The organism is Paenibacillus barengoltzii NBRC 101215 (assembly GCF_004000745.1).
Lineage (GTDB): Bacteria > Bacillota > Bacilli > Paenibacillales > Paenibacillaceae > Fontibacillus > Fontibacillus barengoltzii.
Window position 1 is genome coordinate 1 of record NZ_BILV01000024.1, and the last position, 57,193, is coordinate 57,193.

The window sequence follows — 57,193 nt, forward strand, 5'->3', positions numbered from 1 at the left end:
ACGGATGACTTCAAATAACACAATATTCACGCATCGGGCATTCGCCCTCGGTCCGGCACGAAGTTAGAAGTTGATTCGGTGGGGCATTTCGGTAGCAGGGAAGCATAATCAGCCGGACACATCCGCACCGACTAACTGCGCAAGCGCAGCCGGACCCTGGCGGGTCCTTAAGTCGGTGGAACGTCGTGAATACGATAACGTTAGCTGAAATCCCCGAGATCGAAAGAGCATTAGAAAAACAAATGAAAGGGGCATTCATTTATGTATGGAATAGGGATCCTCATTCTCATCGCAATTTGTTATACGCCAATTATTTATAGGATAAATAAACGATTAAATCATATTGAAAGACAGCTAGAAATGATAACAAACAATAATCAAAGAAATGATAATCAATAATTAGACGCGAGCTGAAACGAGGAATTTAGCGTCCTTTCGGCACCGCAAATTCTATTTTCTATAGTGAAACAAATGAAAAAGCGTAAATAGCAATTATAGGATATAATACCATTTATAAAGAGCTTGATTAAAGAGCGAATAAAGAAAAATAATATTGAATGAAATTTGAATGAAGCTCGAGAAGTCGGGGACATCTACTAACACCATATTCACGCATCGGGCCCTTCGGCCCTCGGCCGACAGGAGTTAGATGAGGATTCGAAGATGCAGTTGGCAGATGCAGGGAAGTGAATTCAGCCGGACACATCCGCACCATCCAACCGCATCGCGGCCAGTCGCTTCGCTCCTTTAGGGTGGTGGGACGTCGTGAATACCAGAACGTTAGATGAAACTTGCAGAAACCTGAGGTGCAGGTATGGACAGGGTAGAAATGATAAGAGCAGAAGAAAAACGATATCATGATTTTTGTTATGAACACTACAATCTCTATGAACAAGGGACTTGGTTACACAAGCCTGTTCAAACAGTGCTGGACCTCATAGATCAGTTTAATAGTTATGAATATCTAAGAGTATTAGATCTAGGATCGGGAGTCGGGAGGAACAGTATTCCCATTGCTCAGACAATTAAAAATAGACAAGGTAAAGTTATTTGTGTGGACTTGCTAGAATCGGCACTTAATAAATTGCATGAATATAGTAAACGTTATGAAGTAGAACACATAATCGAGATGAGACTTTCTGATATAGAGCAATTTGAGATCAAGCAAAGTGAATACGATTTAATAATCGCTGTATCAGCGCTTGAACATGTAAGTTCGGAAAGAGCACTAGAAAAGAAATTAAGAGAGATGGTTTTAGGAACAACTGCAGGCGGTATTAACTGTATAATAATTAGTTCGAATATTCGTGAAGTAAATCAGATGACAAGCAATGAGTTGGATCCTATGTTTGAAATCAATCTCTCAACAGAGCGAATGCTAGATTTGATGGACAGGAATTATTCAGGTTGGGAGATTCAAAAGAGAATAGTAAAGCAATTAGAATTTGATATAAAACGTAGAGAGCAACCCGTAAAATTGATGAGTGATTGTATAACATATATAGCAAAGAGAAGTCGGTAAGTAGTTCTAAGAAGCCTGCAAGCATCATCTAACACCGTATTCACGCATCGGGCATTCGCCCTCGGTCCGGACACGAAGTTAGAAGAGGATTCGGAGGGGCATTTCAGTAGCAGGGAAGCTGGGTCAGCCGGACACATCCGCCGACTAACTGCGCAAGCGCAGCCGGCTCCTGGCGGAGCCTTAAGTCGGTGGGACGTCGTGAATACAATAACGTTATCCGAAACCTCCGATTAGCAAAGGAATAACCTTAATTAAAGGAGGCTTACATGAAGCTAATACAAGTATTAAGTATAGTAGTTATAATTATCCTTCCAGGTTGCAATGCAGATAATAATAAAACTTACCATTCGTCAATTCCATCGTCTTTCTTTTCTGACGTTGAGGGAAAGTATTACATCACGGCAATTGGTACCACTGATGAACAAAATCTTGAATTTCAAGAAGTGTTTGACCAAAACATAAGGATTCTTAGTGGTTATTATCAAACCAGAAATCCAGATGATAAGGAACTACAAATGTTAAACATTGATGATGTACCAAAGTACATTGTTTTTGATACAGAAAAAGAATTATATCGAACAGACAATTTAAATGAACTTAATCAATTTCTTTCGAATCAAAGTACAAAATAATAATCAAATTTAAAAGAACGAAAAGGATACTCAAGAATTAAAATTAAAAATGAATAAAGACGATAAAGGACGAATTGTGTAAGTATATCAAAGAAGTCGGAGGTATCGGATAACAAAGTATTCACGCATCGGGCCATTCTGACCCTCGGTCCGGCAGGAGTTAGAAGTGGAATCTGCGAGGCATTTCAGCTGCAGGGAAGTGAATTCAGCCGGACACATCCGCACCGACTAACCGCATCGCGGCCGGCTCCTGGCGGAGCCTTAAGTCGGTGGGACGTCGTGAATACGGGAACGTTAGGCGAAATACCAGAAAACAAAAAAAGGAACCGCTCGGGTCCCATTGATGACTAAACAGCATCTTCTTCAACAACTTCTTGTCGTTTCTTATAAATTCCCAATTGAAGACAGTATTCCATTTTGAGATGTATATCTTGCATTTGACTAGTTGCATCGTGTTTATCATTTAACAGCATGTTCTTCCCAATTGTAATAATATTCGATAGATCTACCACACATTCTCTTCCTGTAATATCTTTAGATAAGTAAGAATAGAAGAGATGGTTACCATTAACCACGTCATTATACCATTCGAATTTTTTATCTTCTTCGTAAATCGAATATATTGGGGCAACAGTAACATCGAAGATATTTTTATCCTGACACAAGTCATCGTTTGAGACAACGATGACTTTTCTTTGTTTTAGTCCTAATACAACTAGATGTTCTTGGCCAGGAACAAAATTGCCATTACCTTTTACAATTGATCCTTTGTTAGGGTTATTAGTATCCCGAATAAAAAAGTCGAGAGGTCTCTCACCAGTGTATGGTATAGCGGCTTCATAAATCCAACCACGTTTTATAAGATGCCAGTTCTCAGGTGATAAGAATTTGGAATCTCTATTTTTAGTCATTGGTACTATTCCCTTTCCCAACTTTTTCTTTTGAAATCATAAGAAGTTTTAATTGATTCATCTGTCATTCTTTTTGTGATTTTCTTGTGTGATATTAATTTGTTCTTAGCTTTTATTTGACTAGGGAATTCGTAAATTTTAGTAGCAGCCGGTGTCATTTTCTTTTTTCTCCTTTTTCCCATATTACACCACCCAAATAATATTTGGTTGATGTATATGGTCAGATTTTTAGAAGTATGTTGATGTAGCTACAATAAAAAGTATAAAGTGATGTAAACCAGAAAAAGGTCGCAGGTGTCGAAATGGTTACATGTAACCATTTCGACACCTGCGACCAAAACTCCTCTTTTATAGGTTAAATTTTGGAATTTTTTTTGCAGAGGCTCTAACTGTACTGGGCTCGAATCATATATTAATATATGATTCGAGCCCAGTACAGGAAAATCCTTCTGAAAAGAGAAATATTTAATTTAGTGAATTCAATGAAGCTGGTACTTCGCCTAACACAGTATTCACGCATCGGGCCTAACGGCCCTCGATCCGGCACGAAGTTAGGAGTATATTCGGTGAGGCTTATCAGTAGCAGTGAAGCGGAATCAGCCGGACACATCCGCACCACCTAACCGCATCGCGGCCGCCCCTAGCGGGGCTTAAGGTGGTGGGACGTCGTGAATATGATAACGTTAACTGAAATTACTGCAAACACAATAAAATAAAGAGGTGCATTAATGTTACCCGCTATCTTTGGACTTGCAGGAGTATTAATCGGAATATTTATTGGTGAGTTTTTCAGACGTAAAAGCAGAATCGAAATATTCACAAAAGAAATTTTCCTAAGAAGACTTCAGATATTCGAAAATTTGTACCAACTTTTTCTTGAGGCTGAAAAACTTTCATTTTCACTTGAGGAAATTGATGACAAAGATCTTGTTACTGAAAGTTGGACTGAAGTTGTTTTCAAGATTTCTGATTATATGGACACCAACTACATCTATATTGATGAAGAAATTATTGCACATTGCATGATGACTCTTATTGGTTTTGATGACTTACTTTTTGATGATCAGAGGCAAGTGCTATTAGACGAATTCAGATCAAAATTTAAAGAAACAAAGGTATTAATTAGAAATGTATCAGGTATAAGTGCTACCGAAACAACTATTAGAAATGTGGCAAATATTGAGCTTTCTACAGAAAATATAAAATATTATCGAAAATTAAAGAAAAAGTATAATAAAAATCAAAAAAGTAAGAACACCATGTAGGTATTTCAAAGAAGGCAGTAACTTCAGTTAACACCGCATTCACGCATCGGTGCCTTGCGGCCCCTCGGTCCCCTAGAGGCATTTCGGAGAAGCATATTCAGGGGACACACCCGCACCACCTAATCGCATCGCGGCCGTTCCCTTCGGTCACTTAAGGTGGTGGGACGTCGTGAACACGATAACGTTATCTGAAAGCCCCGAAGTGCGATAGAATATCTCAATTCAAGGTCGGTGAATCTCATGAAAAACATTAAATTTAGGTACTCATTAATTTTTATTATTTTAGGTATTTGTATTATCACAATATCTAAAATCGTTGAAGAAGTAATACCAAAGATAGGATTTGCAGCGTACCAGTCCGCTGCCGATGGTTCATATTCCCCCGAGAATTATCATGTTAATTTATCACTTAATTATTGGATAGGAGCATTATGTATCCTTGGTGGATTTATTTACTTGATTAAGAGCTCAAATATTATAAAAAATCAACTAGAAGAAATTAAATTGAGAAATAAGCAATTTGAAGAGAAGTTTAATAATAATCAACAAGAATAAACCAAAGTTTCAAGTAACACCATTTTCTTGCTGCAGGCTGGCGTCCTTGGTCCGGGCCGAAGTTAAGAAGCCAAGAAGCGAATCAGCTGGACAATTACTGCGATCCAAATTCTTTAACCCGTTGGCTGGCGCTCACTTAAGGCTTTCGAATCCGTTCATACAAAAACGGTATACGAAAGAACAATGTTAATTTGGGAGTGAATACAATGAAGCTAAATGCGATCTTTGATAATACAGGCAATTATCGATATCTATTATCACGCGTTTGGGATACATCTCTTCCTTCTTTATTGTATGTAATGCTAAATCCAAGCACAGCTGACGAGACCACAGAAGATCAGACTTCTAGACAATGCATTCACTTTGCTAAAGAATTCAAATTTGGGTCCTTTGAAGTAGTGAATCTATATAGTCTGATCTCAACCAACCCCAAAGTATTGAAAACGACTCAATTAGATCCAATTGGACCTGAAACCGATCGATACATACTAGATGCCGCCCAAAAAGCCGATCAGATTATCTTAGCTTGGGGATGTAATCATTTCTTTGGTGGACGTAATGAAAAGGTAATTGAGATGTTAAAAAGTCATGGTTATGACCTTTATTGCTTAAAGAAATCTAAATACGGTCACCCAAGACATCCTTCTAGGTTAAAACATGATATTAAACAACCAATACTTTATTTATAGTCAACTCAAGAAGAGTGTCCTTTCGTATAACATGATATTCAAGCATCGGGCCTAACGGCCCTCGGTCTTGCAGACGAGATTTCGGAGAAAACGGAGCTGCGGACAACTCCCTATTGGATTTCGTGAATACGAGAGACGTTATGTGAAATCGACACAACACATTAAATAAGGAGGGAGTATGAAGAGAAAATATCTTTTGAGTATTGTAATTCTTGTAATCATAGTAATAGTTTTTAGTATCCAAATTTATAACAGGGATATTCAAGCACATACAGTAATGTCTGAGGTTGGTTTTAGAAATATAACATATAATATCATTCAGTTAGAGGGCGCTATAGCGTTCCAGATGGACAACAATTGGGATGAACCTAGCAATGTGATTGAAAAGGTAGAAGATGTGGTAGAGGGGATATTTCTTACCCAAAAAGTAGGAAATGATTTGAGAAGATTATCAACTAAGGATGAAGAGATATTAGTAAGGTTGAAACATTATTTTGAAAAGTTACCAGAATATTCAGGATTTCCGAATCATGAGATTAGTGAATATGAAATTAGGTCATTTGAAGAACTGAGAAGAAATCTAAGAGATATTGGGTGGGGTTACAATATAAGCTACAGTAACTCATGGAATGAACTCATAGAAAAAGCGAATCATCTGATGAGTAAATAACTCGGGTAAAGAGTGTCTATCGACGGGTTGTGCTGCGCCTTACTTAAGCCTTTCGGGTATATGAACCACCTGGAAAACGTTATTTCTCATGGAGGTGTACTTGTATCATGATTAGAATGTGTAACCGTATGGATGTGGAAGAAATCTATCTGATAATAAACGATGCAGCAAGGGCTTATAAAGGAGTAATACCAGATGACAGGTATCATGAACCTTATATGTCAATGGAAGAACTGAATCATGAAATCAGCGATGGAGTTGAGTTTTGGGGTTATGAAGAAAACAATAAATTATTGGGAGTTATGGGGATTCAAGATAAGAAAGAAGTATCCTTAATCAGGCATGCGTATGTACGAACAAACCAACGGAACATCGGAATAGGTACCAAGCTACTGTCACATTTGACTACTTTGACTAATCAACCGATCTTGATAGGAACGTGGGAAGCGGCTGATTGGGCCATAAGATTTTATTTGAAGAATGGCTTTACTCTTGTCTTACCTGATGAGAAGAAAAAATTATTAAAAACGTATTGGAATATTCCTGAAAGACAAATTGAGACATCTGTAGTTTTATGTGATAGAAAAGACTTCATGATCTGAATGTAGAAACAAAACTAGGAGGATCTTAAGTGGGATATATCATGGAGCTCCGAAAGTTGGTTGGCACAAGACCAATCATTCTGGTTGGCGTGACAGTTCTAGTTAAGAACGCTGAAGGACATGTATTACTTCAGAAGAGGACGGATAGTTATGACTGGGGAACCATCGGTGGCTCGCTGGAACTCGGAGAGTCCTTTGAAGAAGCGGCAAGACGTGAGCTTTTTGAAGAAGCAGGATTGAGAGCTGAAGAATTACTTTTTATAACCAATCTATCTGGAAAAGATTTCTACTATAAATACCCTCATGGGGATGAAGTTTATAATGCCATAGCTGTATTTGAGGCGATTAAGGTGCAAGGAATACCAACTATAAATGATGATGAAGGACTCGAATTAAAATATTTCTCACTTGAAGAACCGGTAGAAAACCTAAATCCCAATAGTTATATGATTCTAAAAAAATTAGGATATATAAGGAATTGGTAGAGACTAAATCTGAAAATTCCAATCTCGAACGTTATCAGCAAAAAACTCAGCGACCTCTCCCCGCCAGAATATTGGGAAGCGATCGCCGCTGAGCTTCGAACTTTTTTTATTGTCTACTACTTGCCGGGGTTGCCACCAGCACTTCTCGGTCTGACTCCTTTTTGGATCCGATGAAAAGCTGCACGATAATCATCGCTACGGTGACAGCGGCAAGTCCGACGAAGGCGAAAACAAAGCTGCTTGTCATATCTTGAATCCATCCAACCAAAATCGGTCCAAGCGCCCCAATTACATATCCCACCGATTGTGTCATGGCGGACCAAGAGCTTGCATCTTGTGCGTTCGAGGTTTCTTCAATCGGTAACATCAACGCGATAGGGAAGAGACCGCCGTTGCCGATGCCGAGCAGGATCGCAGCAAGCCATGGTGAACTAGAAAAGATGATAAGTAGTATCCCGGCTAAATTAGACAAAGCGCAGGCAATCATCCATAGCAGTCGGTTGGAAAAACGATGCATCAACATCGGAATCAAAAATGTTGCCGGAATTTGAACCAATGTAGAAAGTGTAAGCATGTTACCAGCATAAACCTTACTGTACCCCATATTTGAGACGGCTGGTGCAAGCCATGCGGTAACGGAGTAGAACGCGATTGCCATCATTCCGAAAAATAGGGTCAAAAGCCATGCTCTACTATTTCTCCAAGGCAGCCGCCCCGTGTTATTCTGAGAAGAGGTTTGAACAACATTCCGTTCTGCATGTCTTACGACAAATAACCACCAGGCTGGCAAAGCAATAGCGGCAAGGATTGCCCAAAACCCTAATGCGGATCGCCAAGAGCCATTAAAAGCATTTTGGAAGGGAACGGATAGTCCTGCGCTTAGGGCTGCTCCAATCACCATTGCTACGGAATAGACGCCGATCATGGAGCCGACCTGGTTGGGAAAATAACGTTTAACGAATCCAGACAAAAGCGGACCAGCAGATGCAATACCAATACCAGCGATGAGTGCTGTAATTAGCAGGAATGTATAAGAAGGCGTAAACAAACGGATCAAGGTAGCTCCTCCCACGAGCACTAGAGCTATCGATAAGATCCGTTCGATGCCATGTCGAAGCCCTATCTTGACAGCTATTGGGGAGAAGAGTCCCATACATAGAACCGGTATCGAGGTGAGCAGACTGGCAGAGGATGCGCTCATTCCGAGATCGTCCCGAATGGTCTCTAACAGCGGCGAAACTGAGGAAATCACTGGCCTCAGGTTTAAAGATGCCAAAAATAAGGCTACTCCTAAAAGTGTTGAACGTTTCATTTCTCTCTCTCCTTACTTTCTTCCTAAATCCGTGATATCGTCCCATTACCCAGATATACTCTATGCTTACTTGGGATTATTCGAGTCGGCCGATTTGTTGCGCTTACGTGGGAGGGATACATATTACCTTTCACAAAAAAATTGTAGTGATATTGGATTTGGGGGTTCCTATATATCACGGATTTAGGTTTTTGTATATGATGTTTTTCATATTTGCTAAGTTTAAAATATAAAATTTGATTGATCAATATAATGATTTCTATTAAAATAATAAGAAAAACGAATGATTGTTTAGAGATGGGGCAACTATGGATCTTAGGCAATTAGAATACTTTGTCGCTGTATGCGAGGAACTGCATTTTACCAAAGCGGCGGAGAAATTAGGCATGTCGCAACCGACACTCAGTCAGCAGATACGTTCATTGGAAAATGAAGTAGGGACGCCGTTGTTTGATCGGATTGGCAAACGGATTGTACTTACGGAAGCAGGTAGACTGCTGTTAGATTACAGTATCCAGATGTTCAGGATTCGTAAAAATGCAGTGGACGCGATTGATGAACTCTGTAATCATCAGCGTGGAACACTGGTCATAGGAGCGATCCCCTCTGATCTCGATTACAGAATTACACAATTATTAATCGATTTTCACAAGGAATTTCCTCATATACGACTTACCGTCTTGACATCCGTCGAAGTCTTGAAGCAAGTGTTGGAGATGGAGGTAGACATTGGTATTGGGATCCTGCCTCTCCCAGATGAGCGGATTGTGAGCATTCCTTTATCCAGTGAGGAGTATGTGCTGGTCGTCCCGGGGAACCACGAATTGGCGGATCGAAGCTCGATCGATATAGAGGAGCTTCGCCATATTAGCACTGTGATGTACCCCAAGGGCACGCTTGGACGCGAGCTAGTCGATGATTGTTGTAGAAAGTTTGGCTTCAGTTTAGATCCTATTATTGAAACGACAACCCCTTTTTCGCTGATTCATTTAGTTAAAGTTAATATTGGCGCGACAATTCAACCTTTACCACTTATTTTATCTATGAATGATCCCGAGTTACGTACCATCAAGATCAAGAGGGGCCCAACTCGCACCATCGGTATTATTTATCGCGCTGACAGGTTTCTTAGCCATGCGGCGCAAACATTTATCAAGAAATTACAGGATAATTTACAAGGGATAAATCCGATATGAAGGACCGTGTGGAGGGATACTCCGCACGGCTTTTTGCTTTAGTGGGGAAGATAACACAATTCTTTTAACCCTAGAGCAGATTTATGATTGATAATTTCATGTCTAAATGTATAATCATGGAAGGGGCTCAAACAACAATGACCCAGCCTAAGATATGAGCGATCTTTGGCTGGGGTGGCATACATCTACATTTTCTTTTTTATATGGGGGCTGTTCTATTTGGCTTTCTTATTGGAATGTTCAGTAAACCAGTAACGAGACATAATTATAACCATACCTGCCGCGTTTGTACCGTATAGGAGGCTAGATGAATTGAAGAAATTTGTAGCATTCATTTCTATAATACTGATCCTATGTAGTTGTTCTAACTCCACACTTATTTTTAAAGGCGAGAGTCAAAACTGGTCCTCCACTTATACGGTCAAACATGTAAACAGCGAGTTTCATCAAACGATCTTGAAAATAAAATACAAAGGAAAAAATCTAAAAGACATTAGTGGAATTAAATATTCGTATAAGGGTATTGGGGTAGGCGGTAGTGGAGAATTACCGGATTTGTCAGTTGATGGTGTAATAAGTGCACTATCAGGAGGAAATGGTGCAATTCCACCAAAAGATTCAGTAATTAAATTAATGATCGAATGGAACAATCGAAAAGAGGAATTAGAACTTATAAGGGTCGAACAAGGGTTAGGCAAGAAGAAGTTGAAAGACTAATATTAAACGGCAGTACAACGTTTCAGATCTGATATATTTAAAAGAAAAACATAACCTATAGGGAGATACATATGGATGTGAAGATACGACTACTAGAAGATCACGAAGAAGTTCCCCTTGATCTATTACTGTTAGCTGATCCATCGCAAGAGATGATCGAGGAGTATTTGCAAAGAGGTCAGTGTTATGTGGGCTTGGACGAGAGAGAGCAGATTATTGCTGTCATTGTATTACTACCAACACGTCCAGGAACATTGGAGATTGTAAACATCGCAGTGCGTGAAGCGTTTCAGGGAAGAGGGATCGGGAAGAAACTGATTCAGTTTGCAATGGACCAAGCAAGAGAGAAAAACGCCAAAACGATTGAAATCGGGACAGGAAACTCAAGTGTAGGACAGCTGCTGCTTTATCAAAAATGCGGATTCCGAATTACGGGGATTGATCGGGACTTTTTTATCAGACACTATCCTGAAAAAATTTATGAGAACGGAATTCAATGCAGGGATATGATCCGATTAAGTCTTGATTTATTTGAATAAGAAAGAAGGAGTTTATCATGATCCATCATGTTGAAATCAATGTATCCGACCTCCAAACAAGCAGAGCATTCTGGGATTGGATCTTTCAAGAGCTTGGATATTCGGTCTATCAAGATTGGGATCAGGGAGTGAGTTGGAGAAGTGGAACTACCTATCTGGTCTTTGTACAAACGGAAGCAAACTACTTAGACATCCCCTATCATCGAAAAAGAGTGGGACTCAACCATCTCGCATTCCAAGCGAACTCCAAGGAACAGGTCGACAGGATGACGAAGCATCTGGAAGAACGTGGGGTACCTATTCTCTATAAAGACAGACATCCCTATGCCGGGGGACCAGGTCATTATGCAGTATTTTTTGAGGCCCCTGATCGAATCAAGGTCGAAATCGTTGCTCCTTGATTTCAGCGAAGGTTTGCTCCTGTTACCAGCAACCTTTTACAGTTTCGTTTCGTTACAAGGGTGTAGCAAAAATCAGCATCCGAGGTGCTAGAAAACAGGAGGATGGTTTCATGAATAAATCTGCAAGAAAGAAAACGGCAGCTTTGTATATCGCAGGAGCTGCAGTACTCGGATTCATTGGGATCTCGAACAGCCTGCCGACTGTATCTGCGGCACCGCCAGCAAAGACTGCAACAGCGACGGAATCTAAAGCTTCACAGTCCGTGAACAGCTTTTTGAATAGCTTTTATAAGCCGGCCCTTAAAGGCCAATTCCCGGAAGATGCAGTCAAACCATTAAAAGCACCTACGCTTGGAAAAACCACACGTCAAGAGATCATTAAAGCTATTGGTGAGCCTGAGGAAGCGGGCACAGGGGCGAATGCCTTTGACTCATATCATGGTTCCATGGGACAACCTAGCCTTGCTTTTTCCTACAAGTCGAAGAAGCTTCAAGAAATGCGTTACTTTGGCACGGGAGTCGAGCGTCAACAGAATCTCGGCAGCATTACTCAAAAAATTTTGATGAAGCAATGGGGAATGCCCAACTCGACTTCTACCTTTAAAACGGGTAAACTCACCCAGAAAAAATTAGTGTACATCCGCGGGGATTACCAGCTGGAATTTATTTTTGACAGCAGCACGGACCTGAATCACATTAATTTGACCTACAAAGATGCGAAGTAAAAAAGCAACATAATACACAAATAAACGCCCCGGCCTAGAGCGATTCTTTAGGCCGGGGCGTTTCGCTATATTCGTTCATTTAAGGAGGAAAAACCATTCGGTGAAGGAACGCGGTGGCATGCTCACTTCTTCCGTTCTGCTTCCAACGATGAGCCTGTGATCCTTTATTGTCTAATAATCAGGATGTCTCTCGGAGGTCTTCCGGTACGCTGAATTTCAGCGATCTCTGCATTGGTCAGGTTGCGGCCAACGAGAACAAGTGAAGAAGTTACGTTGTTGAAGCCGAGGTTGCCCAGGTTGGCCACATTTTGACTGCCCCGGAATACCCGGATCGAACCTTGGAAGTTCGTTCCCGAGAACAATACCAGGGTGACGCGGTTGCTTTGCACAATATTTCTGAGCCGGAAGCTGGTCAGTGCATTATTAAATCTGAACGCTCCCAGATCGCGGACAGCGACCCCGCCGCGTCTGAAGAGAATCCGGCGGCCTGTAAAATTAGCACCTGACCATAATGCAAGACGTACATCGCGGTTTGCCAAAATCTATCACTCCTTTTCATAGGGATGATATATTCTATTTCCGTTTCTATGAATCGGTGTGGACAAGAGAGCAGGGTACTCGTTGGAATTTTGCGGGAATTTTTCGGGGACATATGCGGAAGCACAACCTAGCAAAAGTTGCCATCTTGATAGAGCGCAATATTTTGCAACTGCGGCACCATAATTACCATGGGAACTGTAATTTTTACCCATTAAGATAGAAATCAAGATGTAAATGCTTTCTAGTATCGCTATCGAGGAGGATTAGAGATGGAAATGAGTGATGATGATGTTCAAACTCCTGATTGTCGACGATGAGTTATTGATGCGCATGGGGATCCGTTCGATGGTTGAATGGGAGCAGCAGGGATTCTGTCTCGCCGGAGAAGCATCAAATGGGAAAGAAGCGCTGGAGCTGGCAAGAAGCGTTCAGCCTGACTTAATCATTACAGATATCAAGATGCCTCTAATGGACGGTTTGCAGTTGATCCGCGAAGCCCAAAGGGTGGTTCCAGGCTGCAAATTCGTGATTCTAAGCTATTTTAATGAGTTTAGTTATGCGAAAGAAGCGATGCAACTGGGGGCTGTCGATTATCTGATCAAAAATGAGATTACGCCGGAGGGATTGGTTCAATTACTGGAGGGCGTTCGGCAGAAGCTGTTGGCCGAGAGGGCTTCATCCGGTGTAAACGAACCGGCGGTAAGTTATTTGGAAAGCCTTTCGTATCTTAAAGAAAATCTGTTCAAAGACTGGATCAGCGGGCTGCTGGAGGTCAATGAAGCGGTCATGAAATCTGAGCAGCTTCATGTCCGCGTTCGTTCCGCCGAATTGCGGGTGATAAAATTTCGTCTGGACCATTTTGAAAGGGTGCGTAAGAAGTACGTTGAGAAAGACGAGAAACTGCTGCGTTTTTCCATTCTTAATATTTTGGAAGAGATGATTCCGAGAAAGTGGGAGAAGGAGGTCGTCATTGAAAGCTCCTCCGATTATTTACTCATCATCAATACGGTTCAAAGTGAGTCCGAGCTTTCAGAGGTCCATCAATTATGCAGGGATATTCAACAAGCGATGAAGGATTTTATGAACGTCACGTTTTCTGTAGGTGTAAGTTCGATCATCCCAAGCTTAAAGTGCTTGAGAACGGCGTACCGCGAAGCGGATCAAGCCCTACAAAGCCGATTTTTTTGGGGAACCGGGCAAATTTTGATTTATGAAACCCCTAAAATGAACCATGGATCAAAGAAAAGGTCTGGTTTACCGTTGGAGGAATGGAAATCGGAATTTCGAAATGCGTTAGAGAGTCGTAAGGAGGAGAAACTGGCAGACGCGCTCCTAGAGATACGGCGAAATCTAGTTGCTGAGGAGGCAAGCGAACGCGAAATTCGGGAGTTCTATATGGGGTTAGCCGAGATCATCAGCACCGAAGGGTTCTCCAAGTGTACGTGTCGACTGCCGCAGTTGGAAATGTTGCCGTATGAAGCGGTGCTGACCGCAGAGAGCTGGGATGAGATCCACCGTATTGTTCTGGAATATGCGAAGCAGTGCATCGCCACGGATTATCCGTTACCGGAGAGAAGCTATGCGGATCTGGCGGCTGATTTGATCCACCGAAATTATGCCGAAGAGATTTCGCTCATTAGCGTAGCCAATCAGATCAACGTCAATCCCTCGTATCTCAGTCGGGTCTTCAAGCAAGAAAAAGGTGAGAATTTCATTTCGTATTTGACCCGAGTGCGAATCGAACGCGCCAAATCGATATTAGAGAATCGAAGATATAAAATATCGGAAGTAGCCGAGAAGGTCGGGTATCGCAATTATCCGTATTTCAGCAAAATTTTCAAGAAATTAGTTGGTATGAGTCCTGAGGAATATCGCGGATAATCCCACCGACTTTACTTGGAAAGGGGCTCTGTGTGAATCGATGAGAAAGCGCTTACCATTCGTTAGCATCAAATCGAAAATCGTGATTATCTGTCTAACGGTCATCATCGTGCCGATCTTAGCGATGACGGTCATCTCCTATTTCTCTTCCCAAAATCAATTGGAACGGAAGTATACGGAATTATTGATGGAGGTCGCCAAACAGACGAATATCCGCATTGACGAGTATTTTAAGGAAATTGAGAAGATTTCGCTGGTAACGACTTTTGGAATGAACAACCCGGATCATCCCACAGAGAAAATTTACCCGATCCAAGAGTTTCTTCGTAACGACAGCGAACAGAATAAAAATGAAGTCTATGGCATGCTGATGAACTACATCATGATGAAAGATCAAGAAATCTCCATCTATGTATACAATCTGAACGGCGGGCAGGATCTGATTGTTGGTACCAATCAGCCTTATAACTACCGTTATCGTCCGACTGAAGAAGAGTGGTTTCAATCTCTTCAGGTTTCCACCAGTAAAATGATGATCCTTGATACTCACATCGACAGACAGACTCAAAATAACACTTTGGCCATTTCGCATGTCCGCAAGATTTTGGATACGGACAGCGGGACTCTGCTTGGCTTCATGGTCGTTAGTATTGATCTTGACGTCATTGAGATTGCCAGCAATCGGCTGCAAGAGTCGTTGCGGAAGCGATTCACCATTGTGGACGAATCGGACAACATCATATATAACAATGATTTCTCGTTAATCGGCCAGAAATTTTCAGAGACGATTCGGCCTAACCGGACGGATCATCTTATGGTCGCCAGCCGATTTGAACGTCAACGATGGACGACCTATCTCTACATGCCGAAGAAAGAGCTCTCGGCGGAGGGAAGTCTATTGCGACACAACCTATACTTGCTGGCTACGCTGATGTTAATCTTCCTCGCGATCGTTTCCATTCTATTATCTACTGTGATTACACATCCCCTAAAAAAACTGATGAGAAATATCCTGCTGGTCGAGAAGGGGCAATTTGACCAGGTGCAAGAGATTCGTTCTCGTGACGAAATCGGACATCTATCTACTCGGTTTCAAAGAATGTCCCATGAATTAAAACGGCTTGTCGAACGGATCCAGCAAGAGGAGAAGGACAAGGCTACCGCCGAAATACGCGCGTTGCAGTCCCAGATCAATCCTCATTTTCTATACAATACCCTGGGATCTGTGAAATGGATTGCCTCCATGCAGCAAGCGAACAAAATCGTGGAGATGACGGATGCGCTTATCGAGATGCTGTTTTATGCCGCCCGTTCCGAAGACGCATTGGTTACGGTTCGCCAGGAACTGGATAACCTACGCAATTATATGATCATCCAGAAAGTACGCTACTACAACCGAATACGACTGGAAATCCAAGCGGACGAGGATACCCTCGATGAACGCATTCCAAAGCTGATTCTTCAGCCGTTGGTGGAGAATGCGATTTTCCACGGGTTGGCATGGAAAGAGGAGAGCGGTACCATCACGATCAACGTCGAGCGTTCGGGCAACGATATCTCGATCACCATTCAAGACAATGGCGTCGGTATGGACGATGAAACCCTCCATTCTCTTACTGATTCACTGGCCTATGCGGAGAAGGAGGAAGCCCAAAATATTGGACTTTATAATGTGATGCGGCGTCTTAAGCTTCATTATGGAGAGAATCATGGATTTGAGTTGAAGAGCAAGTGGGGGGAAGGCACCACCATCCGCATGGTTCTTCCGAATTTAACGTAAGATCTGGCCTCCATGACTGCGGGTTAGGCGGAATAACACTTTTTTTACTTTGCTTATATCATTTTTACTTCTTTCAAAATCATTGAGTGGTTCTGCGCACAAGACGCAAAGAATCTAACATCAATAAGTCATTTTCGTTGATTTCTTGCGGCCTGATGCTTCTTCTACAATATAGGCGAAAGTATTCCATACTCATGAGGGGGGCAAGTATGAACAGAAAGCTAGTTTCCGTTTTATTATCCTTATCTTTTGTTCTTGTACTGGTATCGGCCTGCAGTAATTCTACAAATTCGAGTCAACCTGCTGTCAATGGAGAAGAACCTAAACAGGCAACAAATGAAAAAGGAGAAGTCGATTATGCGTTTGGCTCCTACGAAGAAACGGTCACCCTTCATACCGTTCGTGCCGAATATGCTTCTGCGCAATTTCCTGATGGCGATGATATGACCAAGAACATCTGGACGCGAGCGTATAAAGAGCGCTTCAATATTGACGTCGTAACGGATTGGGTAACCGACGAGTATGATACGAAATTAAATTTGGCGATATCCTCCAAGAAGCTTCCCGATGTGTTCCATGTCAATCCGACTCAATTGCAGCAATTGATTAAGGCGGATATGATCATGGATCTAACCGAAGTGTTCAATAAGTATGCCTCGGATCGTGTAAAAAGCTATATGGAAGCCGATCGCTCCAGTTATGAATCGGGAATGAAAGACGGCAAATTATACGGGATTCCTCAGATGCATTGGGGGATCATTGATCAGCCGGATTACATCTGGATTCGCAATGACTGGAAAGAAGAACTTGGTTTGCCGGACCCGAAGACGATCGACGACCTTAAGAATATCGCGCTTAAATTTAAAGAGGCCTATGGCGGATTCGGCATGGCCGTGGATCAGACGCTCGATTATTTGAATCTTCTGGCCGTCGGTTGGGGGGCTCACCCGGATATGTGGATCCCGGGCGAAGACGGGAAACTGGTATACGGAACGATTCAACCCGAGATGAAGAACGCCCTGGCCGATTGGGCGGAATGGTACAAACTGGGCATCATTGATCCGGAATTCGCCATTAAAGACTTTAGCGCTATGAACGCAGGTGTGGTGTCAGGCAAGGCAGGCATCCAACCTTATTATCAATGGTGGGGATATAACCCTGGTGTAGACGTCGTCACCAACTTGGGCAAAGAGGCGGTATTTTATCCGTACAATATTCCAACCGTCGACGGGAAGCCAGCCACGCATTCCATTTTCTTTGCCAACGGAGTTTATACGGTAGTTAATAAGAACTGCAAAAATCCCGAAGCGGTTATCAAATTACTCAACTTCTATGCCTACATGCTGGATGAAGGAGCACAGAATGAGGATCCCGAAACCTTATCTGCCTTTTTGGATAATGATATTGCTCACGTTACCGGGGCATTCAAAATTATTAACCCGGAAACCGACTATACCCAGTTCGAGCATGTGAGTGAAGCGCTGAAAACCAACGACACGAGCAAATTCACGACAAGCGGGATGTGGCAGAAGTATAACAACAGCGTAGAGTTCAAGAAAAACGGAACTCCAGCAGCCACAGGTGATTATCTTCAACAAGGCAGCCCGAAGCCAGCGTACGGTCTTGCCAAGTCTATTCTTGACAACGAACAATATATCAAGACCGCGTTGTGGGGCGCTCCGCCCGAGGTGCTCGTCAAGTATGGATCGACCTTGGATGACATCCTCACGGAAGGCTTTACCAAAATTATCATGGGTGCAGAAAGCATTGATTATTTCGATAAGGTAGTTGAAAACTGGCGGACAGCCGGCGGTAACGAAGTAACTGAGGCCGTTAACGAAATGTACGGGCAATGAACGGAGGATCAAATCATGCTCAACAAATTATGGCGGCAGCGAGCCTTCCATCTCATGCTCATCCCGGGAGTGGTTCTGGTTTTTATTTTCAGCTATCTTCCCTTTTACGGATTAATTATTTCCTTTCAGGACTATAATCCTGGGCTAGGTTTCAACTCCCCCTGGGTCGGCATGGAGAATTTTCACCACGTCTTTCAACAGCCGAATTTTATAAGAACGATCTGGAATACCCTGTACATGTCCATCTTCAAAATTATCGGCGGCATTGTCGTCCCCGTCATCTTTGCATTGCTGCTGAATGAAGTAGCTCATACGTTTATTAAACGAACGTTTCAAACGTTGGTTTATTTGCCGAACTTCCTGTCGTGGGTGATCATGGCGGGTATCATGATTGACATTCTGAGCTCGGAAGGGATTGTCAATTCGTTTCTCGGCTTATTCGGGGTGGGCCCTATCTCTTTTCTAGGTAGTCCCTCCATCTTTCCTTGGACCATGATTGTGACGGATATCTGGAAGGGATTTGGGTTTGGAACCGTCGTTTATTTAGCGGCCTTAACAAGCATTGACCCTGGTTTGTACGAGGCTGCGGTCATGGATGGAGCGAGACGTTGGAAGCAAACGCTCTATATCACCTTGCCGTTGCTTGCGCCTACCATCGTGCTCATGTCCGTATTATCCCTGAGTAATGTACTGAACGCAGGGTTTGACCAGATATTTAACCTGTATTCCCCGGCTGTTTATGAATCCGGCGACATTATCGACACTTATGTATATCGCCTCGGAATCCAGCAAGCGCAATATTCCGTGGGAACCGCAGTAGGTTTATTTAAATCGGTTGTTTCCTGCGTGATGGTCGCCTTGTCCTATTTCTTGGCGGATCGGGTTGCAGGCTATCGAATCTTTTAGCGGGGAAAAGGAGGCTATTCGATGATATTAGACCGCAGTCCGGGACGTAGGCTGTTTCAAGCGGTAAACTACGTGATCCTCATATTAACATCGCTGCTTTGTATTCTGCCCTTCGTGAACCTGCTTGCTGTCTCTTTCAGCGGCAGTGCTGCTGTCTCGGCGGGGGAAGTCGCCTTTTGGCCGGTTGATTTCAATACAAAGGCATATGCGTTTGCGATCAAAGGCGGGGAGTTTTTTCAAGCCTTATGGGTATCTGTCCAGCGCGTCCTATTAGGGACGCTTGTGAATCTTGTATTAATGGTGCTTACCGCTTACCCTCTGTCCAAATCCAAAGAGAAAGTAGCGGGGCGCGGGCTCTATATGGGATTTTTCGTGATCACCATGCTGTTTAACGGAGGGCTTATTCCGAATTATCTGATCGTTGTCAAAGCGGGGCTGATCGATTCCATTTGGTCTTTAATTCTGCCGGGGGCGCTTCCAGTTTTCAGCATGATTATATTAATGAACTTCATTCGGGGCTTGCCGGAAGAGATCGAGGAATCGGCCACTATCGATGGGGCGGGGCCTTTGCAAATTCTGATTCGAATTCTAATGCCAGTCTTAAAGCCGGCGCTGGCCACCGTCGGATTATTTAGCATCGTCGGTCATTGGAACTCTTGGTTCGACGGCATCATCTATATGAACGACACCGCCAATTACCCTCTGCAAAGCTATTTACAGACGCTGTTGCTGAATTTCGAGCAAATTATGCAGCGATCCAACAACGATTATACACAGCTCTTGGCGATGATGAATGTAAGAACGGGACGCGCCGCTCAACTCTTCCTGGGAGCACTTCCTATTTTGGCCGTTTATCCTTTCTTACAGAAATACTTTACGAGCGGCCTTGTCCTCGGCAGTGTGAAGGCATGATGAACAAGGGGGAGCGTTCGTCAATCTAGACAGTATCGACGAGGAATGGTCAAGAACCCCAGAGGCTCAGATGAAAGTCATCTAAGCCCTTGGGGTTCTTGTTATTTCTGTTTTTAATCGTTCAAACCATTCCAGGTTAACCAAGTGATGGGCTCGGGAGTTTTCGTTCATGAGGCGGAAGTAATCGAGAGTGCCCGGAATCTCCTGCGTACTGGACAGGTATTCATCCAAAAGTGCAATTCGGGATTTGGTCTGATCGATTTGCGACTGGATCAGCTCTAGCAGCTTGTCTTTGTCATATTCATCAGCAAACAGAAGCGCTCCATAAAATTGCAGGTTCACATACTCCGATTTGGTGCCGTATTGGACCATTAACTTTTCGAACTCTGCCCTTCCGGAGGGGGTGATTTTGTAGTTTCGCGTTTCGCGTCTGCTGGTTGTGGACTCTTGCTGGATCTGTTCAATCCAACCTTTCTCTTCAAGCTGCTGCAGATTGTAATAAAACGACCCCTTGGTGAAATTAACGATGTACTTGTAATGGCGTTGTTCCATGAGGGCTAGCAGCTCGTAGCCGTGAGCGCCGGGATTCTGGATCAGTAAGCCAAGGATCAGTAAGGGGATCAAGGCATCATCACCTTCGCCATCCTAGCTTCGAATTCTGCGTAGGTGATTTTACCCAATGCCAAATCCATGCTATGGAGGTAAATCAGTTCGTTTTTTGAATAGTTACGCTCCACGTTCAGCGACTGTTCTTCTCCCGGAAGGGGCTCCAGGACATGACGTTTTTTCGAAAAAGCCTCAAAATACCGGTAGCCAAATTTACGCTGCGAAACCGCATCGATATGAATCCCATCCGGATTCGCGGTTAATTCCGCTGCCGTTACAAAATAACAATTTGGATGCGTGTTGGCATAACGCTGTAATTGCTCATTAACTTGTTGATATTCCGTCGCGTGCTGTCCAAACCCGGTTTTTCCTAAGAAATCCCCAAGCCCGCCAAGGATCAGCGGCACTTCATCATCCAGATTTAACTCGTTTCTCAAGGTCTCAATGATCAAGGCGAATTTCTCGTAGTAGGTTTCATGAAGTGAACCATAACTATCACTTTCTCCCTGATGCCAAAGAATCCCGCAGATTTGACTGGACTGCTGAGCGAAGCGGGCTTCGGATAAGGCATGCTGAAACAGGGTACCTTCCGGATGCCAATCCTTTAAGGAGCTGCCTCCTTCCGCACAAGGAATCAACCCGATTTCCTCATCGGGATGTGCCTTTGACCAGGCATCAGCAAAGGATGCCGCCAAGCTAACGCCAGAGACCGGACGGTCGTAATTGATCGGCTCCGTCATCATCTGCCACTGCCCGTTGCGCAGCATTTTGATTTTCTCATTATAGATCGGATCGACTTCATGCAAAAATCCACGACCCGCCATATTCGACTGACCTAACATTAAAAATGACTTGATCATCAGCTTAACTCCTTTATCTCGACTCAATAGTCTAATTAGACTATTGTTAGCTTATAACAGACTTGGGCAATAGTCAAATGAATGCGGGATGATGAAGGTCTGTTCTGCAATTGGCATTAAGAGCTTGCCTTTTTTCTCGGTGAAGACCAAGTCCTCCCATGCTTCATCAGACAACTTCTCCATTTACGGAAAATATGTCTATCTGGAGAACGGGGATTGCAACCATAGCATTACAGATACGGGCGCGCTGGAGCGGTTCTTGCTTTAGGTTGGAAAATAAAATCGAAGCAAATCTGAGGCGGGTTGAATGATTCAGTAATATGCTTTGAGGGAGGCACTCTCAATGAAAAAAGCACTAAAACTCTTCCTGATGTTTTCCGTGATCTTACTTTGCTTGGTTCAACCTGTATCGGCTGCGACCAGCACGGTGAAGCTCAAGGTGACGCTCGTCCGCGTGGAACTGGTGGAAAACAGTCACGTGGGTAACGAGTGGTATACCACGGCATCGGTGAATGGCAAAGAGATCGAAGAAGGCTCAAGTGTTACTTTGAAACTTAAATCATCGGAGAGCCTAAAGTTAAAGGCGTATGCGGAAGAGCAGGACAAAATCCCCGAGAGCGGCTCGGCTAACGCAACGGTGAAAGTGTCCTCGGTGACCAAGGACATCACCAAGTCACTTAAGGTAAAGGTCACCGAAAATCGAGGCCGATATTCCGGGAATACAGCGGAATGGAAATTTACGTTTAAGGTGCAAAAGTCAAAATAAATCAAGGAGAAGGGCCTATCCAACAGTCGGAAAGGCCCTTCTTCCTGCGCTTGGCGTGCCATCAAGCCCGCTCCGCCACCCGCCATCGCTCCGCGCTGCGCGGGTTCTTCTTGTAATCGTTGGGCGTGACGCCGACCTCTTGCTTGAACAGCTTGGAGAAGTAGGAGTAGTTGGCATAGCCAACTTGGTTGGCGACAGCGTACACGGACAGTTTGGTCGTTTCGAGCAGCTGCTTGGCGACGGAGATCCGGACTCGGATGATGTAACTGCCCAGCGAAATCCCCGTTTCTTTCTTGAATAAACGGGCGAGGTAATCCGGGTTGAGGTAGACAACCTCCGCGAGATCGTTCCGGGTCAGCTCATCTCCGTAATGGGCGTGGATGTACTGCTTGATCTCTTCAGCAACGGATTTCGGTTCCGCCGCAAAATCCCGATAAGCCATGGCTGTATTCACCAAGTAAGTGACATACTCCTGCATGTCTTCGATCGAATGGAGTGACTGCGCCAACAGCTGCTCATTGGCCCGTGCCGCATATAATTTGTGCGCTTCGATTCCTTTTAACTTTAAGAAGGCGTAGACAAGTTGCACAATATCCAGACGGAACAAGGCGAGGCTGGAAGTGTCCAGCGTTTTGCGGTCCAAGCAGTCGCGAAGGTATCTCGCCGTCTCGGCAAGGAACGAAGCCGAATCGTTCTGATGAAGCAGCTCCTCCAGACGGGTCAGGTTCGGGGGATGATATACTGGTTGCTTTTTCAAATCATCGCGCTCTGCCCAATAGGTTCGGTTGCGGGTTTTGGTTAAGCTCTCGTTCATCATCAGCAGCTGGTGCAGCGCGTGGCCAATTCGTTCCAGCTGATCGGAGAGGCCCACTAAGCAGCAAGCATCACAATGCAAATAGGCGTTGGCTCGGCGAATCCCTTCAGAGCACAATTCCGCAAGTACGCTGGGGTTCGGCGGAGCATTCCACTTGAGGATAGCCATCCATTGATGCTCTTTCACCTCCAGGATCGTCTCGGCGGTAAACTGCGAATGATGCAGCAGCTCGCTCATTACATTCCCAAGGGCAAAATCGAACAGTCCTTTTTCCTCCCGCCCCAAGCTGCCGCTATATGGGAATACGTGAATCAGCACCGGCTGGAGGATATCGGACGGAAGGTAGGCAAGCTGCTGATCTTCCACCGCCTGAATCACCGCTGCCGGCTTAAGTGGGGCGGTAAGGCTTGCGCTCACCAGCTTACGCCAGAAATATTCCAAGAGATTGGCCTGATTTCGCTGCCACAGTACCCCTTCTTGCATCGCCTTCTCCCGCTGCTGCTGTTCCTCGGCTCGGGCGATCGCCTTACGAAGGATCAGCATCAGCTTATCGAACTCGATGGGCTTCAAGAAGTACTCGAAGCTCTGCAGCTCAATCGCTTTCTGCGCATAATTGAAATCCGCATAGTTCGTCAGGAAGATCGCTTGAACGTTGTAATTCTCTTCCCGAATCCAGGCGAGCAGCTCCAGCCCGCTCCCCTGCGGCATCTCGATGTCAGAGATCAGGATTTGTATCGGGTACTGTTGCAGGATGTCGCGAGCCAGGGCGACGTTGTTTGCGGTATAGAGCTTATCAATGCCCAGCGCCTTCCATTCGATTTTCTTCTCTAAAGCAGCGACAACATAAACATCGTCATCCACAACTAATGCGTTCATACTGCCACGCTCCTGTTCATCCCAACTTCTGCTGGGAGGGATAAGATCACACATGCACCGCCGTTCTCCCGATTGGAGAACGATACGACTGCATCCCCGTTGTAGAGAGACTCCAAACGCTTCAGCGTATTCATGATTCCGATATGGTTGCCAGCGGATTGATCCAAGGGGGTGCCGTTCTGCAGACACTCCAGAATTTCCGGTGGAAATCCGGGCCCGGTATCGGTAATTAGGATCGTCATGCGATCCTCGCTCCTCGCACGCTCCCATCGCACCGAGAGCGCGATGTGTACTTGTGAAATCCGGGACACCGCATATTTAACGGCATTTTCCACAAAAGTCTGCAGGACGAGCGGCGGGATTCGCACCTCCTCAGCCCAATCTTCCTCCGCATCGATCGAATAGACCAGTGCATCAGGATAGCGGTGCTTCTGAATATCTAGATAAATCCGCACATGCTCAATTTCGTCTCTTAACTTTACGAAATTCCCGTTGTTCTGAAAGATGTAACGGAAATACCGCGAGGTGGACAAAGCCATCTGCTCGATTTCCCGGTACAGCTGCATTTGCGCCATGCTATAAATATTCGTCAGACAATTCAGGAAAAAATGCGGATTAATCTGCAGCTTCATATAATCCAATTGGATTCGCTGCTTCTCCAGTTCCCGTTCGTACAAGTCGATTTTAAATTTCTTGATCTGGTCGACCAGGTTCATAAATTGCTTATTGGCTCTTTCCAGCTCGACGATCTTACTGCTCTCGAAGGCCAGCACCTCCCCTTCCTCCGTCCAAAACGCCAGATTATAGGAGAAGCTCTTGATCGGTAGAAGGACTTTGTTGCGGAAATAGAGCAGGATGAATCCCAGGCTGCAGGTGATCATGACCGCGAGCAGAAGAATTAGCAGCTGGGCGATCATGATTTTCTCGAAGGTTCCAAACTGGATGACCAGCTTGACGTGAAAAGTCGCGTTCGTGAACTCCCCATTCACCGTCGTTCCGCCCTTGAATAAGTTCTGAAAAAATGAGGAGCGTCGATCCTCATCCATCCATGCGCCGTTATTGGAGATGGGGCTGGTTAAGGCCTGACCGCGATCATCCACCAGGGAGACATACCCGTTCTTGCCGAGATTCAGTTCACGTAAAGGACGAATCAGTTGATCTGCTGACACCAGGCTGATCATGTAGCTGTCGTGATACGGGACGATGTTGGTAATATAGTGCCTGCCGTTAATTTCAACGGGAGTCCACTTGGAGTAAATTTTCTCGTAAACGTCCCGGCCCGCTTCTACGTTAGCAACAACCTGTTCCTTCAGCTCCAAGTAATCTGAATACGGGATGCTGATTGGCGCGCAGTTAAGGAAGAAATCCTGGTTCTTTAAATACACGAAGAAATTGTATTCCTGGCCGTAGTTTTTTTGCAGCTCATTAAAACGTTTGTGCAGATTTTCATTCCCCTCAAAAAATGCCACGCTGTTCATCGGATGATCGTTCATCGCCTGCAAGTTCTCATCGTTCGCCAACGTCCAGCCCGTATAGTGGTTAATATAAGCGAAATCATGGTTGATCCGGTTGATGTACAGATCCGCCGTATCTTGCAGAAACCGCGTGGATTGCTGCTTGACGATCGATACTGCCGATAAGCTGATCACGAAATCCAGGATCAGGACGATGAAGGAGATCAGAAACATGATGTTCACGTAGTGCCGAATTGGATATTGTTTGTTTTTCGCTCTTTTGACCATGTTCCCCTCGCCTCTTCCTGCCGGAACTAGCTTGTTCTGACTGATGTGAAAACATCCATGAATGCGCTGTCATTGGTGTTAACCCTATTATAATTCCTTCCTATAGAAAAAGAAGACCGAATCCATCCCACGCCATCGAAAAGTCCGGAAAGCGTCAAATCAAGTCCGGATTCTGATATTCCCTTCTGTTGCTTATTGAGGGGACAAGCTTCAAAATCACGAGAGCCTATGAACAGAAGTCCGTTTACTGCCGACTTGGAGTCCGATAAACGCCCCGGCTCAGCGCTATACTCAAGACATGAAAGCCGCCGTGCAGGCGGAAGGCATGCCTAGGGAGTTTAGACAATCAAGAAGAAGGAGGGGATGAAATGAAATCCGGCGCAGTGAGCCTAAGGCGAACGCTTGGACAAATCAAAAGAAATCGGGGACTTTACCTGCTGCTGTTGCCTGCGGTGGTGCTGACGCTGTTATTCGCGTACAAACCGATGTACGGCGTGGTCATTGCGTTCAAGGATTACAGCCCGGCGCTGGGCATTGGCGGCAGTCCTTGGGTGGGGTTTAAGCATTTTGAGAAATTTTTTCATTCATATCAATTTAAGGCGACGATTCGGAACACCATCATCATCAGCTTATACAGTATCGCCACGTTTCCAATTCCAATTGTGTTGGCGTTGATGGTGAATCAGATGCGGGCAAACCGGTTCCGCCGTTTCTTTCAGACCGTTTCGTATATGCCGCATTTCATTTCTACCGTTGTAATGGTAGGGTTGATCCTGATTCTGCTCTCCCCGAGTACTGGCCTAGTGGGGAATCTCTACAAGCTGTTCGGAGGAGAAGCCCCCGACATCATGGGCTCTGCCGCCTGGTTCAGCAGCATCTACGTCTGGTCGGATGTGTGGCAGCATGTGGGATGGGACAGCATCATTTACATCGCCGCATTGTCTACAGTGGACCCCAGCTTGTACGAGGCAGCAACCGTTGACGGAGCCAGCCGCTGGCACAAAATCCGTTACATCGATATTCCGATGCTGATGCCGACGGCAATAACGCTGCTCATTTTGCGGGTTGGCGGCCTGCTGGGAGTTGGGTTCGAGAAGGTCTACCTGATGCAGAATGACTTGAATATTACCGCAAGCGAAATTCTCTCTACGTACATTTACAAGATCGGCCTGCTAAGCAGCCAGTACAGCTTCTCCTCGGCGGTCAACCTGTTTAACACGCTGATTAACTTCCTGCTGCTGATTCTAGTGAACCAGATCTATAAGAAATACAGTGAGAACAGCCTGTGGTAGGAAAGGGGGAGAAAGAGATGAAAATGGAGCCAGCCCATTCTGTATCCAGTCCAGCCGTACAGCCCATCAACAATCGGTCTTCCGACAAAGTGATGGAAGTGCTGCTCTATGTTTTTGCGGTGCTGTTTCTGATTGTGATCATTTATCCGCTTTATTTTATCGTGATTGCTTCCTTCAGCGATCCTTCAGCAGTGGCGAACGGGCAGGTGTGGTTTTTTCCCAAGGGGTTTACTCTGGATGGCTATAAGGAGCTGCTGAAGCACGATAATATTTGGATTGGCTACAGAAACACGATATTGTATACGGTAGTAGGCACGGCTATTGGCCTGATCGTGAACGTGTCGGCGGCGTACGCGCTGTCGCGGAAGGATTTGATCGGACGAAAATTCCTTTCTTTATTTTTCATCTTTACGATGTTTTTCAGCGGCGGGTTGATCCCGACCTTCCTGACGATTCGGGATTTCCATCTATACGATACATTTCTAGTGATGGTCCTGCCGTTTTCCGTGGTTGTGTACGATATCATCGTGGCAAGGACGTTCTTTCAATCAAGCATTCCTGAGGATTTGTGGGAGGCGGCGCAAATGGACGGCTGCGGAAACCTCCGATATCTCGCCCAAATTGTGCTGCCCCTGTCCAAGGCGATCATTGCCGTCCTGGGGTTATGGATCGCAGTGGGTTACTGGAACTCTTACTTCAATGCTTTGATTTATTTAAAAAATCCAGACCTGCACCCCCTGCAGCTTATCCTGCGTAACATCCTGATCACCAACCAGATGCAGTCCGGCATGGGAACCGGAGAAGCGGCGCAAATCGCGCTTCGGCTCGCCAATTTGATGCGATACTCCGTCATTATTATCGCTACCGTCCCGATCATGTGCGTATATCCCTTCCTGCAGAAGTATTTCAATCAGGGGGTGATGATCGGCGCGGTTAAGAGCTAGATGGACACGTAAGGCATGGTACAATCTAAGAATGGGGGAACGAGCAATGAGCAAACATTCTGGTAAATTATCAGTCAAAAAATGGACCTCGCTTATACTTGCGGGAACGCTTGCCCTTAGCCTCGCGGGGTGCGGCGGCGGTAAATCTGCGGATTCCAGAAGTCCGGCGCCAAGCGATACGAGCCTTTTTAATAAAGAGGGGCTGCCGATTGTCAATGAACCGGTCACGCTGAAAGTGTTAACGATGCGTTGGGGAAACATGGGCGATACGTTTACCCAGAATCAGTGGCTGAAGGATTTGGAGAAGAGTACGAACGTCAAAATTGAATGGCAGGTCGTATCCTCCAACGATTGGAACGAACAAAAGTCGATTATGCTGGCCAGCGGTACGCTACCGGATATTATTTTGGGCGACCAGACGTTCTCCGACTCCGATATCGTGAATAACTTAAGTTACTTCCGTCCACTGGACGAGTACATTGATCAATACATGCCAAACCTCAAAGCAGCAATGGCCGAGACACCGGAGCTGAAGAAGATCAGTACGTTCCCGGACGGCAAAATCTATTCCTTGCCAACCCGGTTGCCGTCGCGTCCAAAAACGAAAAACCAGCCGGTCATCAACAAGGCTTGGCTGGATAAATTGGGACTCCAAGTGCCGGACACGATTGATGATCTATACAACGTGTTGAAAGCGTTTAAGGAGCAGGATCCGAACGGCAACGGGAAGGCGGACGAAATTCCGTATACCGAAACAGGGTTGTCTCCGGATTTCCTGAATCCTTTTGGCATTACTGATATCAACGCCACTAATATGCTGGTGAAGGACGGTAAACCGGTGTTCTATCCAACCAGCGAGGAGTACAAGGAAGGCTTGAAATATGCCCATAAGCTGTATGCGGAAGGCCTGATCGACAAAGAGCTGTTCACTCAGGATGCGACGATGACGTCGGCGAAACAGCAAAATGCGGATGCTCCGATTGTTGGATTTACGAATCAATGGACGCCGGATGCGGTATTTGGCAAATGGAGTGATCAGTATATCGCCATTCCGCCGATTGCAGGTCCCGACGGGAAGCGTTACAATCCGGGGAATCCCAACGGCATGAGCTTTAACCGTAACGAGCTGTTGATTACGACTTCCTGCAAATATCCGGAAGTGGCCGCCCGTTGGGCTGATCAGTTCTATACGAACGAAGCGAGCATCCAGAACTTCTGGGGTGCGATCGGTACGGTCATTCAGAAGAATGACGATGGGACCTATACTTTGATGGATCCACCGGCCGGAACCAGTGCAGATGCCTGGTACTGGGAGCAATCGCTGCGGGATTTTGGACCGAAATACGTCAGCCCTTCCTTCGAGAAGAACATTGTTCTTAACCCGAAAGCGGGCGACGGCTTGAAGCTGGAGATCGACAAAATGGGCAGCGAATACGTGACTACGCCATTCCCGAATGTGATGTATACGGCTGAAGAGTTCCAGGAGCTCCCAACCCTAACTACGGATATCGATACCTATGTATCAACGATGCGCGCCCAGTGGGTAACCAAAGGCGGCATCGACGAAGGCTGGGATGCTTACGTGAAGAAGCTGAACGCCATGGGCTTGGAGAAGCTGCTGAAAATCCGCACCGACGCCTACGACCGTTATATGAGCGTGAATTAACATCTTATCGCTTAGGAACCGCTCTGCATATGCAGGGCGGTTTTTGTATTCTTAATTCATGTAGGCAGGTATGGATCTCCCCGGCGGCGAATATAGCCTTAGATATCCATACAAGCCATTAAGCAAAGGAGGAGCCCCATGAACGAAGAGCAGATCAAGAGATCCGGAAATCCCGTATTTCCAGGCTGGTATGCGGACCCGGAAGCGAGGATTTTTCAGGATCGATATTGGATTTACCCGACGTACTCGGCCCCTTATGATGAACAGACCTTTTTTGATGCTTTCTACTCTACGGATTTGACGGAGTGGACGAAGGTGGAGCGCATCCTGACGATGGACGACATCGCTTGGGCGCGGCGAGCGTTATGGGCCCCATCGCCGATCGAACGAAGTGGTAAGTTCTACTACTACTTTGCGGCGAATGACATCCAAAGCGACGAGGAGCTGGGCGGCATCGGCGTGGCGGTGGCTGATCGGCCGGAAGGGCCTTACCGGGATGCGCTGGGCAAGCCGTTAATTGATCGGTTTCATTTTGGAGCGCAGCCGATTGATCCTCATGTTTTTCTCGATGATGACGGAAGCGCTTACCTCTACTATGGGGGCTGGGGACATTGCAATGTGGCAAAGCTGACCGAGGATATGGTTCATCTGGACACATTCGAGGATGGAACCACGTTCAAGGAGATCACTCCGGACCATTATGTTGAAGGGCCTTGCATGTTTAAGCGTAACGGCATTTATTATTTTATGTGGGCGGAAGGGGGATGGACCGGACCGGATTATTCCGTGGCCTATGCTATGTCCGATTCACCGATCGGGCCGTTCAAGCGCGTGGGCAAGATTCTGCAGCAGGATCCAGCCATCGCCACCGGTGCCGGGCATCATGGATTTCTGCAAATTCCGGGCAGCGACGAGTGGTACATCGTTTACCATCGCCGACCGCTTAATGAAACCGATGCGAATCATCGCGTAGTTTGCATGGATCGCATGTTGTTTGACGAGGAAGGGCGAATCCAGCCAGTGCAAATGACACATGAAGGCGTTACGGCCAGACCGTTGCAGCGGGCGGAAGGCTGACGAGCAACTTTATGGATCTAACGTATTTGCAAAAAGACAATGAACGACAACGCCAAGCTTACTATGAAACGCTGCTAACGCTGTATAAGTGGGAGGATGCACGGCTGCGTCATTTTATCGCAGAGAGGATGGAGATGAAGTGATCAGTAAACAGAACGCAGAGCATTATGTGTGGGGCGGAAATTGCGACGGTTGGCGGCTGGTGGATCGGGAGGAGTGCAGCATTATCCATGAGAAAATGCCCCCGGACAGCCAGGAAGTCCGGCATTTTCACGAAAAGGCGGAGCAGTTTTTCTTCGTCCTGTCCGGTTGTCTGCATCTCGAATTGGATGGAATCCAATACGAGCTTCATCCGCATGAAGGGCTTGAGATCCCGCCGAATATGCCGCATCAGGCCATGAACCGATCCGCTGAAGCGGTGGAATTCCTTGTTATATCCCGCCCGAATACACGGGGGGACCGAGTGCTGGCTTAAATCCACTGGACGGATGCAGATAAAAGAAGAGGAGAACAGAAATGTACAGCCCCGGCTCGACCGGAGAACCTCCTGTATTTGATCGAACAAATGCTACAAGAGCCAACGGCCGAGCGGATCGAAGCTTTTTACCATTCGGTCCGCACGTTTGCCGATTGGGGCGAGGACGACCGAAGCTGGCCGTCGCGTTTTATGGAAGACAGCGAATTAAACTGGTTAACCGGCTTAACTCCGGTAGGGGATATCTAGCGGTTCTGTTGCCGCGAACGGTTTATTTTACGCCTGCCGCAATCTCCTTCATCCGTTCTTGAACCGCCCCGGTACATACGCCGCCATGATAGGTGATCACGGTTTCCACATCGAGCGCGGCCAATTTTGCAACCGACTGAAGGGCCCGAGGGTAATCTGGCGTGTACTTCGCTTCGGGTGGTTGTAACGTTCCATCGCTTGAGGTCAGCGCATCTCCGCTGATCAACGTTTTACTGGAAGGATGATACAAGCTGATATGTTCAGGCGTGTGACCGGGGGTGTGCACTACGGTTAGTCCCCCGCCAAATGGAAGCTTCTCCCCATTGTGAAGCGCCCGATCTACCTTAACCGGTTCGGCTTTGATTCCGTATTTAATCAGCGGGATTTCACCAGCCAGATACGGAATCCCCTCCTCGTGGGCCAACACTTCCAACTTCCCTTCCTTCGCCCGGATCAGCTCCGGCAGGCTGCCGATATGGTCGCGGTCTTGATGTGTAATGATCACATGGGTCAGTTGATCCAAGGAGAATCCTGCTTGCTCCAACCCTTCGCGAATCACATCCAATTGCCCGGGAACCCCGGTGTCAACAAGGACGAGATGATCGGTACCCCATAATAACGCCGCATGGACAGCCATCTGGTTCCCATTTTGCAACTTCAGGTTGAGCGGCAACGGCAGAATGCCGGATTCTTTAGAATGTTCCATTTTCGTCCCCTCCTCGACATTTAAACATAGTTTAACCTGCGCCAAAATCGTAGCAGAGAATAGCCCAAAGGACAAGTCCTAAGCTTTAATCGTATGGAATAGGTTATCGACAATGTCAGCTTGATCAGGTATAAATGAATCAATAAGAAAGTGAAAGTGGCAGTTTAATTCCTGATCAGGAGGCGAACCAGACATGGACCCTAGATATCCGATAGGCGAGTATGCCTTCACAGGCGAGATTACGGCGGCACAGCGAGATCAATGGATACGTGAAATCGAGACGCTGCCGACGCGATTAAGGCAGGCGGTGGCCGGATTAAGTGAAGATCAGCTGAACCTTCCTTACCGCGAGGGCGGCTGGACGCTGCGGCAGGTTGTGCACCATCTGGCTGACAGCCATATCAATGCCTACACCCGGTTTAAACTGGCGCTAACTGAAGAGACCCCAACGATTCGGCCTTATCACGAAGACCGTTGGGCGAAGCTGTCCGACTACGAGGGAGACATCGAAGCTTCACTGCTTCTGTTGGAAGCGCTGCATCGTCGCTGGACCCACCTGTTGAGATCGCTGAGCGAGGAAGATTTTGAGCGTTCGTTCCACCATCCCGAATCGGGGAAAACGACGAGCTTGGCCTACAACCTCGGAAACTACGCTTGGCACGGGAATCATCATCTTGCTCATATTACGGCGTTAAGAACGCGGCTGGATCTTTAGTTCCATCCTTCTCTTTTGCAGACAGCCTGAAAGTCCTAATAAGGACGGCAGGCTGTTTTTTGTTTGCATCGAAATTGGAAAAGAACTTTAATTTCCGCTATAAATCGGCATTTTGAGTTATAGAAAGAAAGCGCTGTCTATTTTAACATGGGGTTCGTAATCGAACTTATCGATGAAAGGATGGATGATTCGTGAAGGCGGGTACGGGGAAGAGGTCGAGGTGGAGTGCAATGCTCCGATATGTACTGATGGCGATATTGGCTTGTTCGCTGACAGGTGGCGCGCAGATCGCCCCAAAACAGGCGGCCGCTGAAGGAGGAAGCACGCAAGCAACGGAGGCGGTTTATACGTTTGAGGCGGAGGCGGCGGCAAATACCTACTCCGGCAAAGCCGGTCCGGTTCCTTGCGACACCTGCTCCGGCGGAGCAAAAGTAGGCAACCTTTACCAAGGCTCGGCGATGCAGTTTAACGGGGTGAATGTAACGGAGGCAGGCGTTTATAAGCTAAGCTTGTCCTATATTTCCGGGGATCCCCGTTCGTTTATGGTCAGCGTAAATGGCGGAGAGCGGGAGCGTTTCTCGCCGCCGGCGACGAAGGATTGGAATACGGTGGGCGTATTCGACTTTGAGGTCCGTTTACAGGCGGGCGATAATACGTTGTCTTTTGACGATGACGGCGGATATGCTCCGGATTTGGACAAAATCAGCTTGACCTTCGTCACGTCCTCGGAGCCGGGAACCGATCCGGGGAACGGTGAAGATCTGGAGCTTGGTGCGCCGCTCAGTACGGTGAAATACGGGCCGATTGCCGTTACCCGGCACGCGAAAGGGATGAGCGTAACCAGCGGCAGTCTGAAGTTGCTCTATAATACGGAAAATGGGCTCTCGGCGTACAGCTGGAAAAATCGCGGTGAAGAGGCCAAGATCCAAGGGGCGTACAGCTCCATTCAGTTGGACCAGTACTTAACCAGCAAGGATTACGCCAAGCATGAGTTCAAGCTGGAAGAGGTGGAGCGGTTCCACGACCGTGGCGGCAAAGGGATCAAGGTCACGGTGAACAACAGGCAGGAAGGTCTGCCGACCCTGAAGCAAATCTACTATATCTATGAGCAGAAGGATTACTTGCTCACTCAAGTTATTGCCGAGCAAGATACGCCGCTCGCAACGAACTATATTGCCCCGCTGATTGTGGATCACCGCGGCGGCGTGGATATCGGCCAATATGGCGACAACCGGGTGCTGGTAGCTCCTTTTGATAACGATGCATGGTCGCGGTATTTGTCCAAGACGATCAACACGGATCTAAACAATCAAAATTATGAAAGCTCGGAACTGACGGCCATTTTCGATAACGACAGCCGTCGCGGCTTTGTGGTGGGTTCGGTTAGCCATGATACGTGGAAAACCGGCATTTATTGGAGCGGATCCAATGACCGTCTGAACAAGCTGAACGTATATGGCGGCTTCACTTCTCTGGCTTCCACGCACGATTCGTTGCCGCATGCCAAGGTCAGCGGGACGACGATTGCTTCTCCGAAGGTGTTTGTTGGATTTTTTACCGACTATCGGGACGGTTTGGAAACCTATGGTCAGGCAAATGCAGTGGAAGCCCCGCCGCTGGCATTTGGTCCCGGTGTTCCGCAAGGGGTTCCGGTGGGCTGGAACAGCTGGGGAGCTGTCGGCAGCAAATTAAGCTACGATCAAGTGATCGAAACCTCCAATTTCTTTAAGGAGAAGCTGCAAGGAGAGTCGTTTAATAACGAAGGTCAGCTGTATATGAACCTCGACTCGTACTGGGATAATATGAACGATGAGCAGCTGGGGCAACTGGTGGATTATATTAAGGCGAACGGTCAAAAAGCAGGCATCTATTACGGCCCGTTCGTCTACTGGGGCGATAATTTGAACCAGACTGTGGAAGGCACGGACGGAAAATATACCTATGGCGATATCGTTCTTCGCGATGCGCAAGGGAATCCGCTGCCGAAGATCGACGGCGCCTATGCCGTCGATCCGACCCATCCAGGGACGAAGCAGCGTATCGACTATTATATGAATCGCTTTAAGGAGCACGGCTTCGAGTATATTAAGCTGGATTTTCTGAGCCATGGCGCATTGGAAGGCCAACACTTTAACCCGCAAGTTTTTACTGGTATTCAGGCTTATAACGAAGGAATGGCTTACATTGTGGATGCGCTGGACGGCTCGATGTTCATCAGCGCGTCGATCGCGCCGCTGTTCCCCAGCCAATACGCGCACAGCCGGCGGATCTCCTGCGATGTTGACGGTTCGCTGGGCAGTACGGAATACCAGTTAAACAACCTGACCTACGGGTGGTGGCAAAACGGAACCATCTACCGCTACACGGATCCGGACTATATGACGTTGGAGAAGGGCGGCTCGCTGCTTGGAGCGCAAACCCGAGTGAACGCGGCGGCGATTTCCGGTACTGTGTTCCTCAACTCGGATGATGTGGCGAATCAGACGGCCCGGGAATATATGGAGCAGCTGCTGGTGAACCCGGCGGTGAATGCGGTGGCGAAGAAAGGGCTAGCATTCCGGCCGATGGAGGGCAACACCGGAACGGCAGCGGCGGACGCTTACATCTTAAAAGACGGCGGGGGATATTATCTTGCGATCTTCAATTTCACGAACGAGCTGGTGGAACGGACGATCTCCTTCGAGCGGGCTGCCATGGACAACAAAGGGAAGTCCGGCTTCCGCGTGACGGATCTGTGGACTGGTGAAGAATGGCGTGAGAAAACGGAGCTGCACGTCACACTGCAAGGGGCCGAGTCGAAATTGCTTCAGCTTGTTCCTGTTGCGGGGGGCGGAAAAAAATAAACAAAAAAGGAGCCGTGAATGGAACTGACCCCCGTTTGTGAGACAGGGATCAAAAACACCTTGCAAGTTAAGCAGCCAGTTGTCGATAATCAATCGGTGACTGGTTGTTTAGTTTTGTTTGAATGCGAATTGAGTTATAGTAAGTAATGTAGTCTCGAACGACCTGTTCAACGATTGCTGTCGTTGTACTCGTTAAACCTTCGAGATAGAACGTTTCAGACTTTAGCGTGGAATGAAACGATTCGATGGGGGCATTATCAGCGGGCGTTCCCTTGCGGGACATGCTCATGGTAATGCCCTTTTCCTTTACAGCTTCCTGATACGCCTGGGAAGTGTAGACACTCCCCTGATCGCTGTGAAGTATCGTACCTGGTAGATTGGGCAGCTGACGGAGTGTGTCCAGTACGAACGCAGTGTCCTGCTTGTCAGCTATACTGTATGCCACAACTTCTCCGTTAAACAAGTCTAGGATACTTGATAGATACAACATTCTTCCTCCAAACGGTAAATACGTAATATCCGTAACGAGTTTTTGCATAGGTTGATCGGCCTCAAATTGGCGTTTTAGCAAGTGTTCTGCTATATAGGCTGGCTGCCCTGTAGGTTTGCGTTTCTTGACTTTGACACGGCATTGCAGCTCTTCACGCTGCATAATCCGTTGCACTCGTTTATGGTTAATCGCTTGTTCTTTCCGAAGTAGAGCGGTGATTTTACGGTATCCATAACGAAATTTATGCTGCAAACAGAGTTCGCGGATTTTCTCTACCACAGGATTGGCATCCCCGCTTCCATACTTATCCTTCCAGCGATAGTAGGTAGCACGAGAGAGTCCCGCCCAGGCACAGGCTTGTGCCACGCTAACTTCTCCTTGGATCGATTTGATCCATTCCACTACAATCTTTGAGGATACCCCCTTTCCATCTCGTTGTACTTTTTTAGGAGATCTAGCTGCTGTTTCAAAAACCTATTCTCTGCCTTTACTTTCTCTAATTCTGACGTATATTCCGGTCCTTTGCCGTAGCTATATTGTTTACCTACAGGCTGCTCAAACCGATGTATTTCTCCGTTACGATACCATCGCATCCATGTTCTCACTTGAGAATCATGTCGTATGTTCAATTGCTCCATAACTTCTTTCACTGGGATACCAGCCATTCTCATTTCAATAGCCTTCATCTTAATCTCTTTTGGGTAGCTTACTCGGGTTGCCAACGAAAAAACACCTCCAAGGTTGTCTCCCATATCATACGACATGGTTGCATTCTCTTGAAGGTGTTTTTAATTTGTCTCACACTATGGGGTCAGTTCCAATCTCGGCTCCTTTTTAATTTGTTACAGCACCCAAGCGCCCACAATCCCGGCAACGATGCCAAGGATGACCACTGAGGCGAACAAGAATCCCAACACCTTGCGCGGGAACGAACGCGACACCATCAGCAGAGACGGCAGGCTGACAGCCGGCAGCGTGATGAGCAGGGCTGCAGCTGGGCCTGCGCCAAGCCCAAGCGCGGTGAACGATTGAATAATCGGAATTTCCGCAGCCGTCGGAATGACGAACAACGTGCCAACGAGGGCAAACAACAGGATGGCCAGAATGCCGCTGCCCAACTCAACGGGGAACAAGACGCCTTGGAAGGCTCCCAGCAGCAAGACGGATAACAGATACGCCGGTACAACGTTCAGGATCATCATCCCGAGGCTCTTCAACCAGCGAAGAGCGAACGGCCCCTCGTTCTTCTGTTCGGCTGCCGCTTCCGCCTTTTCCAGCTCCGCTGGCGCGGGAACCTGCTGGCCTTTCGCCAGACGATTGGCGAGGTAACTTACCCCAAACGTCAGCACGATGCCAAACACGAGGCGGAGCAAAGTAAACTTCCAGGACAAGACAAAGGTCATGAAGATCAATGTCGCCGGATTCAGTACCGGATTACCCAGCCAGAAGGCTAGGCTGGCGCCGACGGATACATTGCGTTTCCGCAGGCCGGCGGCGATAGGGGCGGCACAGCAGGTGCACATCATCCCCGGCAAGGAGACGATACCGCCCAGAAACGTGCTCTTAAACCGGCTGCTGCCGAGCACTTTATATAACCATTGAGCCGGCAGGAGCACCTGGACAAGCGATCCAAGCAAAATCCCGAGCACGGCGGCCTTCCAGACCGATTTGAAATAGGCGGCTGCATAATCGACCGCGGCACTCCATGAAATGGGACCGGAAGCATCTGATCCAAGGATCGAAGAGCCAATCGAATGCTCGGTGGCGGCTTTGAACGCTTTTCCATAATAAGGCCACCACTTGACATAACTTAGGCCAGCGATGGCTATGATGAGAAACAGAACGACAAATATCGCCGTTTTGCGTTTATCCAAACCGCGTGGTTGCTGTTGCGGATAGTTGCCGCTTGATGATGAAACCATAGACTTCATTTCCCTTCACATATGATTCAAAATTTGAACTAAGACACGAAATATAGTATACCATACGATGGCAAGTGAACTACATTGAATCTGCTGGTAAGCGAGAAGCGGGACGGTTGCCATTTGTAATTCAACGGAGTACGCTTAAATAAGCATAAGCTAGAAAATCCTATATCGATACGTAGGGAAGGATTGTGATCCGTCATGTCTACTGTTGAACCTATAAAATTAACATCCTTGTCCAGCAAAGGAGGCTGCGGCTGCAAAATCGGCCCGGCAGACCTCATGCAAGTGATTCGAAGCCTCCCGCCAACGGTGCCGAATCCAGATCTGCTGGTGGGGCTTGATACAAGTGATGATGCCGGGGTATATCGGTTAAACGATGACCTCGCGCTGGTGCAAACGGTCGATTTCTTTACACCAATCGTTGACGATCCGTACGCGTTTGGCCAAATCGCCGCCGCAAATGCGCTCAGCGATATTTACGCGATGGGCGGCAAGCCGCTCACCGTGCTGAACATTGTAGCTTTTCCGATTTCCACTTTGGATAAAAGCATTCTGGCCGACATCCTGCGCGGCGCAGGAGACAAGGTGCAAGAAGCTGGAGCGACGCTGGTGGGCGGTCACTCCATCGACGACAAAGAGCCGAAATTTGGCTTAGCTGTTACGGGATTGGTTCACCCGGACAAAGTGAGAACGAATGCTGGCGCCAAGCCGGGGGACAAGCTGATTTTAACGAAGCCGATCGGCGTTGGCATCATGACCACCTCGATCAAGAAGGATCAGCTCAGCGCGGAAGAGACGAAGCGGGTCACCGAAGTCATGTCGACCTTAAACAAAACGGCTGCTGAAGTCATGGAATCATACGATGTGCACGCGTGCACAGACGTAACCGGCTTTGGCTTAATGGGACATGCCCTGGAGATGGCCAAGGGCAGCGGAACCGGCATCACCATCTTCCAGAGCCGCGTGCCGGTGCTTCCACGCGTGCGGGAATTGGCGGAGCAAGGATTTGTCCCTGGCGGAACGAAGAATAATTTCGCGCATGTGGAAGCGAACATTACGTTCCCGGACTCGCTGGATCAGATCGGCCGATACATCCTGTGCGATGCGGTGACATCGGGAGGCTTGCTGATTTCTGTGAATCCGGATCAAAGCGAGCAGCTGTTGGATGAACTGCAGAAAGCCGGCGTGGAAGCGAGCTTGATCGGCGAGGTCACCGCAGAGAACGCGGGCCATATTGTGGTCGAAGCCTAGGAAGGGGTTTGCAGCATTGGATAAGTTTCAGGATATAGGCTTGCAGGAATGGGCGGAGCAGCGAGAAAGCGGCAAAGCGATCACCATGATTGACGTTAGATCGCCCTCCGAGTTCGCCGAGTCCACGATTCCAGGCAGTTTGAATATCCCGCTGTTTGATGATCAGGAGCGGGCGGAAATTGGAACTTTATATAAGCAGGTGAGCGTAGACGCCGCCAAACAACGCGGGCTTGAGATCGTTTCAGCCAAGCTGCCCGACTTTGTCCGGAAGTTTGCGGAAATCCCGGGGCGTAAAGCGGTATTCTGCTGGCGTGGTGGGATGCGAAGCCGAACGACGGCGACGCTGCTCAGTCTGATGGATATCCATACGTACCGGCTGGCCGGCGGATATCGCGCTTATCGCCAATGGGTTGTCAGCACGCTCGAGCAGATGGAATTTGCTCCTGAACTCACCGTGATCCACGGGAATACGGGAAGCGGCAAAACCTTGCTGCTTCGCAAGCTTCAGGAACAAGGGTATCCCGTTATCGATCTGGAGAAGATGGCGGGGCATCGGGGCTCGGTGTTTGGGCAAATTGGGCTGCAGGCGCATAACCAGAAGATGTTCGACTCGCTGCTATTGGATGATCTCCTGCGTTATCGGGAAGCGCCTTACGTGTTGATGGAGGCGGAAAGCAAACGAATCGGCAAGGTGGTTGTCCCTGAGTTCCTCATGGAGAAGAAAGAGCAGGGGCGGCATATCCGGATCGATCTGCCAACGGACGTACGGGTGCAGATCATTTTGGAGGATTACGAGCCTTGGAACAATCCGGAGGGCTGTCTGCAAGCGTTCCGAAAAATCAAATCCAGAATCCATACGCCCATCGCTGCGGAAATCGAACAATGCCTGCTTGCAGACCGCTATGACCGCGCGGTTGAGCTTCTTCTAACTTACTACTATGATCCTCGGTATGCCCATACAGAAGGGCAATACGAGGGGGCGGAATTTACGGTGATTCGGGCCAACACGGTTGACGAAGCCGTCATGGAAGTTCAACGACTCTTACCGAAGTCGGTTTGATTCGGGGAATTTCTTCTTAACAGCTCGCAGAGGTTCTGCGGGCTGTTTTTTTGCTAAGCTGTTTTAGGGATGGTAAATCCAGCCAATTGCATTTACAATGGAAAAGAAAATATGGGTAAATGTGGGAAGGTGAAACGGTTGAAGCAACAGTTAAATCTAATCAGCAAAGCAGCACGGCAAAAGCCGCCTGTCAAATTGGCATTTCTTGGTTTGGTGGCGCTTTCAGTGGCCTTGCCGCAGGGGGCGGCGCTGGCAGAGGAGGCCACAACCTCTACGTCAACAACGACGACGATCGTAAACACCGGGAACTTGGGAACCGGTCCGTCCAAGCAAGGGGAGGCAGTTGCCGATTCGTCTCGTGCCAAAATTACGAAGGAGCAGGCTATCGCTAAGGTTCGGGAGTTGTTTCCGGTTTTGAAAGAGGCGACAGTGAACCAGGTCGAATACGGGATTCATAATGTGTACCCTGCACCAAGCTATCAGGATGTCTGGACCATTCATTGGCAAGTTGAAGTTGGCAATGGGAGTCACAGCTTTTCAAGCAGGGTGGATGCCATCACCGGGGATTTGATGAGCACCTATATTACCTTTCCGCGACAAGGCAATAAGGTCTATTATCCTCCGAAATTAACGAGAGAGCAGGCTTCGGAACAAGCAAAGGCCTTTCTCGCCAAAGCTGCTCCATCGTTATCAGCCGATGAGGTGAAAGAAAGTGATTCTCTTTTTTACTTGGATTCGCAGGCTTTATTTGGTCCGGTACAGTATGATTTTTCTTTCGATGTTCTGAAGAATGGGCTGCCCTCCGGTTTTGAATCCATTCATATCACGGTAACCGGCGATGGAGAAGTCGTCTTTTTTAGCCGTTCTGAGGAGAGGTTGGAATATCCGTCCTCCGTTCCGACGGTTTCTAAAGCGGAAGCGGAGAAGAAGTTCCGAGACGAGTTCCAGGTTGAACTGGGGTATGTCCCGGTACGGAAGAACGGTGCCGTATCCGATTGGATCCTGGCTTGGCAGCCGGTTTCGGATGCTTTCCTGGCCATTAACGCCCAGACGGGACGCAAGATGAACAGTGAAGGTACAGAGCTGACCTCCACCACGATTACAATTAGCGATGTTCCAGCCGGGACCAAGATATTTGAGCCGCGCACTTCTAAAGTGGAATTAACATCTGATGAAGCCGCGAAGTTGGTGGAACAAACGGTTTTTATTCCAGAAGGCCGGAAGCTTAGATATCCGAGTATGAACAGCGATTACAGGAATCCGGAGAGGAAGACATGGAGCTTAAGATGGGAAGAGGAGCGCCAGAACCTGACGGGACCGATGTATTTCCCGGCCCAGACGTACGCCACGGTCGATGCCTTGAGCGGACAAATTCTCGAGTTCCAGATTGAAGCCTTTAATTATGGCGAGCCGCGTGAACCGTTGGCGCCTCCGCCTGGAGCAGCGAAACTGAATTATGAGCAAGCGAAACAGCGCGCCTTGGAATGGGTAAACCAGTTATATCCGCAAGCGAGCCGGAACCTAAAACTGATTGAACGCGGGGAATCTTGGAGTCGCCTCTCGAATGGAGAGCAATTCCGCTTCGAATTGACCCGTTACGTTAATGACCTTCCGGTGCTCGGTGGAGGGGTTTTTATTACGGTCGATGCGTATGGTCGGTTGTTCTTCTATTCTGTGAACCACGAGCAAATTCCGGAGGATCTGCCGAACGGCCAAACAGCAACCGTAACAGCGGAGCAAGCACTCCAATCGTACCTGGACAACTTTAAATTAGAATTGCAGTATAACCAGATCGGCGGGTATATGATTGATAATACCTACGTGGATCCAAAGGTATACCTCGTTTACTCACCGCAATTCAAGGATCCAGGAACGTCTTTTCAAGTGCTGAATGCCGTGACGGGCAAGTGGGTGACGACGTATGAGGGCATCCGCATGGAACCAACGCGGGGCGACATCGAGCCCAAGGATGTGAAGGGCCACTGGGCAGAGGCGGATTTGAAGACCCTGGTTCAATACCGCATTCTAGAAACAGATGAGCAAGGGAAGCTGAATCCCAATGAGACGATCACGGTGGGGGACTGGCTGACCTATGCCGTGAAGGCGGCGAATCCTTATTATACAAGCTACGTGCTGGCATCCCCGTCTGCCGCGTCCGCAGAGGTCTCGATGGACGACAAGTATTCTCAGGCGGTGAAGTACGCTGCCGATTTGGGGTGGATCGATCCGGCCGAGCCGTTACAACTGGATCAGAAGTTGACCCGGGAGCAGCTGGCCGTATTGCTTACCTCGATGGTCAAATACGATCGCTTGGCGGCGAATTTCTTCGGCAAAGACGCATTCATCAACCAGTTCAGCGATGCCAAGCAAATCACTCGCCCCGGCGAGGTCACCATAGCGGTTCGACTCGGATTGCTGCAAGGCCAGAACGGCAAATTCAACCCGCAGCGCCAAGTCACCAAAGCCGAAGCCGCTTCTATCCTGATGAGATTGGTGAAGCTCCAAGGTCATACCGATCAGCCGATTGCCTCGCAGTAAGCCCTAGGATAGAGTGTTGACTCTCCCCTTTGAGGAGGCCTTAAGCTCAAGGAGCGGACGTCAGGATGGCAATTCTAAGCCGAGACGTAACCGCCAAAGAATAAGGAGGAGATGTTCAATGCTGTACACGGTCAAAGAGGTATCGGACCTTTCGGGAGTAACGATCAAAACGCTGCATCATTACCATAAGATCGGCTTGTTGAAGCCGCGGGAAATCAGCGAGGCGGGATATCGGCTGTACGGCGAGCGCGAGCTGGAGCGGTTGCAGGAGATCTTGTTCTATCGCGAATTGGAGCTTTCAACAGCTCATCGAAAGACATCTGGATTTTATGAAAAAATATGGTCACCCTGCTTCTCCGGATGATTTTGCGGCGCAGGCCCGATTTTTTCTGAGTGATGAGTTCCATCGCACCCTGTTGGAAGGACAACAAACTGGTCTGGCCTATTACTTGCTGGCAGCGGCTGAAGCTTATGCAGCTACCGTATCGGGTACCGCCGGCAGTGATCAGTAATCCATATGAGCCCAATCCCACAAAGGCTCCCGTGACCTGAGGTCCGGGGCCTTTTTACATTCCGCGTGCTGAATTAAGACAGACACTTATGGTAAAATCAGGTTACTGCTGAGGGCGTGGAGTAGAGTGGCACCTTTACCAGGGAAAGGAGTTGGATCGATGTTAAAGTGGTTTCAATATAATTGGCAAGTCCGGGACGAATGGTTTCACTGGTGTGAGAACATTCCTGAAGAAGAGCTGCTGCGCAAGCGGGTTGGCGGTGTGGGGAGCATTTTACAGACCTTATTTCATATCGTTGATGTTGAATGGAGCTGGATCCGCACCATCGAAGGGAAGCCGGATTTTCAGGAGGACTTCAAATCATTTATGTCCTTGGAATTGGTGAGGAAGCTGTCGGATTCCTTTCATACGGAAGTCGAGGCGTTTCTGCAGACTTGGACCCCGGAGATGGAGGGATTGCTTGTGACCGATTCCTGGGGAAGAGAGTTTACGCAAGGTGAAATCCTCCGTCATATCATTGCCCACGAGATTCATCATATCGGTCAGCTGTCCGTGTGGTCACGGGAATTGGGGAAGGTGCCGGTGTCGCCGAATTTTATTGACCGAGGTCTTCGTTAGCTTTTGATCAAAAAAGGGTAACCTAATCCATATCTCCCAAATGACGACGGAGGAGGAAACGACTTTGAGACAAAACATTCAGGTGCCCTTTGGTTATGAACCTCCGGCTCCGAGCCGGAAAGGGACGATCATCTTCTACGATTCCTTTGAGTCGATTTCGGACGAAGAGCTGCTGCGGGCCGCCGAAGAGGCGGAGACCCGCAAGTTTGCGAAGCTGGTCCTTTATCCACTGCACGAAGAAACGGTGAGACGGATGTCGAAAGAACCGGTAAGTCCTTTCTATCGCAGAGAGGACCGGCTGCATGCATGGAGACGAGAGCAGAAGGGAACCGGTCCGGCGATCCTTGTGGAAGGCTGGGAAGGCAAGCGAAAAAAGTATACGCCCATCGACACAGCCCTTCGCCACCTGACGGAGGTGTATCCGGCTCCCCATTTCCTGTATCTGACTCCGGAGATGGCGAACCAATTTGCTTCCTTCTCCTCTTTTGAGGAGTGGATCGTCAAGATCCGGCTTCTGCTGGCGGCCGAGCTGAGTCATCCCCATCCGCGGCTGGAGAAGTACAGCCATCGTTGGGATTTGGCCGGTACACGGTTAGATTTCGCTTGAAGACGTGGGGTCCATTTATTTTGCAGGAGGGAAGAGGATGAAATCGATTTGCGTATTTGCCGGCTCGCGATTTGGCGAAGACGAACAATACCGCATCCAGGCGGAACAGCTGGGAAAAGTCATGGCACAGCGGGGATACCGCTTAATTTATGGTGGTTCGAGGCATGGGCTGATGGGTGCCGTAGCGAATGCGATATTGGAGGCAGGCGGTGAAGCGATTGGCGTCATGCCCTCCGGTTTGATTCACGGTGAAATGGCGCACCCGGGGCTGACGCAGTTTATCGAGGTCGAAGGCATGCATGCCCGGAAGGCGAAGATGAGCGAGCTCGCAGACGGGTTCATCGCTCTGCCCGGTGGATTTGGCACGTTGGAGGAATTGTTTGAGGTGTTGTGTTGGCTGCAAATCGGTATCCACCAGAAGCCGGTTGGCGTTCTCAATGTGCAGGGCTATTATGAGCCCCTGATGGAGTTGGTGAATTCCTGCATCCGAGCGGGCTTTGTCCATCCCGGGCATGAAGCCTTGATTAATGTCGCCGAGGAACCGGAAGAATTGTTGATGCGGATGGAGAATTTTGTACCGGTCATTGCAGAGAAGAAATGGAAGCAGGGGTGAAGCGAACCCCGTGAAGTATAGGCATTACAAAAAGAGACGGAGGCGATAGAATGGACAGAATCAACACATCGCATCGGAGCAAAAGCCTCTGGACGATCACTTGCTTGCTGCTGCTTGTGACCCTCTTGATTGGAGGATGTTCGGGGGCTGCTCGCAATCCTTCGTCTTCGGCTGGCGAAGGAACGGGGGCTTCCGGCTCCAACGGGACGGAGACGAACCAAGGGCAGACGCCCCCTTCAACCCCTGAAGCGCCGGAGGAACCGGAGAAACCAGCTGATCCTGCCGCCAAACTGCTGGATGAGCTCAGCACCGAGGAGAAAATCGGCCAGCTTGTTCTGGTGGGCATGGATGGAACGGAGCCAAATGACGTGACTCGGCAGCTCATTGAGGAGTATCACGTGGGGGGCTTTATTTTCTATAAAAACAACATCCAGGACACCAAGCAGGCGCTGGCCTTATTTAACGGCTTGAAAACCGCTAACCAGAACAAGGCGGTGCCGCTGTTTCTGAGTGTGGACGAAGAAGGCGGACGGGTCAGCCGCATGCCTGGCGAACTTGCGAAGTTGCCCGCCGCTCGCAAAATCGGTAATACCGGCAGCACGGAATTGGCGGGGCAAATCGGCGAGATCATTGGGAAAGAGCTGGCCGGCTTCGGACTGAACCTGGACTTTGCCCCGGTGCTTGACGTCAACAGCAATCCGGATAATCCAGTGATTGGGGATCGGGCATTTGGCACGAAGCCGGAGATCGTCAGCCGTATGGGTATTGCCGTAATGAAGGGAATTCAGGAGCAGGGGATCATTCCGGTCGTAAAGCATTTTCCGGGACATGGCGATACTTCGGTGGATTCGCACCTGGGGCTGCCCGTGGTAGAGCATGACTTGGACCGGCTGCAGAAGCTGGAGCTGGTGCCCTTTAAGCAGGCGATTCAAGAGGGAGCGGATGTCGTCATGATCGCTCACCTGTTGATGCCCAAGCTGGATCCTGATCATCCGGCTTCCTTCTCCAAGGCGGTGATTCATGACTTGCTGCGGGAGGAGCTTGGATACGAGGGGACGATCATTTCCGATGATATGACGATGGGCGCCATCGTGGAGCATTATGATATCCGTGATGCGGCCGTGCAGTTCATTCAGTCCGGCGGGAACATCGTGCTCGTGGGTCATGACGCAGAGAAGGAGAAGCAGGTGATTCAGGCGTTGCGCGATGCCGTCAACTCCGGCACGATTTCCACGGAAACGTTGGATGAACGAGTGTATGATGTGTTGAAGCTGAAGCAGAAATATCAGCTCAGCAACGACCCTGCGCAGGGACCAAATACGAAGCAATTAAATCAGGATATCAGCGATATCCTTAAGCCTTACGGGCTTTGATCCTTGGAGCTGTCCGGGCGGTACTGGTGCTGATAACGATCCAGATCAATTCGTCCGCCTGGCAGCACTTCAACGCCTTCCGCCTCCAGGTTCCAGGTCTGCTCTTGGAAGGCGGATTCGTCTTGCAATGCGATGTGCCCCTTCCCGTTCACAACCCGGTGCCATGGTAGTCCGTATTTGCTGCTCATGCTGTGAAGAATGCGGACCACCTGCCTCGCGGCACGGGGACTTCCTGCTGCGGCAGCGATTTGGCCGTAGGTCATCACTTTGCCTGGCGGGATGGAGGAGATGATATCAATCGTTCGTGCGGTAAATGGTTGCATGATGAACTACTCCTTATTATCAAGGTTGTCTATACCGTTATATACCACGCCGCAATCGTAAGTTCCAGCGCTACCTTATCCGTCCCAGCCAGGAACAGAGGAGGATCGCTGCTATGGTAACGATCCGCCGGCTCCAAACGTATATAGGTCAAAGGCAGACGGGAGGGATAGGTTTGCAACGGTGGAGGATGCTGGGGTATCCGGAGAAATGGATTTTATATGCGGTTTTATTTATGTTCACGGTGATTGGGATGAAATATGCCATCAGCACGAGGTTGCCAGATGGCGGACGGCCGCCTTATTTGTTCCTAATCTGGAACGTGTTTTTGGCTTGGATTCCGCTTGGGCTGGCAGTTCTGCTCGATGTGATTCACTTGATCCCATCGCGAACAGTCAAGGTGGCTTTAGGCGTTCCGGTTGGGCTGTTATGGCTGTTTTTCTATCCGAATGCGGCATATCTCATCACCGATTTGCTGCACCCGTTTAACCGCTACACGATTGCAGCAGGCACCCGGTTCTGGGAAGAGCTGTTGTTCTGGGATCACCTTTTAACGTTGTTGTTTGCCGCGTTACTTGGTTTGGCGCTGGCAACGGTATCCTTGGCATCCGTACATCACCTGGTGCGGCGAGCGGGAGGCAGCTTGGCAGGCTGGGCGTTTGCCGTCCTCGTGCTGCTGCTGAGCAGTTTCGGCATTTATCTCGGCCGCTTTATCCGCTGGAACAGCTGGGACCTGCTCAGGCATCCGGGATATGTGCTCGAGGAAACATTAGCTTATTTCACCGATGCCGCGAACGTGGCGCATATGGTGGGATTTTGCAAATGGATCTTTCTCATTACCTTCTTCTGTTATGTGGTGCATTACGGGTTGGCGAGAATTTATCACACCTCGGAACGGGGGCAAGGGGATAAGGTGTAACAGAAAAATAGAAGCGAGATCCGGGGGGGATGGGACATGACGGAAATGAAAGAGCAGCTGCGGCGGCAGTTTCCAGTCCTGGAGAGTGAGCGGCTGGTGCTGCGACGGCTGCTTCCGGAGGATGCGGAGGCGATGTTTCGCTGCATGTCCGATCCGGCGGTGCGCGCCTTTACGGATCTGAATCCGGGGAAACTGCTGTTTCCCGGTCGACTCTATCGCTACTTCGAGGAATCCTACCGGTTTTTGCGGGATCTACACTTTGCTGTGATTCGTAAAACGGAAAGGGATTGGATTGGGTTGTGCTCGCTGCAGCATTGGGATGTTGAGGGGCAAACGGCACGGCTCGGTTATCTGATCGCCCCGGCGTATTGGAACCAGGGCTATGCAACCGAGGCGGCAGCGAGTGTGCTGGATTTCGCCTTTGAGACGCTTGGACTTGGCTCCGTTGAAGCGCGCTGCAGCCCGGACAATCCGGCATCAGAGCGCGTCCTTCGGAAATGCGGTCTGCGGGAAGCAGGAAGGCTCTCCCCGGCGGGACGCAGAGGCCAAAAATGTGTGCTCAAGCGATATATCATCGAAGGGAAGTCCTTTGAAACATAAGTGATCGTTTTTGTTACACAAATGAAATATAGCTGTGATCAAACCCTAATAGAAAGGGGGTACACTTATTACATGACCCCCTTTTGAATATATATCTCTCTTAAGAACCCGAAGGACGTTGTCGGGTTCTCTTTTTTTTTGACTACAGAGGAACGGTGACTTTCTGTTTATTTTTGAAATAGACCCATTCCTGAAATCCGATTTCTTTCAAACGTTGAGCGACTTCTTCCCATTCATCTCCAACCCGGGACGGGATGTGGGCATCGGAGCCAAAGGTGACGGAAACCCCGAAATGAAGGGCCCGTTCGAGAATGGAATCGTCAGGATACCATCCGCCGCTCAGCTTGGTTTTCCCGGAGGTGTTAATTTCAATGGCCACCCCGTGCTCGGCAATCGTTTTTAATGTATCGTCAATCGCTTGTGCAGCCGGAATATCCGTAAATGCCGGGTAGTTGCCCTTCATCGCGTCGATGTGTCCCATAATCTGAAACAATCCGCTGCGGGCCGATTGGCGGATCAAATCGTAATAGGCTTCTTTGCTGGCTACTTTCTCCTCTTGGCTAAGGCCCTTCCAACGATTTTTGTTGAAGATGCTTACCTCACCAACGCTATGAACCGAACCGATAATATAATCAAAAGGATACTGGTTCAGCATATTCCGATAAGCGCCCAGATGTTCCGGGAAGAAATCCGATTCGATCCCCAGCAAAACATCGATTCGGCCAGCGTACTCCTGCTTTAACTTCAGCACTTCCTCAACATATCCGGCAAAAGCTTGTTTGCCCATGGCGATTCGGGGAAAAGGCTGATCCTCATCATGGCCGAAGTATGGCGTATGATCGCTGATCCCGATGACCGATAATCCGGCAGCCAGTCCGGCTTCAATGTAATCGCGGATGTTCCCGTCCGCATGGCCGCAGCGGAAATGATGGGTGTGAAGGTCAAACTTCATGGAAGACTGCTCCTTTCTGTTGCGTTGGGGTGTTGTGCCCGATGAGCACGAAGTATCTCCGTTTACTCAGAACTGATAAAATGGGTTTCCGGCATGCCCTTCAGGTCGCCCAGAAACTGCTGCATCGCCGAGTTGATATATCGGCTGGATTTATAGATGACGCCAACCGGGTGAGTGACTTCAAGCTCAGGGATTGGCACAACCTTTAGCGTACCCTGTTTCAATTCGCGTAATATCGATTGCCGTGAAATGATCGCCGCCCCGAGATTGATCTCTACCATCCGTTTGACTTCCTCACTGCTGGACAACTCCATCACGATGTGCGGTTCGATGTTATGTTGCCGGAAGACCTCGTCGATAAACCGCCGTCCGACCGTATCGGGAGACAGCATAATCATCGGGATGCCGCGCAGTGAATCCAGCGTGGGAGATGGGTTGCTTGCCAAGGGGTGCAGCGGAGAAACGACGAATTCGAACGTATCATAATACAACACCGACGAGAGCACTTGCGGGTTGTTTTCGATTAAATACCCGATCCCGATGTCAACAAGCCCTTGCTCCACGTTCTGATAAATTTGGCTGGAGGGCATGGATTGAATGGTGGTTTTGATCAGCGGGAACTGGTCTTGGAAGTACGATAAGATCCGCGGCAGAATTTGAATGGCGATCGATGTGGTAGTCCCTAACACAATATGGCCTTGCGGGGTATGCTCCATATCGGACAGCTTCTGCTTGAGTTCTTCAACGATGTCCAGAATGCGTTCCGCTTGCTCCAGGAATACTTGCCCCCGGTCCGTCAGGGTAACCGGTTGGTTGCGGTCAACCAATACGGTGTTAAACTCATCCTCCAGGCTTTTGATTTGAGCCGAGACTGCGGGTTGGGTCAGGTTGAGCAGTTCGCCAGCCTTTCGGAAGCTTTTTGTTTTGGAGATCGTAATCAACGTCTCCAACTGACTAATATTCACCAGAAGGCCTCCTTTCTTTCCCGTTCCTTGGGAAATGCGCCGGATACGGCGCCTTCCTCCATGATTAATTCATTATAGGGGAATTTCGTTGGCTAAATCAATGACACGACATTCGACTGTGTTCGACAAAATCCTACTTCAGCATCAGTTTTGTCTCCATGATTCGATTTTTAATGACTTATTCCTAGGAATAAAGTATAATAAGTTTTAACTAAATGTTGGGTCTATTGTATTGTAAAGTTATTCTTCTAGTGAAAAGGGGCGCATCCTTTTGAAAGCAGAAGTCATAAATCCTTTTCTTGAATCCGCTCGTTCGGTTATTCAGCAGGTTGTTCAAGTTTCACCTTCGACCGGGAGTATGGGAGTTAAAGAAGTGATTCCCGTACAGGATCATATATGGATTCAAATCGGAATGACGGGCCATTTCAGCGGCATGGTGGTGTTCGGGCTGCAGGAGGCCGTAGCACTGCGCATCGTTTCGGCGATGATGGGCGGATTCGTCCTGACAGAGATGGATGAAATGGGGCAAAGTGCGATTTCCGAGCTGGGCAACATGATCAGCGGGAATGCCAGCACCATTTTGTCCAATCAAGGAATTGCTGTGGATATTACGCCTCCGCAGGTCCTCAAGATGGAGCAGGCGGCGGGGATTGGCCCTCGCAAGGCGCTTTGCATTCCGCTGTTGATGGACGGCATCGGCGAACTGGACATTCAAGTGATGATCTCTTAAGATTAGGTACAGCAGAAAGTCAAGTGCCAGCATTTTATACATACGGTTTCGTGAACAGAAGATGACTTTTTGAACTACCTCTTGAAGGGATGTTACAGTGCGTATGTCGTTAGAAGGCAAAATCGTTGTCGTCACCGGCGCATCCAGCGGGATTGGCGCTTTGGCGGCGCAGAGGTTGTCTGAGCGCGGCGCTGTGGTCGTTCTGGCTGCCCGGAATGCGGAGAAGCTGAACAGGGTTGCGGCGAGTCTGGCCGGACCTTATCGGGTATTGGAGATGGACGTTGGCAGCGACGCTTCCGTGAAGGAAGGATTCAATCAGATTCTGAAGGAATTTGGACGGGTCGATGTCCTGTTAAACAATGCAGGTTACGGGAAGTTTGAATACCTGGATCAAATGCCGGTTTCCGAATTTGCGGAGATGATGAACGTCAATTACATCGGGATGGTTCGGTGTACGAAGGCGGCCCTTCCGTCCATGAAGGCTGCCCGTTCCGGACGAATCGTGAATGTCGCTTCGATGGCTGGCAAGATCGGTACGGCCAAGTCTACAGCTTACACCGCGACGAAGCATGCAGTTATTGGCTTTAGCAGCGCGTTGCGTCAAGAGGTCCGGGAGTACGGCATTACGGTATCGACGATTAATCCGGGACCGATTGATACGCCTTTTTTTGATATTGCAGATCCAAGCGGTGGTTATGTCAACAACGTGCGTTGGATGATGCTCAAGCCGGAGCGTGTGGTGAAAGCGATGGTGAAGGCGGCGGAGAAGGGCACGATGGAAATCAACTTGCCTTGGATCGCCGGTGCAGGAGCAAAGTGGTATCAGATGTTCCCGCGACTCGCGGACCGGTTAAGCTATCGAATGATGAATAAGAAATAGCCTGCCTGTGAAGGCAGGCTATTTGCGTCGGTGTAAATTTGTTGTGACTTAGGCTTATCGCATATAATGAAAATATTGGCATAGGACATCAAGTACTTTGAAAATAAAGGATGAATAGCGAAATGACGAATATTACATTTGCCGGGCTGGGAATTGGCGAGCCGTTGACCGCAGCCTTGCTGGACTACGGAATATCGGAACCGACACCGGTTCAGGCCGAGTGTATCCCTGCGGCGTTGGAAGGCCGGGATATTCTTGCACAATCCCAGACCGGAACGGGGAAGACGCTGGCTTACCTGCTGCCGTTGCTGCAACGGATGACCCCTGAAGAGAAGACGTTACAGGGGTTAATTTTGGCACCTACCCAGGAGCTGGCGATGCAAATTCTGCGGGAGGCGGAGAAGTACGGAGAAGCGCTGGGGATCCGAAGCCAGGCGTTAATCGGCGGAGCTGCGATCAAGCGCCAGCTGGAGAAGCTGAAGCAGCACCCCCAACTTGTCGTAGGAACGCCGGGCCGGATTCGTGAAATTTTAGCGCTTCGCAAGCTCAAGCTGCATACGCTGCGCACAGTGGTTGTGGACGAAGTGGATCAAATGTTCCAACTTGGCGGCACAGCGGACGTGGAGCACATTCTGCGCGGGACGTTGCGGGACCGCCAGCTGATGTTCCTGTCGGCGACAATTAACCCGGATATTCGGGCATTGGCAGCGAAAGAGATGAAGGAGCCGCTGGAAATCGGGATTGAACCGGAGCACCGAACGTCCAAAACGGTGGAGCATCTTTACTTCTTATCCGAAGCGCGGGATAAAATCGATATGCTGCGGCGGATCGTACGCCACTTCGAACCCGAGCGGACCATTGTATTTATCAATAATACGGATCAGATCGCTGAAGTTGAAGCGAAGATGAACTATGTAGGTCTCAGCGCTGGCGCTTTATATGGAGATGCGGACAAAACGGCGCGCAGCCTGACGCTGATGCGATTCCGCGAAGGGAAAATCCGCGTGCTGGTGGCGAGCGATGTTGCTGCCCGCGGACTGGACATTGAGAATTTGGCTCTGGTCGTGAACCTCGATCCGCCCATTGATTCCGAGCATTACGTTCACCGAGTCGGCCGAACTGGCCGGATGGGGCGGAAGGGTCTGGCCGTTTCGATCGTGACGCCGCAAGAAGAATTCATTATGCGTAAATTCGCTCGGGAACTGGGCATTGAGATTGAGCCCAAGGCGTTATATAGCGGGAAGCTGGTGGATGCTGGTGAGGCAGGTTCCGGCAAGCGAACCCGGCCCACTGTTGGCGGCAAGCTTGGCGCAGACAAGGCGCCTCGCCGCAAAGGCACAACGGGGAGCGCTGGCCGTACAGCAGGGGAAGGCGGTAACGGACGGACATCCCCGTCGGCACAGATTTCCGGCCGATCTGCTTCCAGTCATGGAGGATCGCGGAAGGTATCGCCCACCGCTGAGCGAAAGAAGGAGCGTCTTCAGGATCGGAAGAATAAAGGGGCTCCAAAGTGGTTGAAAAATAAGCCGCCGCGCAGTTAGGCGGATCGTGGGAGGCGTTAGGTTTGAGTGGAAGTGAACTGCCTGTATTGCAGGTCGACGAGCTGAGCGGCGGTTACAGCTTGGGAAGGCCTGTTCTTCACGACATAAGCTTCGAGGTGAAGCCGGGGGAAATGGTTGGGCTGATCGGGTTAAACGGGGCCGGTAAGAGCACAACCATGAAGCATATTCTGGGACTGATGACTCCGCATCAGGGAGAAATTCGCATTTCCGGCAATACGCGGGACGATGCGCCGGAGGCCTATCAGTCGCAGCTGGCCTTCGTCCCGGAGTCGCCGTTGCTCTATGAGGAATTGACGGTACGGGAGCATTTGGAGTTTGCAGCCCGGGCCTACGGCGTCGAGCCGGCAGCTTACCGGGAGCGGGCGGACCATCTGCTGAAGCTGTTCCATATGGAAGAGAAGGCGGACAGCCTGTCCGCCCATCTCTCCAAAGGGATGAAGCAGAAGGTGATGATCATGTGTGCGTTTGTCGCCCGGCCGCCGCTGTATATTATCGATGAACCGTTTCTTGGATTGGACCCGCTGGGCATCCGGTCGCTGCTTGATTTCATGTTGGAAATGAAACAAGGCGGCGCCTCGATTCTATTGAGCTCGCATATTCTGTCAACGATTGAAAATTACTGCGACCGCTTTATCGTCCTGCACCGGGGGAGAGTTCTGGCCCAAGGGACGCTGGCTGAAATCGGGGAACAGGCGCAAGCCTCGGGAGCTTCGTTGGAGCAAATATTCTACGCCTTAGTGAAGGACGGCGAATAGCGATGGAGCTTCGAACGCTGCGAAGCCAGCGGAGAGCGGCCTTCTGGGGCAAAGTGCTCCCGTATTTGCCCTATGTCTTTCAGAGCGGCCTCGCCGTCTTGCTGCTCCTGCTGCTCATTGCGTTTTCGGCTTGGTATACGGCGTTTCTGCAGAACCTTCCGCCCGGTTTGCCGATTCGCTGGATTTTGCTGCTATTATGGGGGCCGCTGACCGTCTATGCCGGACTCCGAACTTATGTGCAGCCGGCGGACGTCATTTTCTTGCTGCCGCAGGAGACGCAAATGAAGGCTTACTTGGCCCCGGCTTTTCGGAACGGACTGATTTATAAGCTGGTTGGGCTCTATATTGTGGTGTTACTGGCTTGGCCGTTATATCAACGCAGCGGCGAGGGCGGGGCCATTCAGCCCTTATGGCTGATGCTGGTCGTCTTGCTCTTGCTTAAGGCGATAAGTGCCTACGGCGCTTGGCAGGAGCTCCGGATTACGACGTCTCGGGCTAGAGCCGGGTACCGCTTGCTGCGCTGGTGCTTCGTGCTGCTGATGACGGCAGCATGGATTTGGCAACCCGCCTGGAAAAGCGCCTTGTTCATGGTACTCGTCAGTCTCAATTACGGGCTGATCTTGCGGTTCCCGATGAAACACACGGTCCCTTGGGACAACCTGATCGCCGCGGAACGCACAGCGGCTGCTCGGGTGCAAATGATGCTCAGCTGGTTCGTGGACGTGCCGTCGGAAGGTCAGAAGGTGATCCGCCGTCGCTGGTTGTCTGGCATCGGCAACCGGATTCCGTGGCAGCCGGCCGAGGCCTACCGTTATCTGCTGGTCAAGACGTTCGTCCGGAGCGAGCTGCTCGGGATCCTGCTTCGCTTAACGTTGCTGGGCATGGTGCTGACAGGATGGAACGATCAGTCGTGGCTCGGACTGGCGATTCACTTGCTGTTTGTGTTCCTGGCGGGCATGCAGCTCGCCGCCTTGCGCCAGACCCATCGGGACTCACCGGCAGCTTCCTTCTACCCGTTGCCTGCTGGCGCACGGAAGACAGCGACGCTTCGATTAAGCTCCCGACTGCTGTTCGCGATCACGGTATTGCTGTGGCTTCCGATGGTTGTCATCCCGGGCGGAGATGCGCTTTTGACGTTTGGCTCCTTGGCCGCAGGCTTATTGTTGGCGTTAGGTATGCGTTCTGCCTGGAAGCGCAGATGGCGCGAAGAGGACGAAGACGAGGAATAGTAAAAAAAAGGACCGTTTCCCTGCTCGGGAACGGTCCTTTTTGAATTGGAAACTTATCTCAGAGCAAGTTACACCAGGATGGAACGGCTAACGATAACCAACAGGATAAAGAGAACCAGGATCACACCTGTGCTCGTGAACAGGCCGCCGTAGCCGTAGCCGCCTCTTGCTTCTTCAATTCCGCTCATTTTCATTCCCCTTTCCCAATTAGGCGTTTTGTATTTGTACACCGTATTGTATGAGAAGAGGGGCTGGCGTGCGTGGGCCAATGTGCCGTTCTCCGGCGGTTCGCCGCCTATTTGCCCTGCAGGTCTTGGACGCCTTGATAGATCAGATCAAACAGTTCTTCCAGATGCTCTTCCGCGATACAGGAGAAGGCGATCCGCAGGTCGGTGTCGCCCAGCGCGATCGTGCCGATGCCGTACTGGTGGATCAGATGCTGCCGCAGCGCTTCTGCCCCGACTGTCTTAAGCTTCAGGCACATGAAATAGCCGGAATTGAACGGATAGTATTCCCACACGTCCCCGTATTTGCCGCTGTCGAGCAAGTCTTTCACTTTATTCGCCCGGCCTTTCATAATCCGGAACTTCTCTTCCTTCTGAGCGGAAAATTCCGGAGATTTCAAGGCACGCAGCACAAATGTTTGCGAAGGATGGGCACCGCTCGAAATTGTGGCACGGATAATTCCCAGCGTCTTCTGCTCCAATGCGGTCAGCACCGCTTGGTCTTCGGCCGCGTACGTAATAAATCCGACGCGGAAGCCCCAGACGTATTCTTCCTTCGTTGCTCCGTCCACTTTGATAGGCAGAATGCGCGGATGCAGTCCGGCCAGCTTGCCAAATAAGGATTCATGAAGGGAATCTTCGAAGAACAAGCCAAAATACGCATCGTCGGTTACGACGACCACGTTTATTCCTTCTTCGGCCGCCGCCTGGATGGCAGCTACGATCTCTCCGCCTTCCTTGGCGCCCGGCGTATATCCGGTTGGGTTGTTCGGGAAGTTCAAGATCACGATCGCTTTGCCTTTATCCTTCTGAGCCAACAGCGCTTCGCGCAATCCGGCGCTGTTGAAGGTCATGTCTTCGGTGAATAACGGGAAGTTCACGATGTCGGCGTGACGGCGAATGCCGAAAGTGAGCTCGTAATTCTCCCAGTTTTTGTCCGGATAAATGACAACATCGCCTTCATCGACGAACAGATCGGCGACGATGCTGAGCCCGTGGGTCAGGGCGTTGGTAACAATCGGTTGGCCGAAGCTCTTGCCTTCGAGCGACGGATTCTCCTGAATCATTTTATCACGCCATACGCTGCGCAGCTCAGGTTTGCCTGCTGGCGGGGCATAAGGGTACAAATCCTGCGGTTTATAGGCGGACAAGGTGTCCTGAATCGCTGCAAGATGCATCGGGATGCCGTTTTCGGTAGCGATGCCAATCGTAGCGTTATATTTCTTAGCGTGGGCTGAAGCTTCGGCAGATTGGCTTAAAATGCCTTCCTTCGGGAAATAAATTTCCTTGCCCAGCGTGGACAGCATGTCATACACGTGCCGGTTGCCGGATTTGACGC

The 57,193-nt window shown here is 48.8% G+C and carries 59 protein-coding genes and 1 pseudogene (1 of these 60 cut by a window edge); 44 read left to right on the forward strand and 16 right to left on the reverse strand.

Annotated elements, in window-relative coordinates; all coding sequences use genetic code 11:
• Positions 1–814: 814 nt before the first annotated feature.
• Positions 815–1,522, forward strand: a complete 708-nt coding sequence (locus PBA01S_RS08905; protein WP_036714650.1) for a class I SAM-dependent methyltransferase — start codon at positions 815–817, stop codon at positions 1,520–1,522.
• 266 nt (positions 1,523–1,788) lie between these two features.
• The gene (locus PBA01S_RS08910; RefSeq protein WP_127575807.1) at positions 1,789–2,154 is read left to right on the forward strand and encodes a hypothetical protein; all 366 of its coding nucleotides are present in this window, start codon (positions 1,789–1,791) and stop codon (positions 2,152–2,154) included.
• A 347-nt stretch (positions 2,155–2,501) separates the two neighbouring features.
• Here the strand turns inward: PBA01S_RS08910 and PBA01S_RS08915 are convergent, their stop codons facing one another.
• Both PBA01S_RS08915 and PBA01S_RS22740 read right to left on the reverse strand, forming a co-directional pair.
• On the reverse strand, positions 2,502–3,065 hold the full coding sequence (locus tag PBA01S_RS08915) for a hypothetical protein (protein ID WP_085170987.1): 564 nt from the start codon (positions 3,063–3,065) through the stop codon (positions 2,502–2,504).
• Between the two features lie 5 nt (positions 3,066–3,070).
• Entirely contained in the window at positions 3,071–3,223 is a 153-nt protein-coding gene (locus tag PBA01S_RS22740; protein WP_164744128.1) for a hypothetical protein, read from the reverse strand.
• 570 nt (positions 3,224–3,793) lie between these two features.
• Here PBA01S_RS22740 and PBA01S_RS08920 point away from each other — a divergent pair.
• From PBA01S_RS08920 to PBA01S_RS08945, 6 genes are all read left to right on the forward strand, one after another.
• Positions 3,794–4,330: a hypothetical protein gene (locus PBA01S_RS08920; protein WP_127575808.1), complete on the forward strand. Its 537-nt coding sequence runs from the start codon at positions 3,794–3,796 to the stop codon at positions 4,328–4,330.
• 240 nt (positions 4,331–4,570) lie between these two features.
• The gene (locus PBA01S_RS08925; protein WP_028538621.1) at positions 4,571–4,885 is read left to right on the forward strand and encodes a hypothetical protein; all 315 of its coding nucleotides are present in this window, start codon (positions 4,571–4,573) and stop codon (positions 4,883–4,885) included.
• Positions 4,886–5,091: 206 nt separating this feature from the next.
• Complete coding sequence (locus tag PBA01S_RS08930; RefSeq protein ID WP_036699890.1) at positions 5,092–5,574, forward strand: DUF1643 domain-containing protein; 483 nt, start codon at positions 5,092–5,094, stop codon at positions 5,572–5,574.
• A gap of 178 nt (positions 5,575–5,752) precedes the next feature.
• On the forward strand, positions 5,753–6,244 hold the full coding sequence (locus PBA01S_RS08935) for a hypothetical protein (protein ID WP_127575809.1): 492 nt from the start codon (positions 5,753–5,755) through the stop codon (positions 6,242–6,244).
• 107 nt (positions 6,245–6,351) lie between these two features.
• Positions 6,352–6,846, forward strand: a complete 495-nt coding sequence (locus PBA01S_RS08940) for a GNAT family N-acetyltransferase (protein WP_127575810.1) — start codon at positions 6,352–6,354, stop codon at positions 6,844–6,846.
• A gap of 29 nt (positions 6,847–6,875) precedes the next feature.
• The gene (locus PBA01S_RS08945; RefSeq protein ID WP_016310986.1) at positions 6,876–7,331 is read left to right on the forward strand and encodes an NUDIX hydrolase; all 456 of its coding nucleotides are present in this window, start codon (positions 6,876–6,878) and stop codon (positions 7,329–7,331) included.
• A gap of 106 nt (positions 7,332–7,437) precedes the next feature.
• Here the strand turns inward: PBA01S_RS08945 and PBA01S_RS08950 are convergent, their stop codons facing one another.
• Positions 7,438–8,643, reverse strand: a complete 1,206-nt coding sequence (locus PBA01S_RS08950) for an MFS transporter (protein ID WP_127575811.1) — start codon at positions 8,641–8,643, stop codon at positions 7,438–7,440.
• 308 nt (positions 8,644–8,951) lie between these two features.
• Here PBA01S_RS08950 and PBA01S_RS08955 point away from each other — a divergent pair, with 308 nt between their 5' ends.
• The 5 genes from PBA01S_RS08955 to PBA01S_RS08975 all read left to right on the forward strand — a co-directional run bounded on the left by PBA01S_RS08955 (position 8,952) and on the right by PBA01S_RS08975 (position 12,221).
• Positions 8,952–9,839: a LysR family transcriptional regulator gene (locus tag PBA01S_RS08955; RefSeq protein WP_127575812.1), complete on the forward strand. Its 888-nt coding sequence runs from the start codon at positions 8,952–8,954 to the stop codon at positions 9,837–9,839.
• Positions 9,840–10,151: 312 nt separating this feature from the next.
• On the forward strand, positions 10,152–10,556 hold the full coding sequence (locus PBA01S_RS08960; RefSeq protein ID WP_127575813.1) for a hypothetical protein: 405 nt from the start codon (positions 10,152–10,154) through the stop codon (positions 10,554–10,556).
• 77 nt (positions 10,557–10,633) lie between these two features.
• Positions 10,634–11,095 (forward strand): GNAT family N-acetyltransferase, encoded by a 462-nt coding sequence (locus tag PBA01S_RS08965; protein ID WP_127575829.1) that lies wholly within the window; start codon positions 10,634–10,636, stop codon positions 11,093–11,095.
• A gap of 17 nt (positions 11,096–11,112) precedes the next feature.
• Complete coding sequence (locus PBA01S_RS08970) at positions 11,113–11,496, forward strand: VOC family protein (protein ID WP_127575814.1); 384 nt, start codon at positions 11,113–11,115, stop codon at positions 11,494–11,496.
• A gap of 110 nt (positions 11,497–11,606) precedes the next feature.
• On the forward strand, positions 11,607–12,221 hold the full coding sequence (locus tag PBA01S_RS08975; RefSeq protein WP_085170951.1) for a YjgB family protein: 615 nt from the start codon (positions 11,607–11,609) through the stop codon (positions 12,219–12,221).
• Positions 12,222–12,385: 164 nt separating this feature from the next.
• Here the strand turns inward: PBA01S_RS08975 and PBA01S_RS08980 are convergent, their stop codons facing one another.
• Positions 12,386–12,760, reverse strand: a complete 375-nt coding sequence (locus PBA01S_RS08980; protein ID WP_016310993.1) for a hypothetical protein — start codon at positions 12,758–12,760, stop codon at positions 12,386–12,388.
• A 283-nt stretch (positions 12,761–13,043) separates the two neighbouring features.
• On the opposite strand from PBA01S_RS08980, the gene PBA01S_RS08985 reads away from it, so the two are divergent.
• The 5 genes from PBA01S_RS08985 to PBA01S_RS09005 all read left to right on the forward strand — a co-directional run bounded on the left by PBA01S_RS08985 (position 13,044) and on the right by PBA01S_RS09005 (position 20,096).
• The gene (locus tag PBA01S_RS08985) at positions 13,044–14,642 is read left to right on the forward strand and encodes a response regulator (protein WP_085170952.1); all 1,599 of its coding nucleotides are present in this window, start codon (positions 13,044–13,046) and stop codon (positions 14,640–14,642) included.
• A gap of 40 nt (positions 14,643–14,682) precedes the next feature.
• Positions 14,683–16,422: a sensor histidine kinase gene (locus tag PBA01S_RS08990; protein ID WP_127575815.1), complete on the forward strand. Its 1,740-nt coding sequence runs from the start codon at positions 14,683–14,685 to the stop codon at positions 16,420–16,422.
• A 209-nt stretch (positions 16,423–16,631) separates the two neighbouring features.
• On the forward strand, positions 16,632–18,278 hold the full coding sequence (locus PBA01S_RS08995) for an extracellular solute-binding protein (protein ID WP_016310996.1): 1,647 nt from the start codon (positions 16,632–16,634) through the stop codon (positions 18,276–18,278).
• Between the two features lie 15 nt (positions 18,279–18,293).
• On the forward strand, positions 18,294–19,184 hold the full coding sequence (locus PBA01S_RS09000) for an ABC transporter permease (protein WP_028538635.1): 891 nt from the start codon (positions 18,294–18,296) through the stop codon (positions 19,182–19,184).
• Positions 19,185–19,205: 21 nt separating this feature from the next.
• Positions 19,206–20,096, forward strand: coding sequence for a carbohydrate ABC transporter permease (locus PBA01S_RS09005; protein ID WP_016310998.1), 891 nt, complete (start codon positions 19,206–19,208; stop codon positions 20,094–20,096).
• Positions 20,097–20,177: 81 nt separating this feature from the next.
• Here the strand turns inward: PBA01S_RS09005 and PBA01S_RS09010 are convergent, their stop codons facing one another.
• Together PBA01S_RS09010 and PBA01S_RS09015 are read right to left on the reverse strand one after the other, a co-directional pair.
• Positions 20,178–20,720: a PadR family transcriptional regulator gene (locus PBA01S_RS09010; RefSeq protein ID WP_016310999.1), complete on the reverse strand. Its 543-nt coding sequence runs from the start codon at positions 20,718–20,720 to the stop codon at positions 20,178–20,180.
• Positions 20,717–21,562 carry a sialate O-acetylesterase gene (locus PBA01S_RS09015; RefSeq protein WP_016311000.1) on the reverse strand — a complete coding sequence of 282 codons (846 nt, stop codon included), beginning with the start codon at positions 21,560–21,562 and terminating at the stop codon, positions 20,717–20,719. The genes PBA01S_RS09010 and PBA01S_RS09015 overlap by 4 nt, the downstream gene beginning before the upstream one ends.
• 91 nt (positions 21,563–21,653) lie before the next feature.
• Here PBA01S_RS09015 and PBA01S_RS09020 point away from each other — a divergent pair, with 91 nt between their 5' ends.
• Both PBA01S_RS09020 and PBA01S_RS09025 read left to right on the forward strand, forming a co-directional pair.
• On the forward strand, positions 21,654–21,830 hold the full coding sequence (locus PBA01S_RS09020; RefSeq protein ID WP_174844475.1) for a hypothetical protein: 177 nt from the start codon (positions 21,654–21,656) through the stop codon (positions 21,828–21,830).
• Positions 21,831–21,905: 75 nt separating this feature from the next.
• Entirely contained in the window at positions 21,906–22,328 is a 423-nt protein-coding gene (locus tag PBA01S_RS09025) for a hypothetical protein (protein WP_127575817.1), read from the forward strand.
• A gap of 61 nt (positions 22,329–22,389) precedes the next feature.
• Here the strand turns inward: PBA01S_RS09025 and PBA01S_RS09030 are convergent, their stop codons facing one another.
• Positions 22,390–24,018 carry a helix-turn-helix domain-containing protein gene (locus PBA01S_RS09030; RefSeq protein ID WP_028538637.1) on the reverse strand — a complete coding sequence of 543 codons (1,629 nt, stop codon included), beginning with the start codon at positions 24,016–24,018 and terminating at the stop codon, positions 22,390–22,392.
• Positions 24,015–25,760, reverse strand: coding sequence for a sensor histidine kinase (locus tag PBA01S_RS09035; RefSeq protein ID WP_127575818.1), 1,746 nt, complete (start codon positions 25,758–25,760; stop codon positions 24,015–24,017). The genes PBA01S_RS09030 and PBA01S_RS09035 overlap by 4 nt, the downstream gene beginning before the upstream one ends.
• Positions 25,761–26,128: 368 nt before the next feature.
• Here PBA01S_RS09035 and PBA01S_RS09040 point away from each other — a divergent pair, with 368 nt between their 5' ends.
• From PBA01S_RS09040 to PBA01S_RS22745, 7 genes are all read left to right on the forward strand, one after another.
• Positions 26,129–27,052: an ABC transporter permease gene (locus PBA01S_RS09040; RefSeq protein ID WP_127575819.1), complete on the forward strand. Its 924-nt coding sequence runs from the start codon at positions 26,129–26,131 to the stop codon at positions 27,050–27,052.
• Between the two features lie 17 nt (positions 27,053–27,069).
• Positions 27,070–27,996 (forward strand): carbohydrate ABC transporter permease, encoded by a 927-nt coding sequence (locus tag PBA01S_RS09045; protein ID WP_255315314.1) that lies wholly within the window; start codon positions 27,070–27,072, stop codon positions 27,994–27,996.
• 46 nt (positions 27,997–28,042) lie between these two features.
• Positions 28,043–29,662, forward strand: coding sequence for an extracellular solute-binding protein (locus PBA01S_RS09050; protein ID WP_127575820.1), 1,620 nt, complete (start codon positions 28,043–28,045; stop codon positions 29,660–29,662).
• A 138-nt stretch (positions 29,663–29,800) separates the two neighbouring features.
• Positions 29,801–30,739 carry a glycoside hydrolase family 43 protein gene (locus PBA01S_RS09055; RefSeq protein WP_085170489.1) on the forward strand — a complete coding sequence of 313 codons (939 nt, stop codon included), beginning with the start codon at positions 29,801–29,803 and terminating at the stop codon, positions 30,737–30,739.
• A gap of 11 nt (positions 30,740–30,750) precedes the next feature.
• Positions 30,751–30,882 (forward strand): hypothetical protein, encoded by a 132-nt coding sequence (locus PBA01S_RS23105; RefSeq protein ID WP_255315315.1) that lies wholly within the window; start codon positions 30,751–30,753, stop codon positions 30,880–30,882.
• Positions 30,879–31,214 (forward strand): cupin domain-containing protein, encoded by a 336-nt coding sequence (locus PBA01S_RS09060; RefSeq protein WP_127575821.1) that lies wholly within the window; start codon positions 30,879–30,881, stop codon positions 31,212–31,214. The genes PBA01S_RS23105 and PBA01S_RS09060 overlap by 4 nt, the downstream gene beginning before the upstream one ends.
• Positions 31,215–31,292: 78 nt before the next feature.
• A complete protein-coding gene (locus PBA01S_RS22745; protein ID WP_157268784.1) occupies positions 31,293–31,463 on the forward strand; it encodes a hypothetical protein in 171 nt (56 codons plus the stop codon).
• A 22-nt stretch (positions 31,464–31,485) separates the two neighbouring features.
• Here the strand turns inward: PBA01S_RS22745 and PBA01S_RS09065 are convergent, their stop codons facing one another.
• Complete coding sequence (locus PBA01S_RS09065; protein WP_255315316.1) at positions 31,486–32,169, reverse strand: MBL fold metallo-hydrolase; 684 nt, start codon at positions 32,167–32,169, stop codon at positions 31,486–31,488.
• A gap of 193 nt (positions 32,170–32,362) precedes the next feature.
• On the opposite strand from PBA01S_RS09065, the gene PBA01S_RS09070 reads away from it, so the two are divergent.
• Together PBA01S_RS09070 and PBA01S_RS09075 are read left to right on the forward strand one after the other, a co-directional pair.
• A complete protein-coding gene (locus tag PBA01S_RS09070) occupies positions 32,363–32,884 on the forward strand; it encodes a YfiT family bacillithiol transferase (RefSeq protein ID WP_085170488.1) in 522 nt (173 codons plus the stop codon).
• Between the two features lie 230 nt (positions 32,885–33,114).
• Complete coding sequence (locus PBA01S_RS09075) at positions 33,115–35,727, forward strand: carbohydrate-binding protein (protein WP_255315317.1); 2,613 nt, start codon at positions 33,115–33,117, stop codon at positions 35,725–35,727.
• Positions 35,728–35,794: 67 nt separating this feature from the next.
• On the opposite strand, the gene PBA01S_RS09080 is transcribed toward PBA01S_RS09075, so the two are convergent.
• Positions 35,795–36,939 (reverse strand): IS3 family transposase gene (locus tag PBA01S_RS09080; RefSeq protein ID WP_127575832.1). Its coding sequence is split into 2 segments (ribosomal slippage): positions 35,795–36,666 and positions 36,666–36,939, totalling 1,146 coding nucleotides; the frame shifts between segments, so codons are not numbered across the junction.
• Between the two features lie 120 nt (positions 36,940–37,059).
• On the reverse strand, positions 37,060–38,139 hold the full coding sequence (locus PBA01S_RS09085) for a permease (protein ID WP_085170486.1): 1,080 nt from the start codon (positions 38,137–38,139) through the stop codon (positions 37,060–37,062).
• A 204-nt stretch (positions 38,140–38,343) separates the two neighbouring features.
• On the opposite strand from PBA01S_RS09085, the gene selD reads away from it, so the two are divergent.
• From selD to nagZ, 8 genes and pseudogenes are all read left to right on the forward strand, one after another.
• Positions 38,344–39,396, forward strand: a complete 1,053-nt coding sequence (selD, locus tag PBA01S_RS09090) for a selenide, water dikinase SelD (RefSeq protein WP_028538647.1) — start codon at positions 38,344–38,346, stop codon at positions 39,394–39,396.
• Between the two features lie 16 nt (positions 39,397–39,412).
• On the forward strand, positions 39,413–40,456 hold the full coding sequence (mnmH, locus tag PBA01S_RS09095; protein ID WP_028538648.1) for a tRNA 2-selenouridine(34) synthase MnmH: 1,044 nt from the start codon (positions 39,413–39,415) through the stop codon (positions 40,454–40,456).
• A gap of 138 nt (positions 40,457–40,594) precedes the next feature.
• Positions 40,595–42,994: an S-layer homology domain-containing protein gene (locus tag PBA01S_RS09100; RefSeq protein ID WP_164744129.1), complete on the forward strand. Its 2,400-nt coding sequence runs from the start codon at positions 40,595–40,597 to the stop codon at positions 42,992–42,994.
• Between the two features lie 118 nt (positions 42,995–43,112).
• Positions 43,113–43,506 (forward strand): annotated as a pseudogene (locus PBA01S_RS22750) (MerR family transcriptional regulator).
• 159 nt (positions 43,507–43,665) lie between these two features.
• Positions 43,666–44,124 (forward strand): DinB family protein, encoded by a 459-nt coding sequence (locus PBA01S_RS09115; RefSeq protein ID WP_028538650.1) that lies wholly within the window; start codon positions 43,666–43,668, stop codon positions 44,122–44,124.
• Positions 44,125–44,188: 64 nt separating this feature from the next.
• Positions 44,189–44,731, forward strand: a complete 543-nt coding sequence (locus PBA01S_RS09120) for a hypothetical protein (protein WP_127575825.1) — start codon at positions 44,189–44,191, stop codon at positions 44,729–44,731.
• A gap of 37 nt (positions 44,732–44,768) precedes the next feature.
• A complete protein-coding gene (locus PBA01S_RS09125; RefSeq protein ID WP_016311015.1) occupies positions 44,769–45,344 on the forward strand; it encodes an LOG family protein in 576 nt (191 codons plus the stop codon).
• A 50-nt stretch (positions 45,345–45,394) separates the two neighbouring features.
• Positions 45,395–46,717 carry a beta-N-acetylhexosaminidase gene (gene nagZ, locus PBA01S_RS09130; RefSeq protein ID WP_016311016.1) on the forward strand — a complete coding sequence of 441 codons (1,323 nt, stop codon included), beginning with the start codon at positions 45,395–45,397 and terminating at the stop codon, positions 46,715–46,717.
• On the opposite strand, the gene PBA01S_RS09135 is transcribed toward nagZ, so the two are convergent.
• On the reverse strand, positions 46,705–47,040 hold the full coding sequence (locus PBA01S_RS09135) for an MGMT family protein (RefSeq protein ID WP_016311017.1): 336 nt from the start codon (positions 47,038–47,040) through the stop codon (positions 46,705–46,707). The genes nagZ and PBA01S_RS09135 overlap by 13 nt on opposite strands.
• Positions 47,041–47,213: 173 nt before the next feature.
• On the opposite strand from PBA01S_RS09135, the gene PBA01S_RS09140 reads away from it, so the two are divergent.
• Positions 47,214–47,957, forward strand: a complete 744-nt coding sequence (locus PBA01S_RS09140; RefSeq protein ID WP_127575826.1) for a DUF1361 domain-containing protein — start codon at positions 47,214–47,216, stop codon at positions 47,955–47,957.
• 36 nt (positions 47,958–47,993) lie between these two features.
• Positions 47,994–48,557, forward strand: a complete 564-nt coding sequence (locus PBA01S_RS09145) for a GNAT family N-acetyltransferase (RefSeq protein ID WP_028538654.1) — start codon at positions 47,994–47,996, stop codon at positions 48,555–48,557.
• Between the two features lie 142 nt (positions 48,558–48,699).
• Here PBA01S_RS09145 and PBA01S_RS09150 read toward each other — a convergent pair whose 3' ends face one another.
• Complete coding sequence (locus PBA01S_RS09150) at positions 48,700–49,509, reverse strand: histidinol-phosphatase (RefSeq protein WP_028538655.1); 810 nt, start codon at positions 49,507–49,509, stop codon at positions 48,700–48,702.
• A 62-nt stretch (positions 49,510–49,571) separates the two neighbouring features.
• Positions 49,572–50,474: a LysR family transcriptional regulator gene (locus tag PBA01S_RS09155; protein WP_016311021.1), complete on the reverse strand. Its 903-nt coding sequence runs from the start codon at positions 50,472–50,474 to the stop codon at positions 49,572–49,574.
• A 271-nt stretch (positions 50,475–50,745) separates the two neighbouring features.
• On the opposite strand from PBA01S_RS09155, the gene PBA01S_RS09160 reads away from it, so the two are divergent.
• The 5 genes from PBA01S_RS09160 (at position 50,746) to PBA01S_RS09180 (ending at position 55,630) form a co-directional block, all read left to right on the forward strand.
• Positions 50,746–51,204 (forward strand): chemotaxis protein CheX, encoded by a 459-nt coding sequence (locus PBA01S_RS09160; RefSeq protein WP_028538656.1) that lies wholly within the window; start codon positions 50,746–50,748, stop codon positions 51,202–51,204.
• Positions 51,205–51,307: 103 nt separating this feature from the next.
• Entirely contained in the window at positions 51,308–52,084 is a 777-nt protein-coding gene (locus tag PBA01S_RS09165) for an SDR family NAD(P)-dependent oxidoreductase (RefSeq protein ID WP_028538657.1), read from the forward strand.
• A gap of 122 nt (positions 52,085–52,206) precedes the next feature.
• Positions 52,207–53,625 (forward strand): DEAD/DEAH box helicase, encoded by a 1,419-nt coding sequence (locus tag PBA01S_RS09170; RefSeq protein ID WP_127575827.1) that lies wholly within the window; start codon positions 52,207–52,209, stop codon positions 53,623–53,625.
• A 23-nt stretch (positions 53,626–53,648) separates the two neighbouring features.
• The gene (locus tag PBA01S_RS09175; RefSeq protein WP_016311025.1) at positions 53,649–54,401 is read left to right on the forward strand and encodes an ABC transporter ATP-binding protein; all 753 of its coding nucleotides are present in this window, start codon (positions 53,649–53,651) and stop codon (positions 54,399–54,401) included.
• Between the two features lie 2 nt (positions 54,402–54,403).
• The gene (locus PBA01S_RS09180; RefSeq protein WP_127575828.1) at positions 54,404–55,630 is read left to right on the forward strand and encodes an ABC transporter permease; all 1,227 of its coding nucleotides are present in this window, start codon (positions 54,404–54,406) and stop codon (positions 55,628–55,630) included.
• Between the two features lie 68 nt (positions 55,631–55,698).
• Here PBA01S_RS09180 and PBA01S_RS22955 read toward each other — a convergent pair whose 3' ends face one another.
• Together PBA01S_RS22955 and PBA01S_RS09185 are read right to left on the reverse strand one after the other, a co-directional pair.
• Positions 55,699–55,818, reverse strand: a complete 120-nt coding sequence (locus PBA01S_RS22955) for a YjcZ family sporulation protein (RefSeq protein WP_208855739.1) — start codon at positions 55,816–55,818, stop codon at positions 55,699–55,701.
• A 107-nt stretch (positions 55,819–55,925) separates the two neighbouring features.
• Positions 55,926–57,193 carry the 3' portion of an aminotransferase class I/II-fold pyridoxal phosphate-dependent enzyme gene (locus tag PBA01S_RS09185; protein WP_028538661.1) on the reverse strand. 31 nt of this gene lie beyond the right edge of the window, so 1,268 of the gene's 1,299 nt are visible here — the last part of the coding sequence; the start codon falls outside the window, past its right edge; the stop codon is at positions 55,926–55,928.

Bases quoted from the DNA above. Each gene is read 5' to 3' on its own strand.
- PBA01S_RS09180 (WP_127575828.1), top strand. From the start codon at position 54,404: ATGGAGCTTCGAACGCTGCGAAGCCAGCGGAGAGCGGCCTTCTGGGGC.
- PBA01S_RS09145 (WP_028538654.1), top strand. From the start codon at position 47,994: ATGACGGAAATGAAAGAGCAGCTGCGGCGGCAGTTTCCAGTCCTGGAG.
- PBA01S_RS09070 (WP_085170488.1), top strand. From the start codon at position 32,363: ATGGACCCTAGATATCCGATAGGCGAGTATGCCTTCACAGGCGAGATT.
- PBA01S_RS09030 (WP_028538637.1), bottom strand. From the start codon at position 24,018: ATGAACGCATTAGTTGTGGATGACGATGTTTATGTTGTCGCTGCTTTA.
- PBA01S_RS09005 (WP_016310998.1), top strand. From the start codon at position 19,206: ATGATATTAGACCGCAGTCCGGGACGTAGGCTGTTTCAAGCGGTAAAC.
- PBA01S_RS09150 (WP_028538655.1), bottom strand. From the start codon at position 49,509: ATGAAGTTTGACCTTCACACCCATCATTTCCGCTGCGGCCATGCGGAC.
- PBA01S_RS09045 (WP_255315314.1), top strand. From the start codon at position 27,070: ATGAAAATGGAGCCAGCCCATTCTGTATCCAGTCCAGCCGTACAGCCC.
- PBA01S_RS09035 (WP_127575818.1), bottom strand. From the start codon at position 25,760: ATGGTCAAAAGAGCGAAAAACAAACAATATCCAATTCGGCACTACGTG.
- selD (WP_028538647.1), top strand. From the start codon at position 38,344: ATGTCTACTGTTGAACCTATAAAATTAACATCCTTGTCCAGCAAAGGA.
- PBA01S_RS09115 (WP_028538650.1), top strand. From the start codon at position 43,666: ATGTTAAAGTGGTTTCAATATAATTGGCAAGTCCGGGACGAATGGTTT.
- PBA01S_RS08940 (WP_127575810.1), top strand. From the start codon at position 6,352: ATGATTAGAATGTGTAACCGTATGGATGTGGAAGAAATCTATCTGATA.
- PBA01S_RS09050 (WP_127575820.1), top strand. From the start codon at position 28,043: ATGAGCAAACATTCTGGTAAATTATCAGTCAAAAAATGGACCTCGCTT.
- PBA01S_RS08955 (WP_127575812.1), top strand. From the start codon at position 8,952: ATGGATCTTAGGCAATTAGAATACTTTGTCGCTGTATGCGAGGAACTG.
- PBA01S_RS09075 (WP_255315317.1), top strand. From the start codon at position 33,115: ATGCTCCGATATGTACTGATGGCGATATTGGCTTGTTCGCTGACAGGT.
- PBA01S_RS09000 (WP_028538635.1), top strand. From the start codon at position 18,294: ATGCTCAACAAATTATGGCGGCAGCGAGCCTTCCATCTCATGCTCATC.
- PBA01S_RS09040 (WP_127575819.1), top strand. From the start codon at position 26,129: ATGAAATCCGGCGCAGTGAGCCTAAGGCGAACGCTTGGACAAATCAAA.
- PBA01S_RS09085 (WP_085170486.1), bottom strand. From the start codon at position 38,139: ATGGTTTCATCATCAAGCGGCAACTATCCGCAACAGCAACCACGCGGT.
- PBA01S_RS08925 (WP_028538621.1), top strand. From the start codon at position 4,571: ATGAAAAACATTAAATTTAGGTACTCATTAATTTTTATTATTTTAGGT.
- PBA01S_RS09170 (WP_127575827.1), top strand. From the start codon at position 52,207: ATGACGAATATTACATTTGCCGGGCTGGGAATTGGCGAGCCGTTGACC.
- nagZ (WP_016311016.1), top strand. From the start codon at position 45,395: ATGGACAGAATCAACACATCGCATCGGAGCAAAAGCCTCTGGACGATC.
- PBA01S_RS08910 (WP_127575807.1), top strand. From the start codon at position 1,789: ATGAAGCTAATACAAGTATTAAGTATAGTAGTTATAATTATCCTTCCA.
- PBA01S_RS08935 (WP_127575809.1), top strand. From the start codon at position 5,753: ATGAAGAGAAAATATCTTTTGAGTATTGTAATTCTTGTAATCATAGTA.
- PBA01S_RS08915 (WP_085170987.1), bottom strand. From the start codon at position 3,065: ATGACTAAAAATAGAGATTCCAAATTCTTATCACCTGAGAACTGGCAT.
- PBA01S_RS23105 (WP_255315315.1), top strand. From the start codon at position 30,751: ATGGATCTAACGTATTTGCAAAAAGACAATGAACGACAACGCCAAGCT.
- PBA01S_RS09015 (WP_016311000.1), bottom strand. From the start codon at position 21,562: ATGATCAAGTCATTTTTAATGTTAGGTCAGTCGAATATGGCGGGTCGT.
- PBA01S_RS08975 (WP_085170951.1), top strand. From the start codon at position 11,607: ATGAATAAATCTGCAAGAAAGAAAACGGCAGCTTTGTATATCGCAGGA.
- PBA01S_RS09020 (WP_174844475.1), top strand. From the start codon at position 21,654: ATGAAGGTCTGTTCTGCAATTGGCATTAAGAGCTTGCCTTTTTTCTCG.
- PBA01S_RS08990 (WP_127575815.1), top strand. From the start codon at position 14,683: ATGAGAAAGCGCTTACCATTCGTTAGCATCAAATCGAAAATCGTGATT.
- PBA01S_RS09125 (WP_016311015.1), top strand. From the start codon at position 44,769: ATGAAATCGATTTGCGTATTTGCCGGCTCGCGATTTGGCGAAGACGAA.
- PBA01S_RS22955 (WP_208855739.1), bottom strand. From the start codon at position 55,818: ATGAGCGGAATTGAAGAAGCAAGAGGCGGCTACGGCTACGGCGGCCTG.
- PBA01S_RS08970 (WP_127575814.1), top strand. From the start codon at position 11,113: ATGATCCATCATGTTGAAATCAATGTATCCGACCTCCAAACAAGCAGA.
- PBA01S_RS08995 (WP_016310996.1), top strand. From the start codon at position 16,632: ATGAACAGAAAGCTAGTTTCCGTTTTATTATCCTTATCTTTTGTTCTT.
- PBA01S_RS08950 (WP_127575811.1), bottom strand. From the start codon at position 8,643: ATGAAACGTTCAACACTTTTAGGAGTAGCCTTATTTTTGGCATCTTTA.
- PBA01S_RS09025 (WP_127575817.1), top strand. From the start codon at position 21,906: ATGAAAAAAGCACTAAAACTCTTCCTGATGTTTTCCGTGATCTTACTT.
- PBA01S_RS09165 (WP_028538657.1), top strand. From the start codon at position 51,308: ATGTCGTTAGAAGGCAAAATCGTTGTCGTCACCGGCGCATCCAGCGGG.
- PBA01S_RS08905 (WP_036714650.1), top strand. From the start codon at position 815: ATGGACAGGGTAGAAATGATAAGAGCAGAAGAAAAACGATATCATGAT.
- PBA01S_RS09065 (WP_255315316.1), bottom strand. From the start codon at position 32,169: ATGGAACATTCTAAAGAATCCGGCATTCTGCCGTTGCCGCTCAACCTG.
- PBA01S_RS08930 (WP_036699890.1), top strand. From the start codon at position 5,092: ATGAAGCTAAATGCGATCTTTGATAATACAGGCAATTATCGATATCTA.
- PBA01S_RS08985 (WP_085170952.1), top strand. From the start codon at position 13,044: ATGATGATGTTCAAACTCCTGATTGTCGACGATGAGTTATTGATGCGC.
- PBA01S_RS08920 (WP_127575808.1), top strand. From the start codon at position 3,794: ATGTTACCCGCTATCTTTGGACTTGCAGGAGTATTAATCGGAATATTT.
- PBA01S_RS09055 (WP_085170489.1), top strand. From the start codon at position 29,801: ATGAACGAAGAGCAGATCAAGAGATCCGGAAATCCCGTATTTCCAGGC.
- PBA01S_RS09135 (WP_016311017.1), bottom strand. From the start codon at position 47,040: ATGCAACCATTTACCGCACGAACGATTGATATCATCTCCTCCATCCCG.
- PBA01S_RS22740 (WP_164744128.1), bottom strand. From the start codon at position 3,223: ATGACACCGGCTGCTACTAAAATTTACGAATTCCCTAGTCAAATAAAA.